Source organism: Pontibacter sp. HSC-14F20, from assembly GCF_019599265.1.
Taxonomy (GTDB): domain Bacteria; phylum Bacteroidota; class Bacteroidia; order Cytophagales; family Hymenobacteraceae; genus Pontibacter.
This window is the reverse complement of record NZ_JAHZTC010000007.1, coordinates 1-57,671: the sequence shown is the minus strand read 5'-3', so window position 1 is coordinate 57,671 and position 57,671 is coordinate 1. Positions and strand designations below refer to the sequence as shown.

Sequence of the window (57,671 nt, the reverse complement as noted above, 5' to 3'; positions counted from 1 at the left end):
CCGCTACGACGACAACATGGTGGAAGACGTGCTTGGCAGGTGGCAGCAGGAAGGTGACGTGACAGATGTGCCACGTGCCACTTATTTCGATGAGAACTACAACGGCAGAAGCAACTCTTCGCGCTTTATCTACGATGGTTCATACCTGCGCCTCAAGAACCTGGTGCTGGGCTATACCTTGCCATCCGCGATCAGTGAGCGACTGAAAATGCGAACGCTGCGTGTATATGCCCAGGCACAGAACCTGGTCACTTTCACAGATTACCCAGGCTTCGACCCGGAAGTGAACTTCGCAGGCACCAGCAACACCACACTGGGTGTAGACTTCTACACTGTGCCGCAGAGCCGTACCATCACGTTTGGTGTTAATGTTGGATTTTAATCATTAAACCGATTATCAAGATGAAAAAATATACCTATATATTGGCCGCAGTGCTTGGTTTGAGTGTGATGACCGGCTGCGAAGAAAAACTGGAAGTAGCCCCAACCACCCAGGTAGAAGCGGACATAGCCGTCACTGATTTCAATTCGCTGGACAAAGCTGCGCTGGGCGTTTACAGTGCCATGCAGTCTGCGGACTACTATGGTTTCCGTTATGCCATCTACCACGAAATCTACTCCGACAACCTGGATTTTGTTGGTACATTTACCACCGATGCCGAAGCAGCCCGCCGGGCTTTAACTGCCTCTAACCTGCAGATCGAAAGCTTCTGGGGAGCTATATACCTGGTAATTAACCGCGCCAACACCGTGATCACCCAGGCAGATCGCTTGTTAACAGAGGGCACCATCACAGCTGAGCAGCGCGATGCGATCCAAGGCGAAATGCACTTCCTGAGAGGTCTGGCTTATTTTGACCTGGTGAGAGTTTTCGGCGGTGTGCCCCTTGAGCTGAATGCCACAGCCGGATTGCCGGATATCCAGTATTTGGCGCGCTCTTCTGAACAGGAAGTTTATACACAGATCATTACCGACCTGGCAACTGCTGAGAGCATGCTGAGCTTGGTAGAGTCCGACGACCCGCGCCGCGCCTCAAGTCTTGCCGCCACTGCCCTGCTTGCCCGCGTATACCTGCAGAACGGAAACAACGCAGAAGCACAGACAAAAGCCAGCCAGGTGATAGAGAGCGGAGCTTTTTCCCTGATGCCGACCTTTGCCAGCGTTTTCACAACCGAAGGAAGCGGCAACCGGGAGTCCATCTTCGAGATCGATTTTTCAATAAACGACCAGAACAGCCTGGGCTCCGCCACGAACCCGAACACGCCGGGCCAGAAATTTTATGTGAGCGAGGACACCTACGATGCGCTACAAGCATCCGCCGCTAACGGCGATTCCCGTTTTGCAGCTACCGTTCGCATTGAGGGCTCGGCCAACCGCCGTCGCCTGCTGAAATACGAAGACGCTGTGAACAACGCCGATAACGTGATCATCATCCGCCTGGCAGAAATGTACCTGATCCGAGCAGAAGCTGCCATCCGACAGTCGAACACGGTGTCGGAGCAGGCCCGTGAGGACATCAACACCATCCGAAACAGGGCCGGTCTGCCGGATGTGGGTGCTCTCTCTGCTACAGCAGCCCTGGATGAGATTCTGCGTCAGCGCCGCCTGGAGTTTGTGGGCGAAGGCCTTCGCTTTATGGACCTGCGCCGCTACGACCTCACATGCGATGTACTTGGCTTCTGCGACGCACAGGCCTTCCGTAACTACTGGCCAATTCCGTTACAGCAGATCGAGATAAATCCTAACCTGGAAAAGAACGAAGGTTATTGATACCTGATTTTAGCCACACTAATAAAAAGAGCTCTCTGCCTGGAGAGCTCTTTTTAATTTAATTTCACAAAAACTAAACATTTAGTTTCTAAACTAAGTAATTAGTTATATATTTATCCTACCAAGCAACCCATAGCCTTATGAAAGAGCTCACCAAAGCCGAAGAAGAGATCATGCAGATACTCTGGAAACTGGAAAAAGGATTTGTGAAGGACATTTTAGAAGAGATACCCGAGCCCAAACCTGCCTACAACACCGTGTCCACGATTGTGCGTATTCTGGAGAAGAAAGGCTTTGTGGGCTATAACGCCTTTGGCAAGTCACACGAGTACTTTCCGCTGGTGGCCGAGGATAAGTACAAGAGCTTCTTTCTGAAGAACTTTATGAGCGGCTATTTCGGAGGCTCTTTCGAAAAGCTCGTTTCCTTCTTTGCCAAAGACAACAACCTGGATGTGAAAGAGCTCGACCAATTGATGCGCCATGTAAAAGACGAACTTAAAGAGGAGGACCAGCCAGATGGAAACAACGGTTAATTACCTGCTGCAATCGGCGCTGGCCCTGCTGGTGCTATACCTGTTTTACCGAGTTGTGCTGCACAACCAACCCGGTCTGCTCTACAACAGGCTATACCTGCTGCTGGCTCCTGTTCTGGCCCTGCTCATTCCGCTGCTCCAGTTGCCGCTGCCCTTTCAAACCGTGCTCCCTGCTACCGACCTTATACCTGCTATCCAGCTGCAGGAAATACAGGTAATCGCCAATAGCACGACTGCTTCCGCCACGGCTCCGCTTTTCACTACCGGCCAGTGGCTTTTTCTCTTCTATAGTGTCATCGGACTGGTGTTACTTGCCCGGCTATACCTGCAGGTAATCCGTATTCGGACGCTGGCTACTGCCGCCGAACCCATTTCTACTGCGGGCTCCGGGGCAACCGTGCTTCAGACCAAGGGACAATTTCCGTCTTTCGCCTTTCTGCACTATGTTTTTCTCGGTGACATGAAGCATTTGTCTGCACAGGAGCAGCAGCAGGTCCTTTTGCATGAAATGGCCCACGTGCGCCTGCGCCATACCTACGACGTGCTATACTATGAGATGCTGACGGCAGTGCTCTGGTTTAACCCACTGGTGTGGCTTATGAAGGAAGAACTGCGCAACGTGCACGAGTTTCAGGCTGATGCCGAGGTGCTGGCCAACTGCCAGCCGCAGGAGTACAGTACGCTGCTGGCCAAAGAAGCCCTCTATATGGCCGGTATACCGGTGGGAAGTTATTTCCAGAAACCGCAGGTGTTCCGACGACTGCGCATGCTGCAAATGCATGGCAAGCCCGCCAGCAGAACGCGCTTGTTCCTGGCGCTGCCCGTTATACTCATGCTGCTGTTCGCCTTCTCGGCTAACAAAGTAAACGCTGATAGGTCGACTCTTGCGGACGAACCCGCTTCGCTGAAGGAAATACTCGTAACGGCACCTGCCCGGAAAGCGGCTATACCTGCTGGTGAGCTGAAGCAGGAAGGTATAAGTCAGGAGGCAACCGAAGCAATAACCAGTACTGCAACTACCGAATCAGCCACCGTGGCGAAGAAGGAGATCAAGAAGGTAAAACCGTCCGTTACGTTCCCGCTTTCAGAAGAAGAAGCTTCAGCTGAAAAGCCCTATACCTATGTGGAGCAGATGCCCGAATTCAAAGGTGGCGAGGCGGAGATGATAAAGTTCCTGGGCCGCAACATACGTTATCCGAAAGATGTGCAGGAGATAGGCACAGAAGGCCTGGTGGTATTGAGCTTTGTCGTAGACAGAGAAGGGGGCTTACAGGATATCACAATCCTTAAAACCCTGCACGAATCGCTCGACAAGGAGGCTTTACGGGTAGTGGAAAAAATGCAGGGCCAGTGGTCTCCGGGCAAGCAGAATGGAGTGGCTGTACCTGTCCGCTATACCTTGCCGGTGCGCTTCGCCATAAAATAGTATTCCAACATATTTCTGTACCTGCTTTACCCGGCCTGAAATCCGGGGCAGGATCTCTGTTGCCTTTGCTAAACTAAAACAAACCATAAAACTTACATCTCATGAAAAACAAGAACACACTCAAAACCTTGCTGGCTGCTCCCCTGCTGGCCCTCTCGCTCAGTTTCGGATTGCAGACCGAAGCACTGGCGCAAAGCAAGAAATCTGGAAACGAACCCTACTCCTATGTAGAGCAAATGCCACAGTTTAAAGGTGGCGAATCTGAAATGATGAAATTCCTGGGCTCCAACATCCAATACCCGGCCATTGCCAAAAGCAACGGACTGGAAGGCCTGGCGGTACTGAGTTTCGTAGTTGAAACCGACGGCAAAATAAATGAAGTAAAGACCGTAAAATCGCTCAGCAAAGAAACCGATGAAGAAGCGATGCGGGTTGTAAAACTGATGAGTGGCCAGTGGAATCCGGGCCGGCAGAATGGTGAGGTCGTACGGGTGCGCTATACCTTGCCGATCCGGTTTGCGCTGAACGAGGCCGATCGTGCCGCCTCCACCACTGTAGCCAACCGTATGCCTGCTTTCAAAGGAGGAACAGAAGCGATGCAGCAAGCCATGCAATCCCATTTAGCTTTGCCCGCCGAAGCCAAAAAGGAAAACCTGAATGCCCGTGTGATGGTGAAATTCTACGTGGACCGCGAAGGGCAGGTATCGAATGTGCGACTGGAGGGCACCAAACTCAAGAAAATGGTTGGCCCCGGCTCCGAGCTCGACTACATGGATGCTTCTACCTTCCAGCTTCAGAACAAGGCCGTTTTGGCAAAGCTTTCTGAATCGGCTATGGCGGCGGTGAAAGCGACATCCGGCCAATGGGAACCAGCCCTCAAAAGCGGCCTCCCAACCGGCTCCGAAGTAGTATTACCGGTGCAGTTCTTAAGTTCAGAGTCCGGCCAAAGCAGCGAAAAGATGGGTGTGCCGACCATGACCAAGTATACCAAATACTCTTATAAGGTGGAGGAAGCGGATGTGAAACCGACTTTTAAAGAAGGTTCTTTTGAACGTTACCTGGCCAAAAATCTGCGCTATCCGGCCAATGCTACTTTCGAGGGCAGTGTGGACGTGCACCTGGTCATAAAAGAGGATGGAAAAGTTCTCAGCATGTTTTCGGTAGTGATCGGTAAAGAGATTCACGATGCCATTACCAAGACAATTCGGGAAACACAAGGTATGTGGAACCCGGGCAAGGTAGATGGTCAGCCTGTGGCGGTTTCGCAGACTATCAAGATCCTGTTCGTAACAGAAGGAAGTGCAAATAAGCCGTCGGCAGAAGACGTAAAAAGCGCTGATGTGGTGGTGACCAGGTATAAGTAAGCTGTTAAAATCCTGTACCCGTGCATCGTAAACCATCACCTGTATGAAGCTTCACCACTTACTCCACTTAACCTGTGCGTTGCTTCTTGTCCTGACAGCCTGTAAAAACACACCGCCCGTCGAGACGATCACTTTCCGGCATCCCTATAAATTCCAATCGGATATAGCAGAGAAACTGGAAAAGGATACGGTTGCCTGGAAGCATCAGTTTGCTGCGAGCGACTTTGCCACCAAAGGCGACTACAGAAAAGCGCTGGAGCAGTGGGATGTTGCCTTCCCCGGCAGGTATACAGCCTATACCCGGCAGGAACTGGATGCACTCCGCGAAAGGTATAAAGTCGTTCCGGCAGCGGATTATATTATGGCGCAAGCAAAGTCGAACCAGGTGATGATTATCAACGAGGCGCACCACAGTTCCCTCCATCGGGTATTCACCAGGTCGCTTCTGCAGAGGCTTTATGATAACGGGTACAGGAACCTCGGACTTGAGGCTCTCACAAATGGCAAGCTGAAAGACAGTCTGCTCCATGACAGGAAATACCCTGTCATGGAGACAGGCTACTATACCCAAGATCCGCAGTTTGGCAACCTGATCCGGACTGCCCTGGAAATCGGGTATAAAGTTTTTCCTTACGAGACCACCAACCGCAACAACGGCAAACCCCGGGAGATTGATCAGGCAAGAAATATTCAGGAAGTGATAAAAAGCCGGCCTAACGAAAAGTTTCTGATTCACTGCGGGTTTGGGCACGTGGTGGAAGGCGAGCACGGCCAGTGGGAAAAAGCGATGGCCGGCAGACTGGCAGAATTCACAGGTATAGATCCGCTTACAATCGATCAGGTGCATTACAGCGAAAAGAGCAGACCAGCACGTAGCCACCCGCTCCTCCAAGCTTTCAACATTTCGCAACCCTCCGTACTGCTTGACCATGAGAACCAGCCTTTCAGATTTGAGCAGGGCAATACCTGGGCCGATGTTGCAGTGCTTCACCCCTTTACTTCTGACACAAACGAGAGGCCTGGCTGGCTTTTCGGGAATGGAAATAAAAGCGTGCCAGTCGAACTGAGCAACATCCAGCTAGAATATCCGGTGTTGCTGCTGGCTTTTAAGGAAGGAGAGAATGTGCAGGAAGCTGTTCCGGTAGATATCCTCGAAGTTCCCGGTCAGCAATCCTCCCCCCGCCTCTCTTTACCGGAAGGAAGCTATGAGCTTGTAGTTGTGAACAGAAAAGAAGAGGCCAGAAAGCTGACAATCAAGGTTAAGTAACAAAATAACAAAGCCGCTCCAGATGCAGTATCCGGGGCGGCTTTTTTATTCCTGGGCTATACCTTACATATCCCACTCATTGAGCGTGGCCATGGCGTGGTAGGCTGTCATATCGAACTGGCAGGGTACTACCGATACATAATTGTTTACCAGCGCCCACTCGTCGGTGTCCTCGCCCCTGTCGAAGTTCACGAAGCTGCCCGTCAACCAGAAATAGTGGCGGTTGCGCGGATCAAGGCGTTCGTCAAATTCTTCCTGCCACTTGGCATGGGCTTGCCGGCATACCTTCACCCCTTTTATCGGCTCTTCGCTCTTCTTCGGGAAGTTTACGTTCAGCGCCGTGTTTTCAGGTATACCATGCGCCAGCGCCTGCCGGATGATCAGCTCCACAAACTCCTCGGTATGCGAAAAATCAGCTTCGTGTCCGTAATCACAAAGTGAAAATCCGATAGCCGGAAGCCCTTCGATTGCCGCCTCAATCGCCGCTGACATGGTGCCTGAGTACAGTACGCTGATGCTGGAGTTGGAACCGTGGTTGATGCCGCTCACCACCAGGTCAGGCTTGCGTTCTTTCAGTACATGAAACTTGGCCAGCTTCACGCAGTCGGCCGGGGTGCCGGAGCATTCATAGGCCTCCACACCTAAATCGTCGAAAGCAATGGAGCGGTCAAGCCGCAGCGTGTTGCCAATCGTGATCGCGTGCCCCATACCTGACTGCGGCCCGTCGGGTGCCACCACCACTACTTCACCTATCTTCTGAGCTACTTTCACCAGCAGACGTATACCTGGCGCTGTAATGCCATCGTCGTTCGAAACCAGTATTAATGGTTTAGCCATTTTATTATTTTTAGTTGATGTATAACAAAATAAACGTATTCCGTTTTCATGCTAATATACGACAACCCGGGCTGTCACAACAGGGTTAAGTTGAATATAATGATTCCCTAACCTCACCTTATGCTGAAGAATATTATTTACGCCATCCTGTTGGGAGTGGGTATGGCAGCTTGCCTTGCCGACCGTGACAGAACCGATGAAGAGGCCTCCACCACCAACACAATAACCGAAAGCGGCCCGATAACTGAAGCCCTTGAACCCGAAACATCCTTTGCAGTAACAGACCCGGCAAACCTGGTCATCAGCGAAGGCCGGGCAGGCCATGTCCGCATCGGCATGCCCATTGAAGAAATGCGCAGCCAGGTGCCGGCAGGCCAGCAGATCCGGGACACCACACTGCAACTCGAGGGACAGCAGTTTACAGCTTATGTCGTAAGCACGCCGGAAAGTCAGCCAGGTATGCTGGTGGAGCAAATCTGTGAGCCCAACTGCCAGGTATGGCGCATTAGCATCCGCGACGCAAATTACAGAACAGCCCAGGGTATAGGAGTTGGATCAAAATACAGCGAAGTAGCACTGCACCATCCTATTACTTACACCAGCAAGGGTGAAGCGGGTTTTGTGGCTGTTAGCGAAAAGTCGGGCATGTCGTTTATATTGGATGCCAGCCAGTTAGACAAAAACAGTCTCCATAAACTCAAGCCTGACCAGGTACCTGCCAACACCCTGGTTCGCGGCATTTTAATATATTAGATTTTTGTGATATTTCTTCGGATTGTGTATTATTGCTGTCATGTCATTACTCCGCACCCGCTACAGCTATAAAAACACCGGCCTGCTGCTTCTCCGCATCGGTATCGGCATTATGTTCATTCTGCATGGCTGGCCCAAAATGGTCGGCGGACCCGAGCGTTGGGCCAAAATCGGAGCGAACATGCAGTTGCTGGGGATTGACTTTATGCCGGAGTTCTGGGGTTTTATGGCCGCTTTTGCCGAAACGGTAGGTGGTGCGTTGCTGGTGCTTGGCCTGTTTTTCCGCCCGACACTTATCTTATTGCTTGTCACGATGCTGGTTGCCACCCTGCGCCACATGAGCGCCGGCGATGGTTTTGGCGGCTACTCCCATTCGCTGGAGGCGGCTATTCTTTTCTTTGCGCTTTATTTTATCGGTCCGGGCAGGTATAGCCTCGACAAAACCCTCTTCCCATCAAACAAGCATCGGAAGACTTTTCAGGTATAGCTATACCTGGGCAAGGCGCTGATAAGTGAGGAAGCTAATGTTTGGAGCAGCATGATCGGCGTATTATTCAGAAACTTCCTGCATACTACACCCGGCGAAATGGTTTTCACGCTGTTGATTACCGTTTTTGCTTATGCATCTACAACCCCACGCACGTAATAGAGGAGCCCAAAGACTGGTTACTGGCAGCAGCTTTTGCTGTAGTGGCGCTGCTTGCTTTTTTCCACACAACCAGGTTTTTATACAACAGTCAACACTTAAAAGGCCTTAAGTTCACTCTGTACAAAATGCAGAAGGGCTGCCTGCTGGCTTCGTCGGTTCTGTTTTTCGCTGCTACCATTCTTCACCTCCTCCGCTAGGCTATACCTATACCTATACCTACAACTTACAAAATCGAAGTTCTGACACCTTTCTAATTCTTTTTTTGAGCATAATTGGTTAACATTGCTCTACAAGACCAATTGTACACACTACACATGCTAACCACTCTGCTCTTGGCCGCGCTGCTGGCTACCGGAACACCTGACAAAAACGACCTCAAAACGCCTTACGAGAAAGGTAACAAGAACCAGACCGCCACTTACGACGAAGCCATCGACTGGTATACCAAACTGGACTCGGCTTATGACGAAGTGAAAATGGTGCCCTACGGCATAACCGACTCCGGCCGCCCGCTGCACCTGGTTATCGTCTCGACCGATAAAGACTTTGACCCGCAGTCGATCAAGAAGAAGGACAAACGTATCCTGCTCATACAAAACGGCATACATCCGGGAGAGCCCGAAGGCATTGACGCCACCATGCTATTGACACGCGATTACCTGCAAAACAAAAAGCTGCGCAAGCAGCTCGACAACGTGGTGCTGGCCATCATACCGGTTTACAACATAGGCGGGGCGCTTAACCGCAACAGCCATACCCGCACCAACCAGGAAGGACCGGAGAGCTACGGCTTCCGGGGCAATGCCCGCAACTTCGACCTGAACCGCGACTACCTGAAGACCGACTCCCGTAATGCGCAGACTTTCCACCAGATTTACCGCGAATGGGACCCGGATGTGTTCATGGACAATCATACTTCCAACGGCGCTGACTACCAGCACGTGATGACGCTCATCCCCACCCAGCACAACAAGCTGAACCAGACACTGGCCGGCTACCTGCAGGGCAAGATGCTGCCGACGCTTTATGAAGGCATGAAGAAAGACAAGTTTCCGATGGTGCCTTACATGAACACTATTGGTGAGACACCGGAAAAAGGCATTATCGGTTTTATGGAAACACCTCGCTATGCCACCGGGTATACCGCGCTCTACAACACCATCGGTTTTGTGCCGGAGACCCACATGCTCAAGCCCTTCGATCAGCGGGTGCAGTCGACTTACAAACTGATGGAGCACATGATCAGCACCGTGAGCCGCGACGCCAAAGAAATAGGCCAGCTCCGCGCCAAGGCAAAGCAGGAAACGCTGACGCAGAAAACTTTCGCTCTCGACTGGCAACTGGATACCACTAAAGTGGATAAAATCCCATTCCTGGGCTACGCTGCCAAGTATAAGCCAAGTGAAGTGAGCGGACTGGAGCGCCTGTACTACGACCGGAAAGCACCTTATTCCACTAATATCAACTACTACAACACCTTCACCCCGACTGTAAGGGTGGAGAAGCCGGTGGCCTACATCATTCCGCAGGCATGGCGCCAGGTAATTGACCGCCTGAAGCTGAACAAAGTAGAAATGCGCCAGCTCAAGCGCGACACCACCCTCACGCTGGACACTTATTACATCACCGACTACAAAACCTCTCCACGTGCCTACGAAGGTCATTACCTGCACTCTGGTACGCAAGTAGAGACGCGCACCATGCCGCGCCAGTTCCTGAAAGGCGACTACGTGGTATACCTGAACCAGGAAGCCAACCGCTTTCTGGTAGAGGCCCTGGAGCCGCAGGCCGTGGACTCTTACTTCAACTGGAACTTCTTCGACAGCATCCTGATGCAGAAAGAGTATTTCTCGAGCTATGTGTTTGAGGACCTGGCCGCTGAGATCCTGAAGAAAAACCCGGATCTGCGCAAGCAACTGGAGGCTCGTAAAAAGCAGGACCCGGAATTTGCCAAGAACGCCCGCGCGCAACTGGACTTTGTGTACAGAAACTCTCCGCACTACGAGCCTACTCACCAGATGTACCCGGTAGGACGGCTGATGAAGGATGTGAAATTGCCCTTATAAGAAAGAATTTAATCAAAAAAGTGAAAGCCACCCGATTAAGGTGGCTTTCACTTTTTAAGGTATAGCTAAGTAGTTCTATATTTGTATACACAACCGTATAAACTACGTATAGCTCGACGATCGAAACACAATTACTATGTTAAAAACATCACACCTGCTCCCGATTCTGGGATTAGCCCTTATCACACTGGATAGCTGCACCAGTTCCGGTAACAGTGCCAGCACCGCTGACACCACTACGCAGACTGTTGCCCAAAATTCCGTTCAGGAAGTTGCACTCAGCGAAGCGCAGCTGGAGAAAGCCCGCACTAACTACGCCAGCTACTGCTCCGGCTGTCACGGCGAGCAGATGGAAGCTTTCACTGACCGTAAATGGAAGCACGGCAACACTGCTGAAAATCTCTTTGCCGCCATCAAGCACGGTTACCCGGAGGAAGGGATGCCCGCCTTCGAGCAGACTTTTAACGATCAGGAAATCACAGCGCTGGTCGCTTACATACAGGAAGGTATACAGAACGTGAAACAGTACGATTTCAGCGAAGAAACAACGGCCACTGCAGTCTATACTTCCGAGTCGCTCAGCTACCGGCTCGACACCGTGGCAACAGGTATGGAAGTTCCATGGGGTATGGCCTTTGCGCCAAACGGCGATATGCTGATCACGGATCGCAACGGCGCTTTCTACCGTCTGCCGAAGGGAAGCCGCCAATTGCAAAAGATTTCTGGTGCACCTGAAGTACTGGCACAAGGCCAGGGTGGTCTGCTGGATGTGGAACTGCACCCTGATTTTGTTAAAAATAACCTCATCTACCTCTCCTATTCTGCCTTCAAAAAAGAAGGAGACCAAACGCTCTCGACTACGGCCGTGATGCGCGCCAAACTGGAAGGCAATAAACTGAGCGAGCAGAAAGTGATTTTCGAGGCGCAGCCCTGGGCCCGCACCCGCCACCATTACGGTTCCCGTCTGGAGTTTGGTCACGACGGCATGCTTTATGTGTCGGTAGGCGACCGAGGACAGCACCACGAAAACGCGCAGACCATCGAACGCGCCCCGGGCAAAGTACACCGCATCAAAGATGACGGCACTCTACCTGCTGATAACCCCTTTGTGAACGAAAAAGGCGCCATCGGCTCCATCTACACCATCGGTAACCGCAACATCCAGGGCATGACGATACACCCACGCTCCGGCGCCATCTGGACAAACGAGCACGGTCCGAGAGGCGGCGACGAGGTGAACATTGCTGAGAAAGGCAAAAACTACGGCTGGCCGGTCATTTCCTACGGCATCAACTACAACGGCACCGTACTCACCGAACTGACTAAAAAAGAAGGTCTGGAGCAGCCGCTCTGGTACTGGGTACCCTCTATTGCCCCATCTGGTATGGCTTTCGTGACGGGCAACCGCTACAAGGGTTGGGAGGGCGATCTGCTGGTTGGATCGCTGCGTTTTCAGTTTTTGAGCAAACTTAAAATGGAGGGCGATCAGATTGTAAGCGAAGAAAAACTCCTCAAAAATATTGGCCGTGTGCGTGATGTGAAAATGGGCCCGGATGGGTTTATTTATGTGGCAGTGGAGAGTCCGGGGACGATTTATAGGGTTGTGCCGGTAGAGTAGGTGCCGGGAGAGTAGGTATCCTATGAGGCGCCTCCACACGCGTAATTACGAGCACATGTCATAGAATCCCCTGGCGACAGGAAGTCAGACACCGAAATGTCCTATACAAGGATCGGACAGCTCAAGTATCCCATCTGCTTTAGCCGAGGGAATGTCCATGTCGATACAGTGGCTGACTACTGATAAGGGTATGCCTGCCCGTATCCGGAGGGTGAGGCGCTAGAACCTAAACGATTTTACTGAGCGGCTACTTACCACCCCTTCAACATCAGTTTCTCCCGGAGCTGCTGCATGTCCTCACTCACCTTCCGGTCCAGGATCTTGGCGTAGTGCTGAGTGGTCCTTAGGTTGCAGTAGCCCAACAGCTGGCTGACTACCTCGATCGGCACCCCGTTGGAGAGCGTGACGGTGGTGGCGAAGGTGTGGCGGGCAATATGGAAGGTGAGCGTCTTCCGTATACCGCACACGTCGGCGATCTCCTTGAGGTAGGCGTTCATCTTCTGGTTGCTCAGCACCGGCAGTGCCCTGTCCTGGTAAAGGCACTGCGGGTGGGCCTGATATTTTTCCAGAATCTCCAGGGCCACCGGCAGGAGCGGGATCCGGGAGGGCGTCTCGGTCTTCTGCCGCCGGGTGAAGATCCAACGCCCCCCGTCCATCCCCTCTCCTATCTCCGAGCGCTTGAGCTGCTGCACGTCTACATAAGTCAGGCCGGTGTAGCAGCTGAAAAGGAACACGTCGCGCACCTGGCCTAGCCTTTCGGTGGCGAACTCCTTTTCCGCCATCCGCTGCAGCTCGGCCTCGGTGAGGCACTCGCGCACTACCTCCCGCTTGCTCATCTTGTAGCCCAGGAAGGGGTCGCGCTCCAGCCAGCCGTTCCTGAGGCACAGGTGGATGACCTTCTTGAAGTTGGCCAGGTACTTCATGGTGGTGTTGTGGGCGCAGTTTCGCACGGTCTTAAACCAGAACTCGTAGTCGGTAATGAAACCGTAGGAAAGCTTCCTTACGTCCATGTCCTCAGAGCCGTATTTCCACCGGATAAAGTCCCGCGTGTGCTGCAGGGAGGTGGCGTAGCGCTCCAGGGTGCCCGGGGCGTAGTCCTTGCCCACCAGCTGGGCTATCTGCTCGTTGTGCGTGCGGAAGACTTCCAGCAGCAGCACCGGCTTGTCCTCCACTCCCACCCACTTTTCCCGGAAACTCTCTAGCGTGACGGGCCTGCCTTCCTCGAGCAGCTCCCGGTCGTGGCCGTAGGCCTTGGCCCTAAGGGTGTCCAGGTAGGCGTTCACGCTTCTGGCCTCGGCCGAGCTGCCCTTCACTTTGCCCGCCTCCACCGACCAGCGCTCAGGCGAGACGTAGCGGTGGGTGCTCAGCTCCAGCCGCCGGCCCTGGATGGTGACGCGCAGGTAAATGGGCAAGAGATTGTCTTTGGTGGTCTTGGCTTTCCTGCCGTAGAACAGGATACTGATTTTGGTGTCCATGTCACTTCTCCTTTTTTGCTTGAATTTAACAATCAATCAAAGGCTGCACAAGATGTAAAAATATTGTACATCTTCCTTTCAGCCAGATAGTTATACCTCAATTCAGGTGCCCGTAAAAGGATCCGCTTCGGGTACCCGAATTTGCTGCCTCAGAAAGGAGAGAAAATGTAAAATTCAGATGGGGCTAAAAACAAAAAGCCCTTAAATCGCTGATTTAAGGGCTTTTTATGCTAACTAATAAGCTACTCAATGGAGATACCCGCTCAAGAACCTACATTCGCTTGAAACACGCGCAGAAAGTTCTCACCGAGGATTTTCTTAATAGCTGCTTCGCTATACCCTCTGGCGATCAGCTCACGGGTGATCACCGGCATATCCGCGACACTGTCGAGTTGCTGCGGGGTGGAGGTAATGCCATCGAAGTCGGAGCCGAGACCGACGTGGTCGACGCCTACCAGCTTCACGATGTGGTCGAGGTGGTCCATCAGCAAAGAAAGTGGCGGACGTAGCTGTGCGGCTTCATCCGGGTATTTTTCCATGGCCCAGTCAAAGATTTCGATAGAGTTCTTGCCTGCTTTGCGGAGCGAATCAACTTCTGCCTTGTGTTTTGCCCTGAAAGCGTTCATGCGGCTGTCGTAGTCCGGATCCAGGAAGCCCGAAAAGAAGTTGAGGTGAATCACGCCACCGTTTTTGCCAATGGCCAGAATCTGATCGTCTTTGAGGTTGCGCGAGTGTGGGTTGAAATGATGCACACAACTGTGCGAGATCAGCACCGGTTTGGTGGTAGTGGCCATGGCATCCCAGAAAGTGCGCTCCCCCACATGGCTCAGGTCAACCAGCATACCCAGCTCGTTCATTTTGCGCACCACCTGCTTGCCAAATTTGGTCAGGCCGGGTTTGCGTTTTTTGGGCAGCTTACCGCTGGTTTCATCCATGGCAGAGGTGGCCCAGGAGGTCGAGTTGTTCCAGGTCAGGGTCATGTAGCTGGTGCCACGTTTGTGCAGCGCCTCGAGGTACTTCAGGTTATCTTCGATCATGTGCCCGCCTTCTACCCCGATCATGGTCGCCATTTTATTTTTTGATATGGCCTGCTCAATATCGGCAGGGGTGCGGGCAAGCATCATCTTGTCGGTGTTGCGCGCCACAATGGCGTTGAGGGAGTCGATCTGGAGATTAGCGAATGTATAGCCTTTGCCCTTCCCGTAAGTTTCATCGCTCCAGACTGAAAACACCTGCACATCCACTCCACCCTCCTTAAAGCGGGCCAGGTCTGAGTGCGTTTTGCCGCGCAGATCATCCTCCAGCCGCAGTCCTTCCAGTACCGAAATCAGCACATCGTTGTGCGTGTCCACCACAATAGCCTGTTTGTGCAGTTGCCTGTAATCCTGTGCTGATGCCTGCAGATTGCCGCACAGCAGTGCTGCCAGCGCCAGGCTTCCGCCTACTAGTTTTCTATAATTCATAGTCTGATGCTTAAAGTCCCAAAGAGCTATAGCTTAAATATAGTCAAAAGGCACAACTTTCCTATACCTACCCATTCAACACGTTTCAATAATAGAGTTTGGTGAAATGAGACTGGCTATGCGCAGGTATAGGTATAAGATGCGGGCCAAATTCTTCTGAGAAATGCCTCGGTTAGGCAGGAATAAATTGATGGCTATGCCTTCGTACTCAGCACATAGCAACCAATCTTATCCGGATGATCTTGTATGAGATCGGAACTGTGCTGGTGGCGCAGCATCCAGAGAATGAGCAAATCGCCGGCCGCTGCGATGCTGAAAAACAACCCAAACAAGAAAAGCAGAAAATGGCCCATGGCTATACCTGCCAGTGCCGGCAAAAGTCCCATTACCAGGCCCGGCATCATTCCGCCGATGGCGTAATGCTTCAGCGGCAACACCTCTTTGCAGTGACAATACGGGGTCAGCATTTTCCAGTATACGCCGTATTTGATCGATTTAAGGCCATTGCGACAGAAAATAGCCCAGGTGAGGCCATGCAGCAATTCGTGCACGACGGCCCCGAGCACAAAAACCAGCAGCATGATCATGGGCGATATTAGTAGCAGATCCCGGTGGGTTTGCACGAGCAGCCGCAAATTCTGGGAAGCAAACTGTTCGGGCCAGACCAGCCAATAAGCTGCAACATAAATCACCAGAATCGGCCCCATAAAGACCAACGCTTGCACATTGGCTTCGGCTGCGGTCATACTCAATTCTGTTTTCCTGTATTTTTCTCCTTCTGTCTGCATGCGGCTATTTTCACTTATAAGTAGTAAAAAATAGGCAAACATTCAAGTTGAATTTCAGGCTTTTGAGGTTGAACTTTGTTTGCATGGATTTCAAAGCTATACTCTTCAGAATTTTGCCGGGTCTGATCTTGCTCTTAGAATTGAGCCCGCCGGCACTGGCGCAAAGCGAGCGTGTAAAGGATTTCAACAACAATGGCTGGTACATGTACTTTGGCGACCACAAACTCAACGACAGGTGGGGACTGCATACCGAAGTGCAATGGCGTCGTCACAATGTACTCAAAGACCCGCAGCAACTGCTCATTCGGGCAGGTATAAACTATGATCTTACGCCATCGGCCATGTTCACACTCGGCTACGGTTACATTGAAACCCACCCTTACGGCGATTTTCCGGCGGCGGGTACTTTTCCGGAACACCGTATTTACCAGCAGCTGCAGCTGAGAAACAGCCTGTCGCGGGTAGGTCTGCTGCACCGCTACCGACTGGAGCAACGCTGGATCAAAAGGGCCGGAGCCGAAACTTCTACCTACCTCAACCGGGCGCGCTATATGCTCAAGGCCACCCTGCCACTAATAGGTACCAGCACCGATGCAGGTGAGCCTTTCCTGGCAGCTTACAATGAGATCTTCATCGGCTTTGGCAACAACATTCAGCGCCATATCTTCGACCAGAACAGGGCCTACGCCGCACTAGGGTATAAGATAAATGATGCCGCTATGCTGGAACTGGGGTATCTCAATCAAATTGTACAAAAAGCCAACGGCACCGTTTTTGAGCATAACCATACCTGGCAGGTAAGCCTGTTCTACAACCTGGATTTCAGAAGTAACTAGCTTTTCAGTACAGGCTATACCTGCTACAAAAGCACTCTTGCTATACCTGGCAGGCGTGCTTTTCTTTTCAGTATCAGAAAAAGGCTATATTTGTCTAAACGACTCCCCGCTATGGCAACAGTCTTATACCTTGACGAACTCTCAAAAAAATACGGAAGCCTGCAGGCCGTGCACCAACTGACGCTGCAAGTAGAAGCGGGCAGCATCTACGGTTTACTTGGTCCCAACGGCAGCGGCAAAACCACTACGCTGGGTATGGTACTGGACGTGATCCGGCCCAGCAGCGGTAGTTTTCTATGGTTCGGGCGATCTATGAGTAAAGAAACCAAACTGCGTGTAGGCGCCTTGCTCGAAACACCCAACTTTTACCCTTACCTGACTGCCAAAGCAAATCTGCAGGTGGTAGCCGACACCAAACAGGCTGATCATGGGCACATCAACAAAATGCTCGACATGGTTGGCCTCGGCACCCGGAGCCATACCACTTTCAAAGGCTTTTCGCTGGGCATGAAACAGCGCCTGGCCGTGGCCGCCGCCATGCTCAACGATCCGGAAGTGCTGGTGCTCGACGAACCTACCAATGGCCTCGACCCCCAAGGTATAGCCGAGGTACGCGACCTGATCACCCGCATTGCAGCGCAGGGCAAAACCATCCTGCTGGCCAGTCACCTGCTTGACGAGGTGGAGAAGGTATGCACGCACGTGGCGGTGTTGCAGGCCGGTAAACTCAAGGCCAATGGCCCTGTGGGAGACATCCTTTCCACGCAGGATCAGTTGCTGATCAGCGCCGAAGAACTGGCGCCTGTACTGCAACTGCTGGAGCGCCTGCCTTACGTTGTGCAGTTTTCCCAGGATAAAAACTCCATCAATCTCTCGCTTTCCGAAGGCTATACCAGTACCGATCTCAACCGCGACATGTTCGCGCAGGGCATCGTGCTGTCGCAACTGCTGGTGCGCCGCAAAAGCCTGGAAGCCCAGTTTCTTGAAATCACCCAAAAATAAGCCCCGCATGAACCTGATTAGAACCGAGCTCAGAAAGATACTCCAATACCCGACTTTCTGGGTGATTATGGCCACTTACGTACTTCTGCAAGTGCTGCTGATCTATTTTAGCAGCAGTTTTATGGTGAGCGGGCAGTCGCTGGGCAAATCGCTGTATGATTTTCCGAATCTATGGATGCGCTTCTCCTATATCGCCTATTTCTTTAACCTGCTGCTAGGTATACTGATCATTGTGCTGATCACGGACGAGTATAGTTTCCGCACGCTCCGGCAGCAGGTCATCGACGGACGAACCCGCACAGAGGCAGTGCTGGCTAAATTTTACGTTACGCTGGGGCTGGCGGGAGTCGGGACTGTTTTTCTGCTGGTGATGGGGCTGTTATTCGGATTCCTTTACAGCTCCGACACCAGCATCAAAGCGATTTTTGGCAAGATCGACTACCTTTCCTACTTTTTTGTGCAGGCTGTCGGGTACATGTGCCTGGCCTTGTTCTTCGCCTTTCTTATACGCAAGAGCGGACTGGCCATCATCGCTTTCCTGGCCTGGTCTAAGATCGTAGAGCCGATTATTCATTACCAACTCGATGACCGCATTGACCGCTTTATGCCGATGAAAGTGTTTGGCAGCCTCACCCCTACGCCGGGGCAGGAAATTATAGATGGACTCACCAGCCCGATGATGGTGCTGAGTCCGGCATGGGCGGTGCTGCCTGCGCTCTTCTATATTGCTGTGCTCGTGCTGGCTTCCATTGTGCTGGTGCGGCTCCGCGACCTGTAAAAGCCTCAACTTCAGAGCGTATTGTAATAGTTTACAATACTGAGCAGGTCCTCGGATCTTTTATAATCGAGCTTTTTAGACTTCGCATACTGCTTCACTTTTCCAGTTTGAGCGCCGCACAACCTGAGCAGATCCTTTTTGTTTTTGCGTAGCTGCACAATTTCACCGTCGGGCAGCAGCATATAAAGTTCCTCCTGCAAACCATCGCCATCTGTGGCAAAGTGCGGGAAGTAAATTGCGTGCAGAGAAGCGGTCGCGTTCTGCTGATCTCCTTTTGCACCGGTCATGCCGACATACCGCTTCATCAGCACAAGTTCCCCCTGGTTGATCTGCTCAAAGAATACAGGCACTCTGAAATCACTTTCGAGGCTCCCTCTGTTCCAGGGCAGGGAGCGAAAAATCTGCGGCCGGCCTTTATACACCCCACTGATCATAAAATGACTGACATTTACGGGCGAGAACGAATGGACAACGCCGTCTTCTGATGCTATTTGCACGATATCTTGTGCCGGATGATAGATTACTGCTCCCTGTAAACTATCGCCGCTGACCAGTACAACTTTTCCGTACAGCCAGTGCTCTGTATCAAATCCCTCCGGGACCTGTGCCCAGCCCTGCATGTTACCGCAGGCAAAAGTTACTAGTAGCGTAAAAAACAAATATTCGGTTCCCAGTCTTCTCATATGCCTAAATATTAAAACATTGTAAATACCCTATCCTCAATCACACCCTAACCTGTTGTCTTACAAAATTTTATGTACAATTATTAACGTAAGAAGTCAGAGGGGAGATAGACCATTTACTAAAATATAAGTAGAGCCCGCAAAAAGATTAGTGCAAAAAAAAGCCCGTACCTAATGGCACGGGCTTACTATTTTATTTAAATCAGGGCTGCTTAGCGTACAACCGTATTTTTCAGAATTTCATGGCCCATCTTGTCACGCTTCGTCGTCAGGTAACTTTGGTTGTGTGGGTTCGGTGCGATTTCAATCGGCATATTTTCTACCACCTCCAGACCGTAACCGATCAGGCCAACGCGCTTTTTGGGGTTGTTGGTGATCAGGCGCATTTTAGTTACGCCAAGGTCACGCAGGATCTGAGCGCCCACGCCGTAGTCGCGGTCGTCCATACCGAAGCCCAATTCCAGGTTGGCCTCCACTGTATCGCGGCCCTGCTCCTGCAGTTTATAGGCTTTCAGTTTGTTGATCAGGCCAATACCACGTCCTTCCTGGTTCATATACACGATCACGCCTTTGCCTTCACGCTCTACCATGCGCATGGCCTCGTGCAGCTGTGGACCGCAATCGCAGCGACACGATCCGAAGATGTCACCCGTCACGCAAGAAGAGTGCACGCGCACCAGCACAGGCTCATCCTCATTCCAGTTTCCTTTTACCAGGGCCAGGTGCTTGGCACCGTTGCTGCGCTGCGTAAAGGCATACAAGTCAAAATTCCCGAAATCAGTTGGCAGTTCCACCGCAATCTCGCGGTCAATCAGGCTTTCCTTTTTCAGGCGATACTCTACCAGGTCTTTGATCGAAATCAGCTTCAGGTCGAAACGTTCTGCCACTTTTACCAGGTCTGGCAGGCGGGCCATTGTACCGTCCTCATTCATAATCTCAATCAACACTCCAGCAGGAGCCAGGTCTGCCAGACGTGCCAGGTCAACGGCCGCTTCCGTATGGCCAGCGCGGCGCAGCACACCTTCTTTCTTCGCCTTAAGCGGGAAAATGTGGCCCGGCTTGCCGAGTGAGTGAGGGTCTGTGTTCGGGTCTACAAGCGCCTGAATGGTCTTGGCCCGGTCAGAAGCTGATATACCAGTCGTACACCCGTGTCCGATCAGGTCAACCGACACGGTGAACGGTGTGGCATGCAGGGCTGTGTTGCGACCCACCATCAACTCTAGACCCAGTTCATCGCATCGCTCTTCGGTAAGCGGCGCACAGATAAGGCCGCGACCGTGCGTTGCCATAAAGTTAATGATTTCCGGAGTGACCTTCTCTGCCGCGCAGATAAAGTCGCCCTCATTTTCGCGGTCATCATCGTCCACCACAATAATTATTTTACCCTGGCGGATGTCCTCGATCGCGTCTTCTATTAAATCGAGCTTGATTGGCTCTAGTGAATTAGTTTCCATGTGTTTCTTTAAATCCGGCGAGCTGGTTATCTGATTATTGCTTTAATTTTAAGATAATCAACAACTCTTCTTACAGAACTACAAAACTTAGTGCAATGTTCAATAAGACAAATTGCGCTAACGCATCAACGTATATTCTCATTTGATACTGAGCAAAGTTAGAAAATACCCTACTCTTAATGAAACATTATCTATTTTTACACTGCATAACACTCGTGTAACCTCCCCTCGATCCTAACCTAATATGAAATGCTCGGTTGTCATTGCCTGTTATAATAATCCAGACCTAATTATCGGCACGTTACAGTCAGTAGAGCAACAAACTTATACTGATTGGGAGATTGTATTGGTAGAGGATTGTTCTACAGACAATACCCAGGAAGTATTAAAACAATTCATTGCCGTAAGCGCGTTCAGAGTCAGGTATAAACTTATTCTATTACCTGTTAATGGAGGAGTAAGCCATGCAAAAGGCACAGGTGTTCGAAATAGCTCCGGCGAAATTATTGTGATATTGGATCATGATGATACGCTCAGCCCAGATGCTTTAGAAGAAATTGTACCTGCACATCAGCAGCACCCTGGAGCGAGCATTGTCTATACCCAGCACTATAACTGTGACCACCTGCTTCAGCCGTTTGAACTATTTGAGAGCGGCCAGGTGATTTACTCAGACATTATCGAGGACAAAATCAGCCATCTGCTTACTTTTAAGAAAAAGCATTTTGATTTATCACCTGGCTATGACCCTTTTTTTAGGGTAGCAGATGATAAAGATATAATTTACAAGCTTGAGGAGGTGGGTGATGTTATCTTCATCGCGAAGCCATTATACTATTTCAGAATTAGTACCCGTGGTGCCTCCAGAGGCTATGAAGGCTTTAACAAGTCCAGGGATGAAAAGCTGGTGGCCACCCAAAATGCGATGGCACGCAGGAACAAATCCGGTGTAAAACAAATTTCCAAGCAGGATTACATCAATTTCCTGGCTGAGCATTACATCCTTCAGGCTGAAGGTTATATCTTAATGGACAAGCCATTGGGCTATTCTTTCCTCGATTCTCTTTTCAAGTCCTTTTACTACAAGCCGACTGCAAATCTGAAAAGGAAGCTAAAAGCAGCTTTGCTGCTCAGTAGAATGAAGCGCTTTTTTCTTGGTAGAAAGGCGAAAATCTAAACTATTTATTCACCACAATCCCCAGCAAGTCGCCGATCTGCTTTTCAAAGGATTTGAGTTGGAAGATGACCTGCAGCACACGGTCCTGCTCCGTTGGATCTGTTACGAGGCGTAGCTTCTCCATTTCGGATTTCATGAGCAACTGCACATTGCGCCATTTCAGACGCAGCACGGCTCGTTCGGCACCGTATGGCAGCAAATCTGACTCGTGGGGCACGTAAATCTGGTGGGTTTCCCAGTTGTGAGAAAGTTCGTAGGGATCTGACAACAAGTTGGTTGCCTCCGTTCGTATTTCCTGGTCCGGATAGTTAATAAAATCTTCTGCCGCAGGTATAACACCCTGTAGCAACTTCTCCTTTACCACCTCAATCAGGCGGGCATAGAGCGGCGTTCGGAAATCCACATCTTCCAGCTGCTCGAGCATGTACTGGCAGGTATTCTGACCATCCACCAGCACTTTATCAGGGTAATTGAGCAACATGCGCACAATCTCTCGCTCGTAGCGCTTCAGACTATCGGCTTCTGTGGCAGGCTTTTCAGCCGCCATCTGCTCTGCCTCGTAGGCTTCTGCTTCTGCCAGATCCTCCGGACTCCCCGAGCGCTGCTGCTTTTGCTGGCGCTCCTGCAGGTGCATCTTGTTGTACTCTGAAATCAGCAGCTGCTCATCGATGTCGAAAATCAGGCTGCAGCTCCGGAAGAAAACCGTGCGCTTGATCGGATCCGGAATTTTGGAAATAGAGGTTACGATCTCACGTATCGCCTCCGCCTTCTTCACCGGGTTGCCCTTCGACTCTTCGGCGTATAGACTTGTTTTAAATGAAATAAAATCCTGGGCATTCTCTGCCACATAGGCTTTGAACTTCTCGTCGCCTACCTTGTGGATATAGGAATCCGGGTCTTCTCCAGCGGGGAAAGTGACCACATTCACGTTCAGCCCATTCTCCAGAATCAGGTCTATACCTCTCAGGGAAGCTTTTATACCTGCTGCGTCACCATCGTAGAGTACTGTAATGTTCTGGGTATACCTGGCAATGAGTTTGATCTGACCTTCAGTAAGCGAGGTTCCCGACGAGGATACCACATTTTCAACACCACCCTGATGCAGTGACAACACATCCAGGTAGCCTTCCACCATGTAACACATGTCCTGCATCCGGATGGCCTGCCGGGCCTGGTACATGCCGTAGAGCACGTTGCTCTTGTGGTAGATCTCCGACTCTGGGGAGTTGAGGTACTTCGGACTTTTCTTGTCGTTGCTCTTGAGCGTACGGGCACCAAAGCCGATAACACGTCCCGAAATGTTGTGGATCGGAAACATAACACGTCCCCGGAAGCGGTCATATTTTTTGCCGTCTTCCTTTGCAATAGTCAGTCCCGTCGCCTCCAGGTACTTCTGCTTATACCCTGCCTTGAGAGCCGTATCAGTCAGGTCAGACCAGGCATCGAGACTATATCCCAGCTCAAACTTTTTGATGGTATTATTGCTGAGTCCGCGCTCCTTCAGGTAAGATTGCCCTATACCTCCCTCCTCGTGATTCTGGAGCAGCTGCTGATAGTGCTTGCTGGCAAAGTCTGAGACGATGTACAGGCTGTCGCGCTCGCTCTGCTCCCGGGCATATTCCGGGTTGGGCTGGTCTTCGGGCACCTCAATCCCATACTTTTTGGCCAGGTACTTCAGCGCCTCCGGAAAACTCGTGCCCTCCACATCCATGATAAACTGCACCGAGTTACCCGCCTTGCCGCAACCAAAGCATTTGTAAATACCTTTCGCCGGCGACACCGAAAAGGACGGTGACTTCTCGTGGTGAAAAGGGCAGCAGGCCCACAGGTTCTGCCCCTTCTTCTTAAGCGACACAAAATCGCCCACTACTTCCACTATATCGGATTGCGCAAGGATCTGGTCAACTACTTCTTTCGGGATAAGGGACATGATATGCTGTTTTGAGGGGTTACAAATATAAGGGTTTAAGTTGTTGAATCGCTATAGGGTTGGAGTAGGATTTTAAGGATTTAGGATTACTTCACAGGTAACGGCTCTTGCACAATTGACTTCCCCCTGTCTTCTTGGAAGGGAGCTTTAATACAGCTAATAATTCAGAGATATAGCTTCATAGCAGCTGAAGTTCCTTTGCAATACCAGGTCGAACCACCCCTGCCCTCCTTATCCAAGGAGGTTTTTTTTGCCACTACTACTTTACAGGTATAAGCGCTGTAGGATTTGACATATACTACACACCACTGGCAGGTATAGCAAGACTGACTTGCACTGACACTACGAAGCAAATCACCTGAGCTAGGTGCACCTAAATGACGCTCCACTGTTGGGGGTGAAGGGGTCCCCCTGTCAAGAGCGTTCAGCGAGTAGGGGTAGGGGGCCCTCGATTTGGAGGGTCTTGACTTTTTTGCCTACTGGGGGTAGGGGCCCTCTATTTTTTTGTCAAGGGAAAAAGTAGGTGCCCGCCGCACAGGCGAAGCTATAAAACAAGTTAGTGTGTCATACCTTTAACAGCTTCCGCAACGCAAGCACAGCCTGGCCAAAAGAACGTTATGCAATCGTACCGCGCTATACCTATTATCCCCCTCTAAATCATGTTTAAAGTTTTTTTGTTTGTATCTTTGTAAGGCTTTACCAAAGCTATTAATACTATGGCAATTACAAAACAAGATATACTCAAAGCCCTCAGTTATGTAGAGGAGCCGGATCTTGGCAAAGACCTGGTGACGCTGAACATGATAGAGGATGTGCAGGTAGACGGCAAGAACGTGAGCTTCACCGTAATCCTGACTACACCAGCCTGCCCACTCAAAGACCTCATCCGCAATGCCTGTATCCGTGCCATCCATACCATGGTGGACAAGGAGGCAGAAGTAACGGTGAACATGACCTCCCGTGTTACTTCTGGTCGCGCGGGCAGCAGCGAAGTGCTTACAGGCGTGAAAAACATCATTGCTGTCGCTTCTGGCAAGGGTGGCGTTGGCAAATCTACGGTTACAAGCAACCTGGCTATTGCCCTGGCACAGTCTGGCGCTAAAGTAGGCCTGATCGATGCCGATATTTTCGGGCCGTCTATACCTACTATGTTTGGTGTCGAAGACCAGCGCCCGAGCATGGTACAAGGCGATCATGGCAAGAACTACATCATCCCGGTTGAAAAATATGGTGTTAAGCTGATGTCTATTGGTTTCCTGACACCGCCTGATCATGCCGTGATCTGGCGTGGACCGATGGCAAGCTCTGCGCTGAAGCAATTCATATCGGATGTGGAGTGGGGCGAACTGGATTACCTGCTACTCGACCTTCCTCCGGGAACATCCGACATCCACCTGACCATGGTGCAGGTGCTGCCGGTAACAGGCGCCGTAATCGTGACGACACCACAAAAAGTGGCCATTGCTGATGCGCAGAAGGGCTTGCAGATGTTCCGCCAGCCGCAGATCAATGTGCCGGTGCTGGGTGTGGTCGAGAACATGGCTTACTTTACACCAGCCGAACTTCCTGAGAATAAATATTATATCTTTGGTCAGGAAGGTGGTCAGAACCTGGCCAGGAAATTTGATGTGCCGGTATTAGGGCAGGTGCCGTTAGTACAAAGTATCCGTGAGAGCGGTGATGCAGGAACTCCGGTAGCCTTGCAGAACGATTCTCCGGCTTCCGGTGTTTTCAGAGAGCTAGCCCAGGCTGTTGCGCAGCAGGTATCTGTTCGCAACGCAACCCTGGCCAAAACACAACCTGTAGAAATTAAAAGCTAGGACAAATGGCTACTATTAATGTTGATAACGATTTTTTACTTCGCATCGAGAGTGCCCTCGACCAGATCAGGCCCTACCTGGAAGCTGACGGCGGCAACGTGAAAGTGCTTGAAGTAACCGATGATATGACCCTGAAGCTGGAGTTGCTCGGCGCCTGTGGCACATGCCCGATGTCTACTATGACACTTAAAGCTGGTGTGGAGCAGTCTGTGCTAAAGGCCGTACCTGAAATCAGAGCGGTAGAGGCTGTTAATATGACGCCACTTCCTTAAAATCTGACAAGGGAAATTTAACAAAGAATAAGAGACCTTCCTATACAAAAGCAGGTGCTGAGAAATCGGTGCCTGCTTTTTGTTTTAAACAGGTTTGCTCTACCTCAAGTATAGAGTGAGTGCAAGTTACTGCTTTGCTTAAACTGTAGGTATGGTCAGGTATATTCAATTCACCTCTACAACTTTCGCCTTTCCCATACTCCTCAAAATCTCTATCTTTGTCTGACAACCCAGATTTTCTTGCACTATGATAAAAGCGAACGACCCTTCCCTGCATTCCTGGATCGAAATAGCACCTGAGAGCGACTTCCCTATACAAAATCTTCCTTTCGGCATTTTCGAGTCGGCCACCAAAGACCCGCGTGTTGGTGTGGCTATCGGCGATTATGTACTCGATCTTTATGCAGTCGCACAATATAACCTGTTTGAGCTCCTCGACATCGATCCGACCGTTTTTCACCGTCCATACCTGAACGATTTCATTTCTTTGGGCAAGCCGGCCTGGCGGGCTGTACGCAACCGCGTGTCTGAGTTGTTGCGCAATGATAACGACGAGATCAGCGGTAACAGCAAACTGATGCAGGAATGCCTCATCAAGCAGACATCCGTTCGCATGCTGATGCCTGTGAAAGTGGGTAACTATACAGACTTCTATTCTAGCATCGAGCACGCTACCAATGTGGGTACCATGTTCCGCGACCCGAAAAACGCTTTATTGCCCAACTGGAAGCACATCCCGATCGGCTACCATGGGCGTGCCTCTTCTATTGTTGTGTCTGGCACTGACATCCGCCGCCCTAATGGACAAACCAAGGCGCCCGATGCGGATGCCCCAACTTTCGGCCCTTCCCGTTTGCTCGACTTTGAACTGGAAGTGGCTTTTATCACAGGTCGTGAAACCCGTCTGGGAGACATGATCAGCCCGGACGAAGCAGACGATTATATCTTCGGCTTGGTGCTTTTCAATGACTGGTCTGCCCGCGACATGCAAACCTGGGAGTACGTACCATTGGGCCCCTTCCTGGCCAAGAGCTTTGCTTCTTCTATTTCGCCTTGGGTGGTTACTTTAGATGCACTGGAGCCCTTCCGTGTGAAAGGTCCTGTGCAGGATCCGAGGCCACTGCCATACCTGGAGTTTCATGGCGATCACAACTACGACATCAACCTGGAGGTGCTACTGCAACCAGAAGACGGTCACGAAAACAGCATCTGCCGCTCTAACTTCAGGTATATGTACTGGAACATGAACCAGCAGCTGGCGCACCAGAGCAGTAACGGTTGTAACATACAGGTAGGCGACATGTACGCCTCCGGCACCATCAGCGGCCACGACAAAACCTCCTACGGCTCTATGCTCGAACTCACCTGGCGCGGCACCCAGCCCATTCAACTGTCCAACGGCTCCGAGCGTAAATTCATTAATGACTACGACACGGTGATCATGCGTGGCTTCGCTGAGCGGAATGGGATTAGAGTAGGGTTTGGGGAAGTGAAGAGCAAAGTGTTGCCGGCGTTGTAGATTTAGCGCGGCCTATGAAAACAGGAAGTACCTACTCTCAGAACTGGAGGTGACATTTAATTCTTCGTTGAGCCGCCCCTTTGAAGGGGACTTTTCACTAAAGCGTAGTAACCTAAAATAGCAGAAGGCCCAGACTAAATCCGGGCCTTCTGCTATTTTACCAAAATTGAGGTTATTGCACCATCGAATCCAACTCCTCGAACCTGGAGTTTTTGCTCTTGAATTCTGGGACGATCTTTTTCATTTGCCTGACCGTATCCAACTCATCGCCGTCTTTGTTGAGATTGAGGAGCTCGTTGATACTGGCGAGGACCTTATTGTAGGTATACTCGCGCACTTTTGATACTTTGATCTTCTCGTGGTGAGTCGGGATAGTGAGTTCTTCCTGATTCAGGAGTTCTTCGTACAGCTTCTCGCCCGGGCGCAAGCCAGAGAACACAATTTCGATATCATTTGCAGTCAGACCAGCCAGTTTGACCATCTTGCGGGCCAAGTCCACGATCTTTACAGGTTGCCCCATGTCGAAGATGAAGATCTCACCGCCCCTGCCCATCGTGCCGGCTTCAAGCACCAACTGCACTGCTTCCGGTATGGTCATGAAATAGCGCGTGATATCGGGATGCGTTACCGTGATCGGACCGCCTTTCTCGATCTGGGAACGGAAGCGCGGAATAACAGAGCCATTGGAACCCAGCACGTTGCCGAAGCGGGTTGTAATGAAGCGGGTCTGCTGCAGGGCTGTGCCTTTGATATTATCCTGCAATTTAGGCTGTGCACTGATGTTGTTGAGCGACTGGATATAGATCTCCGCTATACGCTTCGAAGCCCCCATGATATTGGTTGGATTCACCGCCTTGTCCGTGGAGATCATGACAAACTTCTCTACATCGAAAGTCATCGAAAGGTCCGCCAGATGCTTGGTGCCCATTACGTTTGTCAGAATCGCTTCAGAAGGGTTACACTCCATCATCGGCACATGCTTGTATGCCGCGGCATGGTACACCATCTGAGGATTATATTCCTTGAACAGGGCATACATGCGGTTGAAGTTCTGGATATCGGCAATACAAAGCTTCAGGTTAGCTTCCGGAAAGTGCTCTTCCATTTCCAGTTGCAATTCGTGCAGTGGCGACTCGGCCTGATCACAGATGATCACCATCTCCGGACTGTAAGAAAGCACCTGCCGCACGATTTCTGAGCCGATAGAACCGGCGCCTCCTGTGATCAGGATACGCTTACCAGCCAGATCGGCCGATATTTTGTCGTTCTCGATCACGATCGGCGGACGCTGCAGCAGGTCTTCAATGCGTAGATCCTGTATCTGGTTCATGCGCAACTGGCCTGACATCCACTGCTCTGTCGGTGGAACAGTCACTACTTTTATACCAAGCTCCACACAGGTTTCGATGGCATTCTTGCGGGCCTCCGATTTCAGATCCTCACTCAGAATAACCAGTTTATCGATTTTCAGCTTCCGCTGCAGTTTTTCGATATTATTGATATGGAAAACCCGCTTCTGCTGGATGTGTTTATTGATCTTATTGGGATTATCGTCCACAAAACCCACGATGTTCAGGCGGCCGGCATTGCTGAGTTCCAGCGCCTGCTTCACCAATATGGCAAAACTATCGGCTCCGTAGATCAGCACAGACTCCTTGTCGCCGCTGGCACCGCGCTTAATGTAGTAGAATAAAGCCTTCGCACCCAGACGCATCATGATCAGTACTGAAGAACTGATAAAAAAATTGACCAGCAACACCACATAGATGTTCACCGAATCGATATGCAACTCCGGTGTGACCCAAAATCCTATGATAGCCCCATAAAGCAGGCTAGTCATCAAAACAGCAGTGAAAATGCGGTAAATATCATCGGTGCTGGAGTAGCGGATCAGTCCGGTGTGAATGCGCATGGCATAAAACACAATGACAGAAATTGCCAGGTATATGCCGCTGTACACGAAAAAGTGACCCCGCAGGATCGTTTCGAAGTCAAACTGGCGAATGATAAAGAAAGACAAGGCAAATGACCAGGTGGATATGATTTGATCGATGATCAGGATGATCCATTTGGGTAATGCCTTGTTCTGTAAAAATGTTTTCATACGGAGGTCTCAGGTAGAGAAGAGCTTAGATTACTGCGATAGGCCAGCGTTCGTTTTAATTTAAATTAATACCTGTTTTGTACAGTCAAAAGTTCCTGCATACGCCAGAAATTAATTAACAGTTCACACATTAACTAACTCTTAACGCAGCTTCACCAGCATAATTATATCCTTTACATCTTTAAAGATATAGCGTGCAGCGCAAAATTACAGAAAAAAAACTGAATAGTTCAGAATTTAACTGTTTGTTCCTCAAGTGAAACAGTTATTTGCTTATACGCAAAAATTCCACCTGTGCTTTGCATCTCGCGTCAAGTCTCAGGTGGAATTAATTTTATTTGCCAAGAACTGCTTTTATTGAGCAAAGCACACTTTTATACAACGTACTACCCGCTCTCGCTCTTCGTCAGTCATATTAGAACCCGAAGGCAGGCAAAGCCCCTTATCAAACAGTCGCTCACTGGTACCATCGCCATAATAAGGAGCACTTTCAAATACTGGCTGCAAGTGCATCGGCTTCCAGAGTGGGCGCGACTCAATATTTTCCCGCTCCAAAGCCAAACGGATATCCTCACGACTTACTCCCTGGCTATCATCTACCAACACGGTGCTCAGCCAGCGGTTGGAGTAGTAGTCTCCATTAGGCTCCTCTGCAAATTGAATAGCAGGTATAGAAGCTAACGCTTCCTGGTAGAAGGTATAATTAGCACGGCGCTGCTGCACACGATCCAGCAGCACATCCATCTGCCCGCGGCCGATAGCGGCGCACACATTGCTCATGCGGTAGTTATACCCGATGTGTGAGTGCTGGTAATGCGGTGCTGCATCCCGGGCCTGCGTAGCCAGAAAACGGGCCTGCTTGATGTAGGCCTCGTTGTTTGACACCAGCGCGCCACCACCAGAAGTGGTGATGATCTTGTTCCCGTTGAAGGAAAGGATACTCATCGCCCCGAATGTACCAAGCTTGCTGCCTTTATAAGTTGAGCCCAAAGCCTCCGCCGCATCCTCTACCACAGGTATAGCAAAGCGGTCAGCTATGGCCATAATGCGGTCCATCTCGGCCGGCATGCCGTACAGATGTACCACAATGATCGCCTTCGGCTTCTTGCCATTGCGTATGCGGTCCTGAATAGCAGATTCCAGCAGGTCAGGCGACATGTTCCAGGTACGGTCATCACTGTCTACAAACACCGGTGTAGAGCCCTGGTAAGCGATCGGGTTAGCAGAAGCAGAGAAGGTCATGCTCTGGCAGATAACTTCATCACCCGCCTTCACGCCCAGCATGATGAGCGCCAGGTGCAGCGCTGCCGTGCCGGAGCTCAGGGCTGCCACATGCACACCCTCCCCCAGAAACTCTGCCAGGTCGCGCTCAAAGCCATCTACATGTGGCCCAAGCGGAGCGATCCAGTTGGTATCAAAAGCCTCTTTGACATTTTTAAACTCGTTTATCCCCATGTGAGGGGAAGAGAGCCAGATCTTAGTATTCATTGTTTATTTTTATTCAGATAGTAGTCAATGCAAAGTTGAGGATACTTCTCACTTTTCATTTTATTTATGACAGGATTTATATCATACACGATTGACTCCAGCTTAATTTCTGAAGACACAGTATCATAAATAATGTAATTAATTAGATTAATAAATTTTCTATTTTGACCAACACTTCCTGTATTTATAAGCAATTTCCCATCTTCAGTTTTACCAGAGAATTGATAATGGGAATGACCTACAATATAATTAAGCTTCAAGTTGAGCGCATTCAGGTCTGTGTCTGGGAAAATATATTGATTATTTACAGTGTGCTGAATCTCAAAATCACCCACCTGTATATTATCACCATAGGCTGAGATGACTTCTTGTTGGTTGAATGATTCATAGCAGTGGTTAAAAAAAATCTGAGCTATTTTATTTTCACCGGGATAATTCCCTTCTATGAAATAAGATTCATGATTTCCAAGCAAGCATTTGCATTGGATGTTTTGCAAAAGTTGTACACACTCATTGCTCCAGGGCCCATAGTTTACCACATCTCCATGGCTCACAATGAAATCTACTTCTGGTCCAGCCTTCTGTAACATTTTCTCTAGTGCAACTAGATTCCCATGGACATCACCAAAGATAAGATACCTCATTTCTTATATACAAGACTTTATTCCATCGATAAATGCTACTTTAGGGCGCCAGTTCAGTTTATCGAAAGTTTGCACTGGATCAAAGTAAAATGAAGTCCCTCTTTCTTCACCAGTAAATTCTATTAAACAACAATCTATTTTTGCACATACATTCTTTGCTACTTCAATATTAGAGATAGACTGGCCAGTAGCTCCTAGAAATACTCCATTCTCAGGATAATTAGTAGCTGCAAAACAGAGGTCTGCTGCGTCATTAACATGTAGGTAGTCCTGTTCTCTCTCTCCTTTTCCCATCAATACAATTTTTTTATTATGAAGGGCATCATTTATAATAGTTGGCAAAAATGATTTATTTTGCAACCCAGGGCCATATAAATAAGCCAGTCTTATTATGGCAAAACTTTTCAATGCCGAAACAATAAATTCTCCTGCTAGCTTTGCTCTTCCATACAAAGTCGGAATGTTAAAGGTTGAATCTTCATTAATTGTACTAGTATGCGTCCCATAAACATTTGTGCTCGAAATATAGACTAACCTTGCATTTGGATATCTAGCTGTTATTTCCAACAAGCCTTTGCAATTTAGTGCTATCAACTCTTCATGAGTACTAGAAAAATTCCCAGCAGCAAATACAATGTTATCAAAAAATAAATCCCCGTTGATGAAATGATCAAAGGATAGAGCTTGGGAGCTATTTGGTATATTATGAAAATTCCTATTGTATACGGCTGTTACTGAATGCCCTCTTTCCATATAGACACTAAGTAGCTTCCGTCCCAGGAAGCCGTTAGCACCAATTACAGCTGTTCTTTTCATACGCTCGACTATTTATGCTGGGGTTATTTAACTTTAAATGGATAATACTGGCTTTCGTATTTTTCCAAGACCCCTTTCTCTTTTAACTCTTCCATTTGTGATTTTTCTACAAAAATATCAGACCAAGTTCTGAAAACAGCTCCATTCCGAAGATTAGGTTGCTTCATCACCTCTACTTTAAACAAATGATTCAGTAGAGCCTCAACCTCATTAAATCCGAACATATATCGCAGGGGCGTAGTACCACTGAACCTACTATTTACTTCAAATACTACAGGCTGTCCGTCCTTAATTCTATACTGAAAATTGGCAGGTCCCTCCACTCCTAGTCTTTCTGCTATACTAGAAATAATTGTGTCATAGGGGTTTTCACCATCTCTATAGGCTCTGTAAGTATTTCCATCGCGTAAGTCCCTCTTAAGAGAGACAATTGCCAGACACTTACCATCTACCACCATACATCCTGTGGTATACTCTCCTTCCTGTTCTCCTATCATCTCTTGTACTACAAGATTATTAGGGTAAGAACAAATCTCCTGGAGGTCATTGTCGTTTTCAATAATTTTAATGCCTTTAGAGCGAGCTCCATCAACTGGCTTTGCAATAAAGGGGAAAGGGCGACTCATACGCAATTCTGCAATAGACTCTTTATCTGTAGTAAGCGCTGATAAAGGATAAGGGAAGCCATTTTCTTTAAGAAATTGGGCAGTTAGCCATTTATTGTTGGCTATACCAATTACATGGAGATTAGAAACTATAACTTTTATACCATGTTGCTGTTCTAATCTCTCTTTATTTTTAGAAAAAACTGGCAATTCAACATCAGTACCAATTAATATGACATCTATTTGCTCTTTCTTTATCAACTCCTCAATAAAGTCTAAAAATTTAGGGTCACTTACCATAGGTATGGTATAAGCTTTGTTTCCTAAGCTGTGACCTTGCGCCCTATAGTCTGGGTCAGCTGTGATAATATAATATTCTTGTGATGAAACGTTGAGGCAACGCAATATTCCCTGACCCAGCAACGCACCAGCACCTGTTACAAGTATTCTTTTCATTCAGATATTATTTATTTTTTTGCCGAATATATTCTGTAAAAGTTGGCATAATAAGTTGCCCTTCAGGAGATATCCCTTCCGATTTTAACACTTTTATTATTGTTAAGCCAATGATCTTCAAGTCCAAAACAAAGGACATATTTTCGATATACCAAACATCGTATATAAACTTTTCATCCCAACTGATGGCGTTACGCCCATTTACCTGAGCCCAACCGGTAATACCAGGGCGAACTTCATGGCGGCGGCTCTGTATCTCGTTATACAGCGGCAGGTATTCCACCAGCAAAGGACGGGGTCCGATTAGTGACATTTCCCCTTTGATTACATTAAGCAGCTGCGGTAACTCGTCTAGGGAGGTCTTGCGAACAAAAGAACCGATTGAGGTCAGGCGGTCGGCATCAGGCAGCAGATCACCTTGGGAATTACGCTTGTCATTCATCGTCTTATACTTGATCACCCGGAAGATGCGGCCATGCCTTCCCGGTCGCGGCTGCAGAAAGAAGGGCTTGCCATCATTGGCAATAGCCAGCAAGAGCGTAACAACCAGAAAGATTGGAAGCAGTATGATAAATGCGCTTAGGCTTAGCACAAAATCAATCAGACGCTTAAAAAATCTACTATATAAGTTCATGTTGTTTCAGATGGGCGTGGTATTCTTTTAATAAAAGCTCCCAGAAATGGGTTTGCTCGTAACGCTCTACAATCATGCGCCGTGCCTGCGATTGCATATAGACAAAGCTTACTTTATCTGTAATAAGGTTTAACATGGCGTCATAAAGTCTCTCCATTGACTTGGGAGGTACGATTAATCCATTTTTCCCATGATGGATAATCTCATTGCATCCGTTGATATCTGTCACAATGCAAGGTAAATCAAAGCATCCAGCCTGCATGGGCACGTTGGGGAAACCCTCACGGTAAGAAGGAAATACAAGTGCATGACTAACACCTAAATATGGTCGCACATCATGCTGAAACCCTACAGAAAGAATAGCCTGATTATTTTCAATCTCTTGTAAAATGCTGGTATCAATCGGATCAAGATCCTGTTCAAATGACCCGACCAGGAGAAGTTTTACCTCTGCATATTGCACCTGAAGTTTTTTAAAGGCAATGACGAGCTCTTGGATACCCTTGTCTTTAACCAAACGACCGATAAATACAAAAACAAAGTTAGTAGGCTTTATACCCAAACCAGCTTTCAGTTCCTCTAGCTTAATAGCATCCAACTGCATCTTGCTAAAAAAGGCTGTGTTGATGCCGTTGCTGCTCCCGTTACCAATCACTTTTACTTTCTCCGGCCCACAAAATCTGCTTCTCAAGATAAAATCATTTAATACTGTTGAATTTGGGTAAACTTTGGTCGCACAAGCATAAGTGAGTTTCTCTACTCCTTCAAGCACTTTCCGTGTCTTGCCATTAGTTTCCATAAGTGGTAGACCGGCTACAGTATGTAGGCGAACCGGCACGCCTGCAAGCTTGGCTCCTAACATACCAATAATACCTGCTTTCGGAGTATGTGAGTGTACTATAGCGGGCTTGTGCTTTTTACAAAGGCGGTAGAACTGCCAGAGCGCCCTCAAATCCTGTAACGGCGTAATTTTGCGGGTTAATTTGATTTCAATCAGGGATGCTTCCTGTTCACGCACCACCGCCTCTGACTCAGGCCCCGCCGCAGACACCATAATGGGTTCAAAGCCCTTGATACGCATATATGGCAATTGGCCTGTTATCAGCTTCTGGAGGGAGATTGGCACTGTGGTGATGCGAATAAGTACTGGTGGCATTAGGTAAAATTTGTTTTCAAGTATAAAGGTAAAGACCTATAACTACCTCCTCCTAAAAACAGGAGGGGAATATGAAATATTTTTTCTAACTCCCTCTTTTTAGAAGTAGGAGCTTCTTTCAAAAGGAGTGAACTGGCTTGTAGCTTATATATTCATAAATTTCCTGCATACTCATACTTTGCATGCCATATTGTTCCTGCAGTTTATTATAATGATTAATAATCACACGCAGATCAGCCATGCTGCGTTCAGGGTAATTGCCGAAGTTATGAGGATGCCACCAAAGGTGGTAGCACTCCTTACGACTGGCGGCAACAGTCATTTCTGATAGGATACGGTGGAGACGTAGTTTGTTAAGAACTTCTCTTTTCCCGTCAACTGGTCTCAAAAATCGACTGGCAGGTATTGCTAGAGGAAAACCATCCTCTAGCTTCAAAGAAGAAAGAGGAAAGGAAGTTTTATTACTAAGGGGTAAGTAGGCATCAAGTGTTCGGAAAATTCGCTTCGACAGTTTATCCTCCACTGTATGCTCCCAGAACCAATCTACTGGGTTAGAACGAACCGCTCTGATGCCCTCTTCATGGCAGACACGTAGGTAATCTTTGTTAAATTGATTACGCGGAAATACAAGCGACTCCAGCTTCATACCACGCCTAGTAGCTATGCTCTGAGCCGCCTGTAAGTCATGTCGAAACTGTTCTAACGTCTGACCAACCTCTTGACAATAATAGTGCGCATAGGTATGTGTAGCCATTTCCTGATAAGGTGTCTGATGAATCTGCTCTACCAGCGCCGGGGCAAAAAAGGAATATCTCAGGCTGTCATCATGGCCATACTCTTCATTTAGCCGATAAGCCGACAGTCGACCATTATGATACGAAGGCTGAACGAAGGGTGTAGTGGTCGTCCAGTCCTTCCAATCTTCGGCAAAGAGCATGCCCACCGTGGCCCAGGTCACATGTACTTGCTGCTGCTTAAAAAGTGTAAGCATCTCCGGTATCACCCGCCGTGTATTTGCGAAGTATAGCTTGCGCTCAGCCAAAGGCACTTTATCAAAAATACCCCAATACAGCTCAAAATCCAGAGAAATGGTAAAAATTGGTTTATCTTTAATCATTTTATTTTTTTGGGTAACATGATTTGCCCGCTTACACTGATCTTTATGAAATCTTCCCTTCTTATAGGGTAAAAGAGTAGATTACTCATTCCTCTATTTATAAGGAAGGGCCGATAAAGGGTAAGCCTCCTGCTCTTCCATCCTCTTCTTCAGCTGAACCAAGGCAATTTTTTTCTTTTTCTTGTATTCTAAAAAAGAAACAATTACGAAAAACAAGAAATACATTACCATACTTTTCTGCCGCATCGCAATTCCCAAGTTTGACATTACAAATGATAGCGCTATAGAAGAAGAAATAAAGATCACCAAACTCATTTTTACTAACGAGGTTGACTTCTTTAGAAATGGTATAAAATCTTTATCTACTAACTTCCAGGCAAGGATTACATATAGTAGATTTTCGAATGACACAAATATACCGAGTGCGCCAGGAGCATCGACAAAAAGAGGCCTAAACCAAAAGGTAAACAGCTTTATTGGCAAAGGATAGTTTGTTATATTAACCCCAGAACTGGCACGGCTTAGCCGTCCCGCTTGCAGTTGAGAAAAATCTTCAAAACTCCCTAGAACATCTTCTTCATTAATATTCGCCATTGCCAGTATTTGATCAGACATCACAAAAATGCCTCCGGCAAAAGCAACATAAACCAATATTTTCTGGTAGAGTGGCACTTTCTCTCTGCCCGTAAAATATCCGATTACGGCGCCTACTCCTAAAAACATAAACATATGTGGACGGATCATATACACTATAACTGAGCCCATGAGTAAAGCAAAAGCGCGTTTTTGAGGAAAACGCATGGCATAGGCAAATAACCCCAATCCCATAAATATAATTGAACCTTTTCCTAAAGATGCAGTCCAGAAATGCATGTTAGGCAAAAAGAGTAGAATGATGAGTAGATCAAAACCCCAGATTTTATAATTAAGTCTTATATTTTCCCGAAAGAAAATATAGAAATGAACAAAGCCTATATATCCAAACCATGAAAATAAGAGCATGACCATTTCATAGCTAAAACCAAGTTTACCAGTAAATGGATGAGCTACAAAAATTATAAATGTGGTACTCGTCTGAAACAAGTTCAGCCATTCACCACTAAATTCAGCAGAGCGAGAAAAATAGGATTTTGAATCAGAGGGGTTAGAAATAGTGTAGACATAGTAGACACCCCAAAAAAGAAGATGATAGAAGTACAGTTTATTCATCAGCGCTACCGAGAAAAAAGAAAACTTTTTCCGATAACTTTTAAGAAGAAGCTGGTTTATAAAATGAAATAAGAAAATGAGTACAATTGCGCCTACCATCTGCTCTAAAACAACTCCATATCCCCAAGGGTATAACCCCAATTTTCTTGATTACTTAATTCCGCAAATACTTGTTCTTCCAAGTTAACATTGCGCAGTGTTATAATAGGGCCTTTGTCCATAACAGGTATTATTCCCATGTCAGGGTAAACACCATATACTAATTGAAAGTGCCTGCCAGAAACAGAAGTCAAAAAACAGGCTCTATTAATCTTTTGAAAGGAATTAGATAATGCATTTTTAGCACTTTTATCGAATTTCTGCTCATCAATAAGCAAATCCACAACTCTCATTTCCTGCCCAAAGCTGTGAGGCTTAAAACGAAAAAATAGCACAAAAGACTGATAGTCAGAAAGAAAATTGTAATCAAACAATGGATTATCTTGGTAGCGCCATTTGATATAATCAGGGCTAAGTAGTGTCTGTGCTTGTTCTGCCTTTACTATTGGATTTGAAATATTAGGAAGGAGATTTGATAATTTAACCCAGTCCTGCTCGGGCAATACCGGTAAATCAAATTGTTTATAAGCCAATACATTAACTTTTAGCTTTAAGGCCATACGCCCTATATCGACCCACCCCATCTTCAGGTAACCAGGCTTACTACTTTCATTAGGTGTGTTGTACACTAGATGTATTCCTTCATCTAGTGCATCGTTAAGCCCTTGTAGCGTTAGTTTTTTAAATATACCTTTACCCTGAAATTCAGGATGAGTTGCTGTGTCTACTGCTCGAATTGCCTGGAATACTTGCCCCTTATATTTCCATTGCCATCGCAGAAAAGCTCTTACGCCCACTACTTGTCCATCTTGTTCCGCTACCAGTATAGGTGACGCCCCATGTGGATTATTCACATGTTTCCAATTCCATAATTTCTCTGACTTCTGTATCAGTCCTTCCCCTAGAGAAGATTTTAATAATTCTACAATCGCTGGTATATCGGATTCGGTTCCTTTTCTTATTTTCATAACTAATAACTAATACACAGACCCAAACTTCCATAGTGCCGTGATCATAAAGAACAAATAGCCAAAATTGGCTTCTCGAAAGAATTGTTCGTTCTGTATTATTTCTCAGCTATATCAATCTTTCCTATTTTCCTAAAACATAGAAAAAATCCTACAGTTGATGACATTAAGGCTGAGGGTCAATTGCCTTGGCTTATCCTCTCGTCCTTAAAAAACAGATACAAGGCCTCAAGCTGCTTTGCCATTTTTGTGATGCTGAAATCGGCTACTACCCTTTTACGAGCTCCTTCAGCTAAGGCAAAACGTTGGTCAGAACTATGCATTAACTGCACACCATAATCAGCCAATTTCATATAATTATTTACTTCGCACAGTAAACCACTTTTACCTTCTTCTACGACCTCACCTACACCGCCTGCTTTGGTGCTGATCACCGCACAGCCACAACTCATGGCTTCTAATAAAGCAATTGGCAACCCTTCAAAGATAGATGACATCATATAAATATCCATGGCGCTGAAGTAGGGCTTCACATCTATTTTGAGTCCAGGCATATGTATCCGCTCACCTATCCCTAGTGACTTCCTTTTAACCAGTAACTCTTCTTTAAGGGGCCCATCTCCCACAATGATGAAATGGGCTTCAGGTATTTTCTGAAGAATGGCAGCAGCAATCTCTATCCAAATATCCAACCGCTTTTGAAAGCGAAAAACAGAAACTGTCCCAATCACTGGAGCATTAGCTGGTATACCCAGCTCCTGCCGTATAAGCAAACCTGCTTCTTCATCCCTCACAAAATGATTAGTATTCACCCCATTCAGGACATTGAGCAGGTATGGTTCATGTGTTGTTTCGTAAACTTTCACAGAGCTCTGCTTCACTGGCAAAATAAACTCGCGAAAATTAATACTGGAATTCTTTCGGATAGATTGCTGTACGTCGTCAGACACTGCCACAGCAGCGTCCTGCCACCTGAAGCTGAGTTTATTAAGCCAATACGTGATCTTATTGTATCGTTCCCACTTGTTATGCTCAGTATAAATTACTGGTACGCCCGTCTTCTTCCCCACTAACCTTGCAACTACCCCAGCCCAAGGAAGATGGCTATGAATCACATCAATCTGGTGATCCTGCACATATTGACTGATTTCACCTACCCGCTGAAACATCTGCAGATTATTATTAGCTTTAAAGCAGATTGTAGTGGCTCCCTGTTCTACTATGGCTGGCACCATTTGATCTTTCCATGGGAGGAAGTAAGCATAGTAAAATATAAATTCCTCTCGATTGTGGACTTTCAGAGTTTCTGGTAATAACATTTCTGCTCCACCTCTTCCAAGAGATTTAATAAGGTGGAGTACTTTGACTTTATTTGACATACCTTGCCTGCATAGTTTCGTAGAGACTTATGAATTTTCGCAAATTGGTAGTAGGGTCATAACACTCTTTCGCAAGTTGAAAAGCTGAATTTCCCATAGATTCTCTAATAGAATTGTTGCCTAGTAGTTTCAATACTTCTTCAGCAAAGATCTTAGAATCGTGATGTGGAATCAAAATGCCCGTTTTTCCATTTTGAACTACTTCTTTTACACCACCTACATCTACTGCAATAGCAGGGACTCTTTGTGCAGCTGCTTCCATTATTACTCCAGGCACACCTTCTATAATACTACATAATGCAAAGAGATCTGAGCCAGCAATCACATCTTGTATCTTACTGTTAAATCCACCTAAAAATACAGTATCTTTGAGTCCTCTTGAGGCAATATCCTTCCTTATTTCTTCAAGTAAAACTCCTTCTCCCCATAAAACCAATTTAACAGAGGACTCTTTCTGCTTTAAATATTCAAAAACGTTAAGTAAAAACACATGATTCTTTTCAGGTGAGAAATTCCCAACATGTGTAACTATTTTAACATTATCAGAAAATTTGAATTCCTCTATTAACTTAAGTCTAGCAGCAGTTTTATCAACTGCATGCATAGGAATACCCCTGTTAATAACAGAGACCTTATCAGGAGCGAAACCTATTGTATGAATAAAATCTTGCCTGGCAGCTTCGCCGACACAAGTAACATAATCAAACGGTGCAAAAAGCGTTTGATAAATGGCTTGTTTAATTTTATTCTTGCCGATCCAAGTACTTATAATACTAATATTGCGATAGGTTATTGGTAGATTTGGTTTCAGATACTTAAGGGATGCGGCATATTTAAGAGTATCTGATCCGTTGGCTTGTATAATATCCGGTTGCTCTCTATTTACCAATTTCAGTAATGAAAAGAGTAAGGTTAATGAGATGAGCTTCGATTTTGTTCCTCCCAAATCTATGTTCAAGGCCCCCTCTACTTCTAAAGGGTTATCAGGAGCAGAATATAGTCCGGCAAAAATAACACTTATATCTTTTTTGATAAGTTCTCGACTTAAGTTGGCAGCGAAAACTTCAGCACCACGATACTGACGTTTGGTAACCAATTGCAGGACTTTCATTAATTCTAATTTTAAAAATTCAGGCTACTTCATTATAGTTAATTATCATTTCTTCATTAACTCTTTCTGTAAAAAGGTTTCGATTATCAAACTATGAATGTTTGTCTCACCTTCATGCCACACAAGATCTTTATCCCAGTAACCTGGAAATATCTTTGTTACAAATCCATAACTTATCTCGATAATAAGAGGATTGTTGTTTGTATCTAAAATAAAGTCAAAAGCACACGACTGCATCCCTAATTTTTCAGAAACTTCAAATGCAATTTGCAAACATCTTGGATCTATTAAGGCTGGGTCATATGATTTATGACCACTACCTGATGCTCTAAAATCATCTTTCCTATTATATCTGATAATAGAAAAAGCTTTATTTCCTACTATAACAACCCTAGTATCGTGATTATTGCCAGGTATGAAATCTTGAAAATATATGTAACCTTTTTCCTTCCCATGTATTCTTTCAAATTGAGTCGGAACAAAAATCCTAACAAAACCTTTAAGCAAAGACTTAAACGAAGTTATTGACCTTTCTTTCTTGAACCTGTCTAGCTTATCTTGAAAAATGGATACACGATTAATGGAATTAAAGCCCTGCTTAAAACTTCTTTTTACTTGTTTCTTAGCAGCTTCAGGCGTTTTAGTCAACGAAACGTTGGTAGAAGTTGCACCTCTACGTAGCTTGAAAACCTTTGGGAACGTGCTTTTATCTATCCATGCTAAAGCTTCTTGTACATCATAATGAATATGTGTAGTAACAAATGGCGCTTCTATTGCTTCTAGCAAGTACTTTTGTCCAATCTTATCATCAAAATGCCAGACGGTATTGACATTTGGATATACCGTAATTCCTGCAGCTTCAAGAGAAAAAGTTAGTTGGCGAGCAAAAAGAATAGCTTTCTCATCACTTTGATCCCAGTGCCACATTAATGCACTGCAACCGCACAAATCATTTATGATGTTAGATGAGTAACAATTTACTATTTTATAACTGATACTATTGTCTATACAATACTGAATCCATTCATCAGTAAAACTATTAACACGAGGGTGTATTGCAATGATCATTTAGAAGAAAAAGCAGTATTTTTTATTAGTTCAAAAAAGATAGAAACCTTTTAACGTGTAGTTTCAAAATAAAATTACTCGCAAGTATAGAAGGTTTAAACTTTGACATCAGTTTATAATCTATGGCTTTCCCAGCCTTGATATTTCTATCAAGGACAGAATAAATAGATGAGTTTTGAAATTTTTTTATCGCTGATGCTAATTGTGGTGAAGGGCTCTGTTTTAATAAATTTTCAAGTGTCAAATAAGTACAAGGGAAATCTGATATTGTTGTTTTAGTTACCATATTTACTGAGTCTGTGTAGTATATAGATAGTGCTTTATGTATCCATATATTACATTTACTCTTCCATAAACATCTTATCCATGTATCTAAGTCGCCACCTCTCTTACATCTATCATAGGGAAACATGCCTGCAGTTTTTATTACTTCTTTCTTTATCGCAACTGCGCCTGTCCAAACCATTCTGTTTAACAGAAAATCGGTTAAAGAAAAAAGGCTATATTCTTGTTGATCATCAATAGGTAAGGTAACCCGTACTTTTTCATCTCCTCTAACTTTTAGCCAATCCCAAGCAATGAATTCAGCATTTCCATTCTGGCTTATACAAGTTTTTAAATTATATAGCAAAGAATCGTCCCATTCATCATCCGCATCTAAAAAACATATCCATTCTCGTGTTGAAGCCTCAATTCCCATATTTCTGGCTGCATATCCTCCAGGACCAGGTGTGGATCTGTTTAACTTCAAAATTCTAGAATCTTTCAAATTCTCTATTATTTCTGCAGAACCATCAGTAGAGGCATCATTAATTATAATCAATTCAAAATTCTTTTCAGTCTGATTCAGAATTGAATTAATTGAACGCTCTAGATGAACCCCCTTATTATGAACTGGAACTATTACTGAAAATGACATAAAGTTTACTTCTGAGAAGAATTTAGGGCTTGGTACAAATAACTAGTCGCTTTCAATGCTTTGCTAAGTTTAAAACTTAATGAAAACCTAAATGCCTGACTTTTAAATTTCCTAATAAAATACCTCTCGAGCTCCTTATTCTTACGTGTAGAAGAAGCATAAGCAAGATACATCTTTTCAAGAGCCATGAAGGATAAAATCCTTTTTTGTAATGTACCTTTAGAAGCTTTGCTTAGTTGATTATGATGTACTCTCCGATAAGTATGCGCCTTATCAACAAAACCGTAATTGTCATCTTTTAATATTAATCTAAAAAAGAATTCATACTCTTGATGCCTCTTTAACTCTATATCGAAAAGCCTTTCACCCTGTAGAAATTCTCTCCGGAATAAAGGGCCAGGAGTAAAAAATTTTGTTTTATAGTTTACAAAATCTATAATGGCATTATTAGTATCTAGATGTTGATTGCTCTCAATATAGTCTTCAGAGTTTGGCAGAAATGATACAGTTTTACTAATGACATAGTTTAAACTAGAATGCATTTGGAGATAATAAACTTTATCTCTTAACTTATCTTGATGCATGATATCGTCACTATCGAACCATTGAATAAATTCTCCAGTTGCCAAAGTAAACCCATAATTTCGACATGAGTTTCCTCCTTTAATGAGTTCATGAGGTCGAGCAAATAATTTAAACCTATTATCTTTTTCAGCAAAGTCTTCTATAATTTCTTTAGTATTATCAGTCGAACCATCGTCTACGCAGATGCATTCCCAGTTCTGATATGATTGGTTCTGAATTGATAACAAGGTCTCCATAATAAACTCTGCCGAGTTATAACATGGTATTATAATTGAGACTAAGGAACTTTGATATGTCAATTTCAATGATTTTAAAAGAAAATATATTTATCCTATTCACACCTTTCAGCTTATGTGGTTCTATACATTTAGTTCAATACATTATCCATTTATTTCTCCTTAATAATTAACAAGAATAACGAGTCGCGTGAAAAGTTAGCATTGAAGTAAACCTTTAAATAAATATATTAACAATTTAATTATTTAGAACCTTATAAACCATTTCCCACATCTCTCTCGATTTTTGCTTTTGCACCTCTGAGTTAGTTTTAAGTTTAGCAGTAATTGATGTTCTCGACTCCTCAGCTAGTATTAAATCAAGCTTTCTTTCAATATTATCATTTATTACAAGCAATCCTTCAGGATAATTATAATCTTGTAGTAGCATCTCGTATTTATGACTCCATCCTATAGTAAGCGTAGGAACAGCTTGTGTTAGAGAACTTACCAATCCATGAAATCTAGAGGTTATTGTAGCCTTTGATGCTCCTATTATCCCTTTGATTTCAAGGGCATTTTTATTATCAATAATATTGACTTTGTTTAAGAGTAAAGCATTGACTTTATTAGCAATTTGTAAATCGCCTATTCCTTCATGTATAAGAAAAAAAGGTTTCTCCTTTCTGATTTGAAGACTAGAGATTATATTTTTCAACAGGTTAATATATTCATCTAATTGTAATGTAGATGTTTCGACAAGTTTACTGTTAGGTATGATAGCAATTTGATTCAAATTACTATCAAAATCAGCAGGAATTATACCCTCAACTAAATTTGTAAAATCAGGCATCAAATGAATATTTTCTGAAGCCTTAACATTTGTAATATACTCAAAGGAAAGAGGGTCTCTTGCAAAAATCAAATCTGCTAATTCAATAATTTTAATTAGCCTAGATCTTAATTCCGAATTCTCAAATGGACCGAAAGCTTGAGGGAGAAGTATTATTTTTTTTCCTTGTCTTTTCCAATAATCTATATAATCAATTAATCTGTTATTAGCCTTGCTTACTCCCCATTTATCACCAAATACGAATCCAGAACCATCTAAAATAACATCAACGTTATTCTCGAGTATTACACCAAATTTAGATGTAACTGCTTGTGGTATAGGTAAAAACTTATTAAGGTTAAGCCCTCTTTTATAGAGTCTAGGTTTTGTATATATATTAAGATTTTCAAGTTTACCTTTAGTTGAACCTGTATTGATTTCCATTACGAATTGTGCTTTATTATCCTTAAAAGCATCTAGTATGGAGTACAACATTAATTCGGCTCCTTTATTTACAAAGCCTACCCCCCTTAATTCAATATTCATTTTATAAGTTTAATTATTGTACTTTTAATCTTATGTATAATTTTTGAGCTGTTTGATGGTTCAAATTTCTTTATCTCTTTTAAAATGTTTTTTTTAAAAAAAATTAAATCATTTCTCCTTTTAGCTTCAAAAAATATTTCGTGAGAAGCATCTCTAACATCTTCTCTTACCTTATAAATTTTTTCTCTAGACCTTGAAACTTTTAAATTTTTATCAACTCTTTTCTCTGGTGCCCATAGCCCTTTGTTTGATTTTTGTTTGAGTCTGTAAGCCAAACCTTCCCGTCGATGTCGTATACCACCAGCCTGAGACATATTAATTACCTCAGGACTTACTGCTTTTAAGTTAAGCTTCCCATCACTAATTCCTTTTGCGATAATTTTCCCGATGCGTCTATTTCGTACTACGACAACATTATTCCCCTTATCATCATCCATTAAGTCTTTTAACCATGCGTCACCTATTGAAACATCGGTAGTTTCCCCAACAATATCATCGCAGTAATCACAGGCTTTATATTTAAACATATTATGCCCCCAGTTACCACCCAAAAGATCTCTTGAAGACACTACTTTGGTCTTATTTCCGTAGGTATCTTCTGCAAAAACGCCTTTCTCATTAGCTTTTCTACCTGGAATTTTATCCCTAAATTCAATGCCTTTTAGATTTTTTGGCTCCACTCCTAATTGCCATGCAAAGCTCTCGGCAAATCCTGTTGATTTTAGGTGTCCACATATAATACCTATTGTATATTTTATTCTCTCTTTTAAAATTGGGTGCTTTTCTGCATAATTCCTTAAGGCTTTGCTAAAGCATGGAACTGTAGTTACTACATATCTACCTTCGTTGTTTATAATGAACGTTAAGGTTTCTTCCAAAGAGATTGGGTAATAAGCAGATTTTGCTCCTTCGAGAATATTATCATCTTTAGTGAAAACTTGATAGGTATAAAGTTCCCCTTTTACTTTCTGATTTACTACTTGTATAGCATAGTCGATCTCTTCGTTAACAAATAGTTGGTTTATAAGCCATTTCCCCATACCCCCACTACTCCCTTTTTCCCTGTAGTCGCCTTCTTCTACATAGCCTACATAATTTTGGATATATTTTCCTAAATAAGGGTCTTTAGTTTTTACATCCGTAAATATTTTCTCACTAATGCTATCTTCATTTTGAATATAATCACTAAAGGGACACAATGCACTGATTTCTATTAACTCTTCATTAGAGATCTCATTTGTTGACATGTTAGCTTTTAGCATCCCAAATTTGTCAAGCTGAATAGTGAAAGAACTCTTATTATGAAAAGCGCATATACCACACCCTATACAATAATCATTTTCTATAACATCCTTTATTGAACCTTTCATAGTAATGTTACTTTATGCTATTTTTCTTTTATTGCGTAATTTTTTATAGACTAATTGTAATTCATCCTTCATTACAATGTAAACTGTACCTACATATAGAATTAGCATAATGAGACCAACTAAAATAAAATTCACTTCTAGCAAATTGAATAATACTAAGCCAGAACTAATAGCTAACATTGTTCCCATTAATGGAGCTTGTAACGCTTTTAACAATTCCAGAAAAGATAAATTAATTAGTTTTTTTAGTACAAATTGAACGATAAAAACTGCAGCAATTTTATTAAATAGTACTGCATATGCTGTACCAACAATTCCATAGTAATAAGTACCGATAAAAATTGAAGGGACATATAGAACTATTGCTCTACTAAGTTGTAAATACATTTCTGTTTTAGGTTTTCCCATGCCTCTTATCATTGATGTATGGCTATTAACCATAAGCGCAAACATTACTGAAGCTGAAAGTATTTTTATAGGAAGGATAGCTTCAAGCCATTTATCACCATAAATAAATTCAATTATAGGTCCAGCTAAAATTATTAAAATAATCATCAGTGGATAAATTATAATGCTGTTATATACTACCACTTTTTTATAATAATCTTTGATTAAAATAGGATCATCCTGCATTTTACCATAAACTGGATACATAACTGTATTTACCATATTCATTACTTGGCTTTTGAAGGTATCAGTTAATATAAAAGCAAGTGTATAAATACCTAAAGCGCTAGCGCTAACCATCTTACCAATCAAAAGGTAATCTAACTTGCTAATAATATTATTAAAAATGGAAGTTGCTGTAGTAAATAGCCCAAATCCAAAAATCTCTTCAAAAGCCTTCTTCTCCCAAATTGCCTTTGGCAACCAACCAGTTGCCTTAAAATATAAGGGCATTGCCACAATAAACGTAGCAACTGAATTAAAGACTAAAGCCCAAACCCCAAATCCTGAAAGTGCCAATATTAATGATAAAGCCCCCGAAAAAATGCTGCTGAAATTGCTTATATAAGTTAACTTTTTAAAATCAAGCTTTTTAGTAAGTTGAGCTCTATGCACCAAATTAATTGGACTAGCTAATACTCCTAAACTTAATACTGGAATGATTTGCTTCATTATTGGCTCCTCATAAAACTCAGCAGCTAATGGAGCTACTATCAAAGCAATAATAATATATATTGCTATTGACCAAACAATTCCTGTCCAAAAAGAAGTATGAAAATGCTCTTCTCGTAGATTTTCTTCTCTGCGTTGTACTAGAGCTGCACCAAACCCTAAATCATTAAATACTTGAATGAAACTTGTAAAGACAGCAGCCATTCCTACTAATCCAAACTGCTCTGGAAATAGAATTTTAGCTAAAATAAGCTTAATGATGAAGGAAAAAGATCGGTTAACTATAAGTTGAACTGAGTTCCAAAAAATACCTGTTACAACCTTCCCTTTTAGGGTATTAGTATTCATTTATAAAGCTGTTGTTGAATAGCACTTACAAAGTAGCCAGATGATTGCTGTACCAATTAAAAGCAATCTTTAACCCTTGATTTACAGAATAGTCAGGATTGTATCCAATCATAGCATTCGCTTTACTGATATCTGCTAGACTGTGGCGCACGTCACCCCTACGTTCCTCACGGTATTCTACCGGTAATGTTATATCCGCAATTTCAGTAATTCTGGTCCATAACTGGTTAAGGGTAGTTCGTTCACCAAACGCAATATTAATCACTTCGTGCTTACATATATCAGAGGTTAACATAGCCTTTACATTTGCTTGAACAGCATTTTCCACAAAGGTAAAATCACGGCTAGTTTCTCCATCCCCATTTATATAAGGAGCTATATTTTGAATGGCAGCTTCTATGAAAAGGGGGATAACAGCAGCATAAGGCCCTTTAGGATTTTGCTTGGGCCCAAACACATTAAAATAACGCAAACCTATTGTGTGGAAGTCGTAAGTTTTTGAAAAGACGCTTGCGTACAACTCATTCACGTACTTAGTAACAGCATAAGGCGAAAGTGGATTACCTATTTGATCTTCAACCTTAGGTAAGCCAGGATGGTCACCATAAGTGCTAGAACTAGCAGCATATACCATTCGCTTCACGCCAGCATCTCTCGAAGCTACTAGCATATTCAGAAAACCGCTGATATTTACATCGTTACTCGTAATGGGATCGTTAATAGAGCGGGGCACTGAGCCTAGAGCAGCCTGATGAGATACATAGTCTATACCTTTTAAAGCTGTTTTACAAGTCTCAAGATCACGTATATCTCCTTCTATTAGCTCAAAAGCCGGGTTTGTTTTAAAATCTTCTATATTAGCATGCGATCCCGTTGCGAAATTATCAAGTACCCTTACTTTCTTGGCATTATACTTTAAAAGGTACTCTACTATGTTAGACCCAATAAAACCTGCTCCACCCGTGATAAGGAAAGTGCTTCGGTTTAATTCTGTTGTATGGTAAGGAGTATTATACATATTCTTTATTAATAAAATAGTTTGTTATACTAGGCCAAACCACTCCTCCCCTCCGTAATTAAGGCAGAGAGTTATTGTTAATTGATTACAGCCGTGCGTCTGAAATCTCTTTTGGGAGAACACCTTTTACGTCGTAGATTACAGCTTTTTCTTTGCAGAGATTAGTTAGGTTAAGGGCTTTAAACTCATTGTGGGAAACTGCCAGAATGATCGCGTCGCAGGCTTCAACCCCATCTAATTCTTTTATAGAATTCCAACCATACTCATGCTTCACTTCGGCTGGTTCAGCCCATGGATCATAAATAGTAATATTGGTATCGTAATCTTTAAGGGTATGCAGAATGTCTACTACTTTGGTATTACGCACATCTGGGCAATTTTCTTTAAAAGTGATACCGAGGACCAAGATGTTAGCACCTTTTACAGGAATATCTTTTTTCACCATGAGTTTGATCACTTCATGGGCTACATATTCGCCCATACCATCATTTAGACGACGGCCAGCTAGAATAATTTCTGGATGGTAGCCTGCCTCCTGCGCTTTTTGTGCCAAGTAATATGGATCCACACCAATGCAGTGCCCACCAACCAGACCAGGCTTAAATTTCAGGAAGTTCCACTTAGTACCAGCTGCTTCTAAAACTTCGTCCGTATCAATGCCCAAACGGTTAAAGATTTTAGCCAGTTCATTAACGAAAGCAATGTTGATATCACGTTGAGCATTCTCAATTACCTTCGCTGCTTCAGCTACTTTGATAGAAGCTGCTTTGTGAGTTCCGGCTATAATAACGCTTCTGTAGAGTCTGTCTACCTTTTCTGCAGCTTCAGGCGTAGAACCAGAGGTTATTTTTAGAATCTTTGCAACAGTATGTTCCTTATCACCTGGATTGATACGTTCAGGAGAATAACCAGCAAAGAAGTCCTCGTTAAATTTCAATCCTGATATACGCTCCAGCACCGGTACGCATTCCTCTTCTGTTACACCTGGGTATACAGTAGATTCATAAATAACAATATCACCTCGCTTTAATACCTTACCAACCGTTTCACTTGCTTTGTAAAGCGGAGTTAAGTCAGGCCGGTTATTCTTGTCAACTGGGGTAGGTACAGTAACGATGTAATAATTACATTCTTCAATGTCTTTCAGTTGGTTGGAACAGTAAAGACCTATTTGTTCATTGGGATCAGATACTAACACAGAACTTAAGTACTCATCTTCTACTTCCAGTGTGTGGTCGTGTCCATTATTTAGCTCTTGTACACGCCCCTCATTGATATCAAATCCAATCGTAGGGAATTTCTTTGCAAACTCTACGGCTAATGGTAACCCTACATAACCCAAGCCTACTACGGCAATTGTGGCATTTCCAATACCTGACATTTCTGTACCTAACATTTCTTTTATGTTTGTTCTTATTATCTGTTTTGATTATCCAACTCCTACTGTTACACTCCTACCCCTCTCAGGAGGGGTAGGAGTGTAACAGTAGGAGTTGGATATATTTTGAATACTTATGATCACCCCTTCACCAGCTTTCTGATCTTGCTGCCGAATCCTTTAGACTCTTCCTCGTAATAATTACCATAACCATAGCCATAGCCATATGAATAGCCATAGCTATTGCTCTTTTTGGCATCATTAAGCACGATCATGGGATGTTTAAGTTTTCGTGATCTGTAGAGATCGTCAATAATTTGCAACTGTTTCTTATGCGTATAATTATAACGCACTATATAAAGACTGGAATCAATATATGGGGTAAGCGCCAATGTATCTGCGACCTGTCCAACCGGTGAAGAGTCCAGGATGATGTAATCAAAGGCTGCCTTAAGTTCTTCAATGAGTGTTCCGATCTTTGGTAGCAGTATTAGTTCAGCTGGATTTGGTGGAATAGGACCTGAACCTATAATGGCCAGCTCTGGCATCTCGGGTGCAAACTGAATCAGATCTTCTATCTTCACTGTGTCAGAGATCAGGTAATTAGTGATACCAATATTATTAGGCAAGTTTACACCTTGTGTAAGCTTTGGCTTTCGAAGGTCAAAACCTAACACTACCACTTTTTTACCAGTCATTACAAGACTAGCAGCCAGGTTCAGACTAAAGAAAGTTTTTCCTTCCCCACTCATACTAGAAGTAATAAGAATTACTTTATTTTCTTTGCCACCGGCTGCAAATTGTAGATTAGCACGCAGCAAACGGAAGAGCTCTGCACTAGAGCTTCGGCTTTGCTGACTAATGACTAGCATCTGGCCAGTATCATTATGCCCAATCTCACCCAGTATAGGAGTCGGTGTAGCCTTTTCAACTTCTCGCACTTCCTGTATGGTATCATTTAGCATATCCCGTAAGAAAATTGCCCCAAAGGGTATAGCTAAACCAGCCAACAAAGCAATTATATATATATTGGTTGCCTGAGGCTCAATAGGACCAGCACCGGATGTAGCGGGATCAATAACCCTTGAATTAGATGGAGTAATAGCTTGTGACAAAGCTGCTTCCTCACGTTTTTGAAGCAAATAAAGGTAAAGACCTTCTTTTATCCCCTTTTGACGACTAATATCTGCGAGCTCCCGTTGCATAGACGGCACCTGACGTACCTGTGATTCGAACTGCTGCGCATTGACTTGCAAACTACGGCGTACTACCAATAATCCCTCTCGGATATTGCGTATATTCTCTAATATATTTAGCCGAAGAATTTCTAGTTGTTCATTTACATTCTTCAGAATCGGGTTAGTATCTGTCACAGAACGACCAAGCCGACGACGTTGATTTTGCAAGTCATTGAAGTTTGAAATCAGTCCACCTAAGGTTGGATCTGAAATATCAAGGCTTGTAGGTACGAGTTCGTATTTGTTTTCCTCTTTCTGCAGGTAAGACTCAACAGATTTCAAGATCTCTAACTTAACTTCATTAGCCGTAACCTGCTGGTTCAATCCATGTGCAGTATTAAGGTACAAGTTACCGCTGGCTGATTGATCAATAATTTTGTTCTCCTGTAAATATTCCTCTACATCTTTTTCCACATCACTCAACTCTCTTGTCAAAAAGACAAGACGCTCGTCAATAAATTGAATAGTCTTCGTAACAGCCAGATTTTTCTCCTTGATTGTTTCCCGATTATATATATCAATCAACTTATTCAGTATATCTTTCCCCTTTGCAGGTATAGGATCTGTTATACTAAGTTCCATAACCGTTGCGAATTCGTTTACACTTCTGACTGCTAATTGCTTACTATAGCTATTGGCCAACTTCTGCAAATCGTTGAATCGCACAAGAATACGTCGCCCCTTATCATTAGTAATATCTGAGCCTGCTACAATGGTAAAGCTTCCGTACTTCTTCTCGATTTGCTCACCAAACTTGTGTGATGACACTTTAGTCTCACCTTCCCATATATTAAAAGTATTATTATCTTCAACCTCCACTACGAAGCTGTGCCCTAATCCGGTTGAATCAAGATCTGCAATTATTGCTTTAATCGGGCTACGACCACCGTAAAGTTCTGGCGACTTGATTCGTCCTTCACCATAGTAAGATACCCCCATACCTAGTTCCTGTAGTACCCTTTCCATTAAGCCATTAGACTTTATTATGAGCACTTCATTAGAGAAAGACTTACTTGCTTTTAAGCCTGCTATATCTCCAAAAACTCCACTATTGGCCAAGTCTGCACCACTTTCGTCCTTGATCAGTATGGTAGCTTTTACACTATACACAGGGGTGGAATAGCGTAGGTACAAATGAGCGACTGTAAGTGCTATAGCCACTCCAATTACAAAAAAATACCAGTAACGCATATAGCGCATTACCAACACTTTTATATCTAAAGACTCACTGTTGTCTTCCTGAAAATCTAATTCGGACATATTTTAAAAAAGGAAGCGTTATACTACTTTAACAGTTGGTAAAGTACCCAAGCTGATGATACGATACCTGCAGCAAAGCCCCAGTTTCGGCGGATAAAGCTCGTACCACTCGCTTTCGCTTTATCCGGTTCTATATATACTATATCATTCTGTTGCAGGTAAAAATATGGTGAGGTCAATACTTCTTTGCTGTTTAGGTTCAGGCGAGCCATAATACGCTGTCCATCTTGCTCACGAATAACCAGTACATTGTTCATCTTACCATAAATGGAAATACCACCAGCCATGGCTAATCCTTCCAGCAGGTTCACATCTTCATTATCAGCAGGCACAGCAATTACTCTTGGGCCAGTCTCCCCCATCATGGTAAAACGGAAATTCTGTAATCTCACCTTTACGATCGGGTCCTGAACATACTCGCGCACTTTTAACATCAAGGTATCACGAACTTGTTCCGTAGAGAGTCCTTGTACGTGCATATTCCCAATTACTGGAAAATCGATTGTCCCTTTTGTATCTACCAGGTAGCCTTCATTCTGACTTCCCTGTTGGCGAGCCATCTGGTTGCCTCCACCAACATCTCCCTCAACGATAATCCCCCGGTTAAATAGCATGTTTGTCTGCATATTAGGAGTAAGGACCTCAATGGTCAATAAGTCCCCCGGCTTAATTGTCAAGCGTTTCATCTCAACCGGCTCAGTTACAAGGGACTGCTGTTCCAAGTCACTAAAATAGACGATGTTACGGGTACGCAGGGAACTGCAGGAGGCAAAAATGAGTAGACTCAGGAAGAGTACTAGGTTAATTTTCATATAGAGTCAATAGCATTTGCTAATGCAACAAGCTAAAAGGCATTATTAAGTCTCAGCGACACAAACACATTGTCGCTAGAAAGCAAAATTACATAAAAAGTTTTTTAAAACAGTTTTTAGTCTTGGGAATTTACATCTTTTCAACATCCTATCTATATAGTCTTGACTAAACATGTATGTTCTTCAGTTATCATCTTGAAGACTAATGAAAAATCTGTATTAAATCGAAACTTAAGTACTACTCCAGATATCTTCTAATGTCTAAATAACATCCACTCTTTAGCCTTTGCTTACAACATCTATACATTTCGTAAATTGCAGTTCTTATTGACATCCTCTTATACAGTTATACTATGAAAACCGTCAACCCAAAAGAAACCAAAACGGCTGAAGTACATGCTTTATTGCTGGGAGCCATTGCGCCACGACCAATTGCCTTTGCCAGTACGGTTGATGAGGTGGGAAATGTAAACCTGAGCCCCTTCAGTTTCTTTAATGTGTTTAGTGCCAAGCCACCGATCGTGGTCTTCTCCCCTGCCCGCCGCGTGCGCGACAACACAGGGAAACATACCTTAGAGAATGTGGAGTCAACCCGGGAGGTGGTAATCAACATTGGTAACTACGATATCGTGGAGCAGATGTCACTGGCCAGTACAGAGTATGACAAAGGCATTAATGAGTTTATCAAGTCTGGCTTAACGCCGGAGCCTTCTGTAATGGTGCGCGCTCCGCGGGTGAAGGAAGCACCTGTAGCCCTGGAGTGCCGGGTGAACGAGGTGATTAGCCTCGGACCAGAAGGAGGCGCGGGCAACCTAGTGATCTGTGAGGTGCTGCTGATCCATGTAAATGAGAACATTCTGAACGGGGAAGGAAAGATCGACCCTTACAAACTAAACGCAGTCGCGCGCATGGGTGGTGACTACTACCTCCGTGCTAATGGCGATTGCATATTCGAGCTACCAAAGCCAGTGCGCAACAAAGGTGTAGGTGTTGACAAGTTGCCAGACTTCATCCGAAACAGTTCCCTACTAACCGGGAACCACCTGGCCCGCCTGGGTAATACGGAAGTTATACCTATTGCCGAAGAGGTGGAAGCCTTCAAGTTAGATCCTTTGGTCAGCTATACCTTGAGCAAGTACGGGCGCAACGAAGCGCAGCTACGGATAGAACTTGAGAAACTGGCTAAGAAGCTGCTGGATGACCATCAGGTATTGGCAGCGTGGAAGGTGCTTTTATTAATGAGTGAATGAGAGATCCTTTGTTCATGAACGATTATCATCCCCTGCCCCTTCGAAGGGCAGGGCTGTTACGTTCTAATTATCTGGTTCATTTTGCCAATTTTATTAGCCAGGGCAATGGTTGCCTCCTTCAAGGACCCAAAGCCGCAGCTGCGCATCAGGTTGATAGCCACGTTGAGCAGCAGGGAGCGGTTCTCGGCCCCTTGCGGGTGCGGCACTTGTCCTCCCCGAACGTGACGTCCTTCTGCCAGTGCAGCCGGGCCACTGGCTGCTGATGTAGTAGCTGGACTGCTCACCGTCGAGCGCAGGCTCTTGCCCTCCACGCTCAGCCACCGGCCCGACCAGTCCACGTACTGCCCGCTCCACCGGGAGAAGGCGCGGCTCAGGGCCTCAAAGTCCAGCCGCTGCAGGATGTCGCGCAGGGGCACGTAGCTGGGCACCCGCGCCTTGGCCAGGCCCAGGAGGGCCACCAGCTCCTGGCGGTTGTGGTGCACAAAGCGCCCCAGCTCGCGGTAGGCGCAGCAGCCGCTCATCATGCCCATCACCACCATGCACAGGGTCTCGGCCAGCGCGTGACGCAGCCCCGCCTGCCGCCGCGGATCGGCCACCTCCCGCAGAAAACTAATCAAATCTCACTACTTCCATCGCCCTAAATCATAATGCTAAATACAATAGCTTACGAATTTTAGAACCTAACGGCCCTGCCTTCTAAAGGGGAGTTTTTCTCAATAATATATGGAAATTATATGCATATATTGTGTGTCACTTTTTGGAGGGAGCAGGGGGATGAAACACTATAGCAGGAATTTACTTTTGCACGTTCGGGCAGGTCGAGATCTATTCCTACAAGCCTTCTATCGAATTAATTTCAATTTCCTCAAGCACAACCTCCGACACCTTTTCCATTTGCCCTGCTTCGAAGACCTGATCATAGGCTCCCAGCGGAATAGTCTCATCTTTTAGAGTATAGTTGTTATAATCCTGGAAGAGGATGCCACCGATGGTGCGGGGATTGAAGGCTTCGCGGAAGCGGGTGCCGCCGTCGTTTTCCTGGAAAGAGTAGGCCAGGTAATCCATGGTGTGGCGCTGCTGGTGGAACCAGAAAATGTAGACATCCAGGTAGCCTTCACCGCCACCTTCCTGGGCAAAAGTCACACGTACCTTGTAGTAAGGTTCTCCTTTAATACTAGTCTCGCCCAGATATTCTTTCTGCACGGCCTCATCGTTGAGGGCATAAGGCAGCAGGGCAAAGTAGATTACCGAGTTAACGGAAGCAATATAGGCTTTCTGCTTTTCTTCAGGCAAATCTACTTCCTGGTCGTTGATTGTGCGGGTAAAGCTACTGTTTCGCCATACGTCCTGCACCTGCTGCCCTGTAGCGTCCGTAAAAGTGCGGCTATACACAAAAACACCACCATCACGCAAAGCGCGGTACTGCCTGTCCCGAAACTGAAAACTGATCGCACTCTTTAAAAAGCGCTCTCCGCCATGCGCTTCTATCGCCTGATCCACGATCTGTTGCGCATCCGGCTTCTTTCCTGTCTGGCAGGAAGTAAAAATGATTAACAATAAGGAAAGGAAGGTATGGAGAGACTTGTACGGCATGATGTGGCAGTTTTAAAGGCATCTACACGACTTTAGTAAGTAAGCAGGCGCTTATTGTAAGTTAAAAGATTGTAGCTTATAATATGGCTTTTGACCATCAGCTTTATAAATAAATCCGGTCATATAATTCAGTAAAGCATACAAAAATAAAACCACACCCAACATCTCCATAGACTCCTCTATAATAACAAAATAATTATACAACATTCTATCAGGTGTATATTTTAATATATAGCCACCTATACCTTCTACAAAGATAGCTCCTATCACAAAGATCAATCCCGAAAGAACAAATAAAACTTAAGTGAGCTTAGGCAATTCTAGGATAAAATCCAGGTAATAATACAATAATAAAGCTCCTATAACGATACCTAAAAGTACAGTTCCATAATGATTAACACCCAGGTGCAAAACAATATTCAAACTAGCTGATCCAATTTCATGAAAACTAACCGATTCATCCATTGAAAGCAGGACAAATATTATAGATAATGTTCTCCATTTCTTCCACTGTTTGTCATTTATGTCTCGTTTTCTACTAGATATAGTATAGAACCTGTTTAGGGTTTTTCTAATTTCTTTAATTTTCTGATAAACAGCACTGTAAAAGCCAGAAAATGGAGCGCCATCCAGTTGCTGGCTTTTGTTTCAAAGCGCACCAGCAGGGCTTTGGAGCTGTCGAGCCAGGCACAGGCCTGCTCCACGGTGTTTCTTCTTTTGTAGAGCGCTGGGTCAAAGTACACATAGTCTTCTGAAGCCGCCCCATTTCTGGGGTTGAACGCGATATTGGCCTCTATTTTAAGTGAGGAGCAGCGCCTTCTGAACTCATCTGAATCAAAGCCTGCGTCGGCATT

The 57,671-nt window shown here is 45.3% G+C and carries 49 protein-coding genes and 1 pseudogene (1 of these 50 running past the window's edge); 18 read left to right on the top strand and 32 right to left on the bottom strand.

The window, feature by feature from the left end; translation table 11 throughout:
* The 6 genes from K3G39_RS08520 to K3G39_RS08495 form a co-directional block, all read left to right on the top strand.
* A protein-coding gene (locus K3G39_RS08520; protein ID WP_220625769.1) for a TonB-dependent receptor crosses the window boundary here: on the top strand, positions 1-382 show its 3' portion. 2,696 nt of this gene lie to the left of the window's left edge; only the last 382 of its 3,078 coding nucleotides appear in the window; its start codon lies beyond the left edge, outside the window; it ends in the stop codon at positions 380-382.
* A gap of 20 nt (positions 383-402) precedes the next feature.
* Positions 403-1,770, top strand: a complete 1,368-nt coding sequence (locus K3G39_RS08515; protein WP_220625768.1) for a RagB/SusD family nutrient uptake outer membrane protein — start codon at positions 403-405, stop codon at positions 1,768-1,770.
* Between the two features lie 140 nt (positions 1,771-1,910).
* Positions 1,911-2,303: a BlaI/MecI/CopY family transcriptional regulator gene (locus K3G39_RS08510; RefSeq protein WP_220625767.1), complete on the top strand. Its 393-nt coding sequence runs from the start codon at positions 1,911-1,913 to the stop codon at positions 2,301-2,303.
* The gene (locus K3G39_RS08505) at positions 2,287-3,729 is read left to right on the top strand and encodes a M56 family metallopeptidase (RefSeq protein ID WP_220625766.1); all 1,443 of its coding nucleotides are present in this window, start codon (positions 2,287-2,289) and stop codon (positions 3,727-3,729) included. Before K3G39_RS08510 ends, K3G39_RS08505 begins: the two co-directional genes overlap by 17 nt.
* Positions 3,730-3,830: 101 nt before the next feature.
* Positions 3,831-5,093 carry a TonB family protein gene (locus tag K3G39_RS08500; RefSeq protein WP_220625765.1) on the top strand — a complete coding sequence of 421 codons (1,263 nt, stop codon included), beginning with the start codon at positions 3,831-3,833 and terminating at the stop codon, positions 5,091-5,093.
* Positions 5,094-5,136: 43 nt separating this feature from the next.
* Positions 5,137-6,360, top strand: coding sequence for a hypothetical protein (locus K3G39_RS08495; protein WP_220625764.1), 1,224 nt, complete (start codon positions 5,137-5,139; stop codon positions 6,358-6,360).
* Between the two features lie 63 nt (positions 6,361-6,423).
* Here the strand turns inward: K3G39_RS08495 and surE are convergent, their stop codons facing one another.
* The gene (surE, locus tag K3G39_RS08490; protein WP_220625763.1) at positions 6,424-7,197 is read right to left on the bottom strand and encodes a 5'/3'-nucleotidase SurE; all 774 of its coding nucleotides are present in this window, start codon (positions 7,195-7,197) and stop codon (positions 6,424-6,426) included.
* A 120-nt stretch (positions 7,198-7,317) separates the two neighbouring features.
* On the opposite strand from surE, the gene K3G39_RS08485 reads away from it, so the two are divergent.
* The 4 genes from K3G39_RS08485 to K3G39_RS08470 all read left to right on the top strand — a co-directional run bounded on the left by K3G39_RS08485 (position 7,318) and on the right by K3G39_RS08470 (position 12,283).
* A complete protein-coding gene (locus K3G39_RS08485; protein ID WP_220625762.1) occupies positions 7,318-7,950 on the top strand; it encodes a mechanosensitive ion channel protein MscS in 633 nt (210 codons plus the stop codon).
* 40 nt (positions 7,951-7,990) lie between these two features.
* Positions 7,991-8,437 (top strand): DoxX family protein, encoded by a 447-nt coding sequence (locus K3G39_RS08480; RefSeq protein ID WP_220625761.1) that lies wholly within the window; start codon positions 7,991-7,993, stop codon positions 8,435-8,437.
* A 476-nt stretch (positions 8,438-8,913) separates the two neighbouring features.
* Entirely contained in the window at positions 8,914-10,665 is a 1,752-nt protein-coding gene (locus K3G39_RS08475) for a M14 family zinc carboxypeptidase (RefSeq protein ID WP_220625760.1), read from the top strand.
* A gap of 136 nt (positions 10,666-10,801) precedes the next feature.
* Positions 10,802-12,283: a PQQ-dependent sugar dehydrogenase gene (locus tag K3G39_RS08470; RefSeq protein ID WP_220625759.1), complete on the top strand. Its 1,482-nt coding sequence runs from the start codon at positions 10,802-10,804 to the stop codon at positions 12,281-12,283.
* 251 nt (positions 12,284-12,534) lie between these two features.
* Here the strand turns inward: K3G39_RS08470 and K3G39_RS08465 are convergent, their stop codons facing one another.
* The 3 genes from K3G39_RS08465 to K3G39_RS08455 all read right to left on the bottom strand — a co-directional run bounded on the left by K3G39_RS08465 (position 12,535) and on the right by K3G39_RS08455 (position 15,967).
* Positions 12,535-13,758 carry a site-specific integrase gene (locus K3G39_RS08465; protein WP_220625758.1) on the bottom strand — a complete coding sequence of 408 codons (1,224 nt, stop codon included), beginning with the start codon at positions 13,756-13,758 and terminating at the stop codon, positions 12,535-12,537.
* A gap of 263 nt (positions 13,759-14,021) precedes the next feature.
* On the bottom strand, positions 14,022-15,221 hold the full coding sequence (locus tag K3G39_RS08460) for a dipeptidase (RefSeq protein WP_220625757.1): 1,200 nt from the start codon (positions 15,219-15,221) through the stop codon (positions 14,022-14,024).
* 194 nt (positions 15,222-15,415) lie between these two features.
* A complete protein-coding gene (locus tag K3G39_RS08455; protein ID WP_255594139.1) occupies positions 15,416-15,967 on the bottom strand; it encodes a DUF3267 domain-containing protein in 552 nt (183 codons plus the stop codon).
* Positions 15,968-16,092: 125 nt separating this feature from the next.
* Between K3G39_RS08455 and K3G39_RS08450 the strand changes: the two genes are divergently transcribed.
* The 3 genes from K3G39_RS08450 (at position 16,093) to K3G39_RS08440 (ending at position 18,625) form a co-directional block, all read left to right on the top strand.
* Complete coding sequence (locus K3G39_RS08450; protein ID WP_220625755.1) at positions 16,093-16,845, top strand: DUF2490 domain-containing protein; 753 nt, start codon at positions 16,093-16,095, stop codon at positions 16,843-16,845.
* Between the two features lie 111 nt (positions 16,846-16,956).
* Complete coding sequence (locus tag K3G39_RS08445; protein ID WP_220625754.1) at positions 16,957-17,847, top strand: ABC transporter ATP-binding protein; 891 nt, start codon at positions 16,957-16,959, stop codon at positions 17,845-17,847.
* 7 nt (positions 17,848-17,854) lie between these two features.
* Positions 17,855-18,625, top strand: a complete 771-nt coding sequence (locus tag K3G39_RS08440; protein ID WP_220625753.1) for an ABC transporter permease — start codon at positions 17,855-17,857, stop codon at positions 18,623-18,625.
* 11 nt (positions 18,626-18,636) lie between these two features.
* Here K3G39_RS08440 and K3G39_RS08435 read toward each other — a convergent pair whose 3' ends face one another.
* Positions 18,637-19,308 carry a hypothetical protein gene (locus tag K3G39_RS08435; RefSeq protein ID WP_220625752.1) on the bottom strand — a complete coding sequence of 224 codons (672 nt, stop codon included), beginning with the start codon at positions 19,306-19,308 and terminating at the stop codon, positions 18,637-18,639.
* Positions 19,309-19,520: 212 nt separating this feature from the next.
* Positions 19,521-20,762, bottom strand: coding sequence for a bifunctional 3,4-dihydroxy-2-butanone-4-phosphate synthase/GTP cyclohydrolase II (locus tag K3G39_RS08430; protein ID WP_220625751.1), 1,242 nt, complete (start codon positions 20,760-20,762; stop codon positions 19,521-19,523).
* 244 nt (positions 20,763-21,006) lie between these two features.
* On the opposite strand from K3G39_RS08430, the gene K3G39_RS08425 reads away from it, so the two are divergent.
* Positions 21,007-21,939 (top strand): glycosyltransferase family A protein, encoded by a 933-nt coding sequence (locus K3G39_RS08425; RefSeq protein WP_220625750.1) that lies wholly within the window; start codon positions 21,007-21,009, stop codon positions 21,937-21,939.
* 1 nt (position 21,940) lies between these two features.
* Here the strand turns inward: K3G39_RS08425 and dnaG are convergent, their stop codons facing one another.
* Positions 21,941-23,869 carry a DNA primase gene (gene dnaG, locus K3G39_RS08420; RefSeq protein WP_220625749.1) on the bottom strand — a complete coding sequence of 643 codons (1,929 nt, stop codon included), beginning with the start codon at positions 23,867-23,869 and terminating at the stop codon, positions 21,941-21,943.
* A gap of 716 nt (positions 23,870-24,585) precedes the next feature.
* Here dnaG and K3G39_RS08415 point away from each other — a divergent pair.
* The 3 genes from K3G39_RS08415 to fahA all read left to right on the top strand — a co-directional run bounded on the left by K3G39_RS08415 (position 24,586) and on the right by fahA (position 27,480).
* Positions 24,586-25,689 carry an Mrp/NBP35 family ATP-binding protein gene (locus tag K3G39_RS08415; RefSeq protein ID WP_220625748.1) on the top strand — a complete coding sequence of 368 codons (1,104 nt, stop codon included), beginning with the start codon at positions 24,586-24,588 and terminating at the stop codon, positions 25,687-25,689.
* A 5-nt stretch (positions 25,690-25,694) separates the two neighbouring features.
* Positions 25,695-25,961 (top strand): NifU family protein, encoded by a 267-nt coding sequence (locus tag K3G39_RS08410; protein WP_220625747.1) that lies wholly within the window; start codon positions 25,695-25,697, stop codon positions 25,959-25,961.
* Between the two features lie 247 nt (positions 25,962-26,208).
* Positions 26,209-27,480 carry a fumarylacetoacetase gene (gene fahA, locus K3G39_RS08405; protein WP_220625746.1) on the top strand — a complete coding sequence of 424 codons (1,272 nt, stop codon included), beginning with the start codon at positions 26,209-26,211 and terminating at the stop codon, positions 27,478-27,480.
* Between the two features lie 172 nt (positions 27,481-27,652).
* Here fahA and K3G39_RS08400 read toward each other — a convergent pair whose 3' ends face one another.
* The 22 genes from K3G39_RS08400 to K3G39_RS08295 form a co-directional block, all read right to left on the bottom strand.
* Positions 27,653-29,584, bottom strand: a complete 1,932-nt coding sequence (locus K3G39_RS08400) for a nucleoside-diphosphate sugar epimerase/dehydratase (protein WP_220625745.1) — start codon at positions 29,582-29,584, stop codon at positions 27,653-27,655.
* A gap of 354 nt (positions 29,585-29,938) precedes the next feature.
* On the bottom strand, positions 29,939-31,072 hold the full coding sequence (locus tag K3G39_RS08395; protein ID WP_220625744.1) for a DegT/DnrJ/EryC1/StrS aminotransferase family protein: 1,134 nt from the start codon (positions 31,070-31,072) through the stop codon (positions 29,939-29,941).
* Positions 31,069-31,716, bottom strand: a complete 648-nt coding sequence (locus K3G39_RS08390) for a metallophosphoesterase (RefSeq protein WP_220625743.1) — start codon at positions 31,714-31,716, stop codon at positions 31,069-31,071. Before K3G39_RS08390 ends, K3G39_RS08395 begins: the two co-directional genes overlap by 4 nt.
* Before the next feature lie 3 nt (positions 31,717-31,719).
* Positions 31,720-32,532, bottom strand: coding sequence for an NAD(P)-dependent oxidoreductase (locus tag K3G39_RS08385; protein ID WP_220625742.1), 813 nt, complete (start codon positions 32,530-32,532; stop codon positions 31,720-31,722).
* 23 nt (positions 32,533-32,555) lie between these two features.
* Positions 32,556-33,593, bottom strand: coding sequence for an ATP-grasp domain-containing protein (locus K3G39_RS08380; RefSeq protein ID WP_220625741.1), 1,038 nt, complete (start codon positions 33,591-33,593; stop codon positions 32,556-32,558).
* A 7-nt stretch (positions 33,594-33,600) separates the two neighbouring features.
* Positions 33,601-34,227 (bottom strand): sugar transferase, encoded by a 627-nt coding sequence (locus K3G39_RS08375; protein WP_220625740.1) that lies wholly within the window; start codon positions 34,225-34,227, stop codon positions 33,601-33,603.
* Positions 34,214-35,383, bottom strand: a complete 1,170-nt coding sequence (locus K3G39_RS08370; protein ID WP_220625739.1) for a glycosyltransferase family 4 protein — start codon at positions 35,381-35,383, stop codon at positions 34,214-34,216. Before K3G39_RS08370 ends, K3G39_RS08375 begins: the two co-directional genes overlap by 14 nt.
* A gap of 118 nt (positions 35,384-35,501) precedes the next feature.
* On the bottom strand, positions 35,502-36,500 hold the full coding sequence (locus tag K3G39_RS08365; RefSeq protein ID WP_220625738.1) for a polysaccharide deacetylase family protein: 999 nt from the start codon (positions 36,498-36,500) through the stop codon (positions 35,502-35,504).
* Between the two features lie 93 nt (positions 36,501-36,593).
* Positions 36,594-37,850 carry a hypothetical protein gene (locus K3G39_RS08360; protein WP_220625737.1) on the bottom strand — a complete coding sequence of 419 codons (1,257 nt, stop codon included), beginning with the start codon at positions 37,848-37,850 and terminating at the stop codon, positions 36,594-36,596.
* On the bottom strand, positions 37,814-38,776 hold the full coding sequence (locus tag K3G39_RS08355) for a GNAT family N-acetyltransferase (RefSeq protein WP_220625736.1): 963 nt from the start codon (positions 38,774-38,776) through the stop codon (positions 37,814-37,816). Before K3G39_RS08355 ends, K3G39_RS08360 begins: the two co-directional genes overlap by 37 nt.
* 179 nt (positions 38,777-38,955) lie before the next feature.
* Positions 38,956-40,155 carry a glycosyltransferase gene (locus tag K3G39_RS08350; protein ID WP_255594135.1) on the bottom strand — a complete coding sequence of 400 codons (1,200 nt, stop codon included), beginning with the start codon at positions 40,153-40,155 and terminating at the stop codon, positions 38,956-38,958.
* Complete coding sequence (locus tag K3G39_RS08345; RefSeq protein ID WP_220625735.1) at positions 40,145-41,266, bottom strand: glycosyltransferase family 4 protein; 1,122 nt, start codon at positions 41,264-41,266, stop codon at positions 40,145-40,147. Before K3G39_RS08345 ends, K3G39_RS08350 begins: the two co-directional genes overlap by 11 nt.
* Before the next feature lie 45 nt (positions 41,267-41,311).
* A complete protein-coding gene (locus K3G39_RS08340; RefSeq protein ID WP_220625734.1) occupies positions 41,312-42,334 on the bottom strand; it encodes a RimK family alpha-L-glutamate ligase in 1,023 nt (340 codons plus the stop codon).
* A gap of 25 nt (positions 42,335-42,359) precedes the next feature.
* Positions 42,360-43,253, bottom strand: coding sequence for a glycosyltransferase family A protein (locus tag K3G39_RS08335; RefSeq protein ID WP_220625733.1), 894 nt, complete (start codon positions 43,251-43,253; stop codon positions 42,360-42,362).
* 5 nt (positions 43,254-43,258) lie between these two features.
* Positions 43,259-44,137, bottom strand: coding sequence for a glycosyltransferase family A protein (locus K3G39_RS08330; RefSeq protein ID WP_255594133.1), 879 nt, complete (start codon positions 44,135-44,137; stop codon positions 43,259-43,261).
* Positions 44,138-44,312: 175 nt separating this feature from the next.
* A complete protein-coding gene (locus tag K3G39_RS08325) occupies positions 44,313-45,431 on the bottom strand; it encodes a polysaccharide pyruvyl transferase family protein (protein WP_220625731.1) in 1,119 nt (372 codons plus the stop codon).
* On the bottom strand, positions 45,428-46,801 hold the full coding sequence (locus K3G39_RS08320; RefSeq protein WP_220625730.1) for a Coenzyme F420 hydrogenase/dehydrogenase, beta subunit C-terminal domain: 1,374 nt from the start codon (positions 46,799-46,801) through the stop codon (positions 45,428-45,430). The genes K3G39_RS08325 and K3G39_RS08320 overlap by 4 nt, the downstream gene beginning before the upstream one ends.
* Before the next feature lie 12 nt (positions 46,802-46,813).
* Positions 46,814-48,268, bottom strand: coding sequence for a lipopolysaccharide biosynthesis protein (locus K3G39_RS08315; RefSeq protein ID WP_220625729.1), 1,455 nt, complete (start codon positions 48,266-48,268; stop codon positions 46,814-46,816).
* 25 nt (positions 48,269-48,293) lie between these two features.
* Positions 48,294-49,286: an SDR family oxidoreductase gene (locus tag K3G39_RS08310; RefSeq protein ID WP_220625728.1), complete on the bottom strand. Its 993-nt coding sequence runs from the start codon at positions 49,284-49,286 to the stop codon at positions 48,294-48,296.
* Positions 49,287-49,371: 85 nt separating this feature from the next.
* Positions 49,372-50,682 (bottom strand): nucleotide sugar dehydrogenase, encoded by a 1,311-nt coding sequence (locus K3G39_RS08305; RefSeq protein WP_304610115.1) that lies wholly within the window; start codon positions 50,680-50,682, stop codon positions 49,372-49,374.
* Between the two features lie 122 nt (positions 50,683-50,804).
* Positions 50,805-53,162 carry a tyrosine-protein kinase family protein gene (locus K3G39_RS08300; RefSeq protein ID WP_220625727.1) on the bottom strand — a complete coding sequence of 786 codons (2,358 nt, stop codon included), beginning with the start codon at positions 53,160-53,162 and terminating at the stop codon, positions 50,805-50,807.
* Positions 53,163-53,185: 23 nt separating this feature from the next.
* On the bottom strand, positions 53,186-53,974 hold the full coding sequence (locus K3G39_RS08295; protein WP_220625726.1) for a polysaccharide biosynthesis/export family protein: 789 nt from the start codon (positions 53,972-53,974) through the stop codon (positions 53,186-53,188).
* 353 nt (positions 53,975-54,327) lie between these two features.
* Between K3G39_RS08295 and K3G39_RS08290 the strand changes: the two genes are divergently transcribed.
* Entirely contained in the window at positions 54,328-55,224 is an 897-nt protein-coding gene (locus tag K3G39_RS08290) for a flavin reductase family protein (RefSeq protein ID WP_220625725.1), read from the top strand.
* A 56-nt stretch (positions 55,225-55,280) separates the two neighbouring features.
* On the opposite strand, the gene K3G39_RS08285 is transcribed toward K3G39_RS08290, so the two are convergent.
* The 3 genes and pseudogenes from K3G39_RS08285 to K3G39_RS08275 all read right to left on the bottom strand — a co-directional run.
* Complete coding sequence (locus tag K3G39_RS08285; RefSeq protein WP_220625724.1) at positions 55,281-55,841, bottom strand: transposase family protein; 561 nt, start codon at positions 55,839-55,841, stop codon at positions 55,281-55,283.
* A 214-nt stretch (positions 55,842-56,055) separates the two neighbouring features.
* A complete protein-coding gene (locus tag K3G39_RS08280; protein ID WP_220625723.1) occupies positions 56,056-56,817 on the bottom strand; it encodes a DUF6503 family protein in 762 nt (253 codons plus the stop codon).
* Between the two features lie 560 nt (positions 56,818-57,377).
* Positions 57,378-57,671: pseudogene (locus K3G39_RS08275) on the bottom strand (IS5/IS1182 family transposase); the annotation flags it as partial.

Coding starts and splice junctions, on each gene's coding strand:
- K3G39_RS08505 (WP_220625766.1), top strand. CDS start 2,287: ATGGAAACAACGGTTAATTACCTGCTGCAATCGGCGCTGGCCCTGCTG.
- K3G39_RS08290 (WP_220625725.1), top strand. CDS start 54,328: ATGAAAACCGTCAACCCAAAAGAAACCAAAACGGCTGAAGTACATGCT.
- K3G39_RS08450 (WP_220625755.1), top strand. CDS start 16,093: ATGGATTTCAAAGCTATACTCTTCAGAATTTTGCCGGGTCTGATCTTG.
- K3G39_RS08445 (WP_220625754.1), top strand. CDS start 16,957: ATGGCAACAGTCTTATACCTTGACGAACTCTCAAAAAAATACGGAAGC.
- K3G39_RS08515 (WP_220625768.1), top strand. CDS start 403: ATGAAAAAATATACCTATATATTGGCCGCAGTGCTTGGTTTGAGTGTG.
- K3G39_RS08465 (WP_220625758.1), bottom strand. CDS start 13,758: ATGGACACCAAAATCAGTATCCTGTTCTACGGCAGGAAAGCCAAGACC.
- K3G39_RS08345 (WP_220625735.1), bottom strand. CDS start 41,266: ATGAAAGTCCTGCAATTGGTTACCAAACGTCAGTATCGTGGTGCTGAA.
- K3G39_RS08355 (WP_220625736.1), bottom strand. CDS start 38,776: ATGAAAATAAGAAAAGGAACCGAATCCGATATACCAGCGATTGTAGAA.
- K3G39_RS08300 (WP_220625727.1), bottom strand. CDS start 53,162: ATGTCCGAATTAGATTTTCAGGAAGACAACAGTGAGTCTTTAGATATA.
- K3G39_RS08425 (WP_220625750.1), top strand. CDS start 21,007: ATGAAATGCTCGGTTGTCATTGCCTGTTATAATAATCCAGACCTAATT.
- K3G39_RS08410 (WP_220625747.1), top strand. CDS start 25,695: ATGGCTACTATTAATGTTGATAACGATTTTTTACTTCGCATCGAGAGT.
- K3G39_RS08370 (WP_220625739.1), bottom strand. CDS start 35,383: ATGCCACCAGTACTTATTCGCATCACCACAGTGCCAATCTCCCTCCAG.
- K3G39_RS08305 (WP_304610115.1), bottom strand. CDS start 50,682: ATGTTAGGTACAGAAATGTCAGGTATTGGAAATGCCACAATTGCCGTA.
- K3G39_RS08485 (WP_220625762.1), top strand. CDS start 7,318: ATGCTGAAGAATATTATTTACGCCATCCTGTTGGGAGTGGGTATGGCA.
- K3G39_RS08455 (WP_255594139.1), bottom strand. CDS start 15,967: ATGACCGCAGCCGAAGCCAATGTGCAAGCGTTGGTCTTTATGGGGCCG.
- K3G39_RS08385 (WP_220625742.1), bottom strand. CDS start 32,532: ATGAAAAGAACAGCTGTAATTGGTGCTAACGGCTTCCTGGGACGGAAG.
- dnaG (WP_220625749.1), bottom strand. CDS start 23,869: ATGTCCCTTATCCCGAAAGAAGTAGTTGACCAGATCCTTGCGCAATCC.
- K3G39_RS08340 (WP_220625734.1), bottom strand. CDS start 42,334: ATGATCATTGCAATACACCCTCGTGTTAATAGTTTTACTGATGAATGG.
- K3G39_RS08365 (WP_220625738.1), bottom strand. CDS start 36,500: ATGATTAAAGATAAACCAATTTTTACCATTTCTCTGGATTTTGAGCTG.
- K3G39_RS08310 (WP_220625728.1), bottom strand. CDS start 49,286: ATGTATAATACTCCTTACCATACAACAGAATTAAACCGAAGCACTTTC.
- K3G39_RS08440 (WP_220625753.1), top strand. CDS start 17,855: ATGAACCTGATTAGAACCGAGCTCAGAAAGATACTCCAATACCCGACT.
- K3G39_RS08335 (WP_220625733.1), bottom strand. CDS start 43,253: ATGTCATTTTCAGTAATAGTTCCAGTTCATAATAAGGGGGTTCATCTA.
- K3G39_RS08435 (WP_220625752.1), bottom strand. CDS start 19,308: ATGAGAAGACTGGGAACCGAATATTTGTTTTTTACGCTACTAGTAACT.
- K3G39_RS08375 (WP_220625740.1), bottom strand. CDS start 34,227: ATGAACTTATATAGTAGATTTTTTAAGCGTCTGATTGATTTTGTGCTA.
- K3G39_RS08475 (WP_220625760.1), top strand. CDS start 8,914: ATGCTAACCACTCTGCTCTTGGCCGCGCTGCTGGCTACCGGAACACCT.
- K3G39_RS08460 (WP_220625757.1), bottom strand. CDS start 15,221: ATGAATTATAGAAAACTAGTAGGCGGAAGCCTGGCGCTGGCAGCACTG.
- K3G39_RS08480 (WP_220625761.1), top strand. CDS start 7,991: ATGTCATTACTCCGCACCCGCTACAGCTATAAAAACACCGGCCTGCTG.
- K3G39_RS08320 (WP_220625730.1), bottom strand. CDS start 46,801: ATGAAAGGTTCAATAAAGGATGTTATAGAAAATGATTATTGTATAGGG.
- K3G39_RS08350 (WP_255594135.1), bottom strand. CDS start 40,155: ATGTCAAATAAAGTCAAAGTACTCCACCTTATTAAATCTCTTGGAAGA.
- K3G39_RS08315 (WP_220625729.1), bottom strand. CDS start 48,268: ATGAATACTAATACCCTAAAAGGGAAGGTTGTAACAGGTATTTTTTGG.
- surE (WP_220625763.1), bottom strand. CDS start 7,197: ATGGCTAAACCATTAATACTGGTTTCGAACGACGATGGCATTACAGCG.
- K3G39_RS08380 (WP_220625741.1), bottom strand. CDS start 33,593: ATGAAAAGAATACTTGTAACAGGTGCTGGTGCGTTGCTGGGTCAGGGA.
- K3G39_RS08510 (WP_220625767.1), top strand. CDS start 1,911: ATGAAAGAGCTCACCAAAGCCGAAGAAGAGATCATGCAGATACTCTGG.
- K3G39_RS08495 (WP_220625764.1), top strand. CDS start 5,137: ATGAAGCTTCACCACTTACTCCACTTAACCTGTGCGTTGCTTCTTGTC.
- K3G39_RS08395 (WP_220625744.1), bottom strand. CDS start 31,072: ATGAATACTAAGATCTGGCTCTCTTCCCCTCACATGGGGATAAACGAG.
- K3G39_RS08500 (WP_220625765.1), top strand. CDS start 3,831: ATGAAAAACAAGAACACACTCAAAACCTTGCTGGCTGCTCCCCTGCTG.
- K3G39_RS08325 (WP_220625731.1), bottom strand. CDS start 45,431: ATGAATATTGAATTAAGGGGGGTAGGCTTTGTAAATAAAGGAGCCGAA.
- K3G39_RS08470 (WP_220625759.1), top strand. CDS start 10,802: ATGTTAAAAACATCACACCTGCTCCCGATTCTGGGATTAGCCCTTATC.
- K3G39_RS08400 (WP_220625745.1), bottom strand. CDS start 29,584: ATGAAAACATTTTTACAGAACAAGGCATTACCCAAATGGATCATCCTG.
- K3G39_RS08295 (WP_220625726.1), bottom strand. CDS start 53,974: ATGAAAATTAACCTAGTACTCTTCCTGAGTCTACTCATTTTTGCCTCC.
- K3G39_RS08430 (WP_220625751.1), bottom strand. CDS start 20,762: ATGGAAACTAATTCACTAGAGCCAATCAAGCTCGATTTAATAGAAGAC.
- K3G39_RS08280 (WP_220625723.1), bottom strand. CDS start 56,817: ATGCCGTACAAGTCTCTCCATACCTTCCTTTCCTTATTGTTAATCATT.
- K3G39_RS08415 (WP_220625748.1), top strand. CDS start 24,586: ATGGCAATTACAAAACAAGATATACTCAAAGCCCTCAGTTATGTAGAG.
- fahA (WP_220625746.1), top strand. CDS start 26,209: ATGATAAAAGCGAACGACCCTTCCCTGCATTCCTGGATCGAAATAGCA.
- K3G39_RS08390 (WP_220625743.1), bottom strand. CDS start 31,716: ATGAGGTATCTTATCTTTGGTGATGTCCATGGGAATCTAGTTGCACTA.